The organism is Chitinophaga sp. RCC_12, assembly GCF_041360695.1.
Lineage (GTDB): Bacteria > Bacteroidota > Bacteroidia > Chitinophagales > Chitinophagaceae > Chitinophaga.
Genome location: NZ_JBFUPS010000015.1, coordinates 1 through 57,374, shown reverse-complemented (window position 1 = coordinate 57,374; position 57,374 = coordinate 1). Strand labels below are relative to the sequence as shown.

The window sequence follows — 57,374 nt, the reverse complement described above, 5'->3', positions numbered from 1 at the left end:
GCAAATAGTACTCGAATACGGGCTTAATAGTGAGTGCGAGAGCAGCTTGAAACTTCACATTTACAATTGACATTGCTGTTTTGAGAAAGTTTATACGCCGCTGGATCCCCTTGCCGAAAATGCCCTCTTTCCGAGCAGCCTTTAGGTGGGGAGAAAGGAAGAGCATCTTTAGGGCAATGCCGGAGAATACACCAAGAGACTTCATTTCCTCAAAGGATATGTTAGGCGTGTCGGTCATGCTATAAATAAGCTTCATTAATGTTTCGTTCTCCAACTTTATGGCTTCCGGGGCCTGTTGCCAGGTTAAATACGCGGCTTTGGCACCATTATTCAACTGTATGATCTTACCCTGTTCGCCCTTATCGGAAAACCCCTGCACCTGACCCTCTACAGTGAGGATGGGGCTACCGAAGTAATCATTCGTATCTGCATTATTACTTATGCTAGTTTCAAACCGTTCGATGAGCGGCTCTACATCTTCCCATTCGGGAAGGGGCTGAGAATAATAAACAACCGGTATTTTATTAAGGGGGTTTTTAACAGGCGTTACGACCCATCCGCTTTCCTTAACAGCTGTGATGATGTCTGTGTCCGTATAAACATCAAAATGTTCAACGGTTTTATCGCCATTTTTTATGAAATATCCTCTACCAAAGGCTATCATGTCGCCTGTGGTATCGAAAACGGGGTATAGTGTATCGCCAAGTGAAGGAGCAAGAACTCGCATTCTTAGACGGAATTTTGCCCCTTCATTAGCTGTGTTTTGCCAATACTCTTCAGGCGCATCAATAACATACCAAAGTTCCGCGCACTCCGTTTCGGACATCATAAACTCAGCTAATCCCATGGATTCATAGTCCAACTTATTATCGTCCCATGTTTTTTGAATCACCTGCAGTAGCCCTGTTTGACCTTCATCAATTGGCTGCGCATCCATTTTGATAGGATTCCCGCATAAAAATGCTGCCGCACGGCTAACAATAATTTTCTGAAATGGAATAGGCAAACGGGCAACATTCACTACACCTGTTACTGGGTTGCCGTTGGCGTCCTTGGTGGTTTTAATCTTGTTGGGCCGCGCCGTTTGGTCCGTTACCTGGTGCTGTGTTGGATCCAGCTGCCTTAGGGCATCTGCGGAAGATACTTTTTTGGTTGGCTTTACAGCTGTAAATTGCTTTACTACATCATCATAGTTACCGGCTATCAATGCCTGTAATTCTTCTAACTCCATGGGTCAACTGTTAACAATGTGCCCGTAAAGTTCAAACCTGTATCTGTTATGGTCAAATAAATTGTGGCGTGTCAAGGCCCATTCGTAAAGCCTCTCCCCCATCTCTATTCCTGCATTAGGATTCCCAGCCAGGTACCGAATATGCTTATACCAATCTGATTGTCGCTCCACCCACAAAACAGGGGCGTCGGAATCGGAGTAAGGCGGCACTTTCTGGCAGATTACCGGCAGCTTCCTGGTTGCTGCCTCTAAGAGCTTTAGGTTTGATTTATGATGGTTGAATGTGTTGTTTTCAAGCGGTACCAGTACGGCATCTACATGATCATATATTCGCATATATTCATCCAGCGGCAACTGTTCAATTCTGGTATAGTTGGGTGATCGGGCGAAAATATGGTCTATTTTAGCCCAAATACCTGATTTATCGAATGTTTTATATCCTGCTAATGTAAACCCAATATCCTTACGGTTTTCCGATGCAACGCGCTGCAATGGGCCTTTTAGGATACCGGCGTCATAAAGATGAGATAGCTGGCAGGGGTAAAGAAACCGGTATCTAGATGATCCTATTTTTTCTCCTGGAGCGAATTGTCCATGTCCAAATGGCAGCGCATTTGGTATCACATGAACATTCCTATTGTATTCTTTCACTTTATCCGCAAGCCGCGCCGTTGTGACTGTAACCGTATCTGCAAGTCGGATTGCCTCAACAGTCTTTGCTGGTATTGAATTGCGCTGATAGTGCGCTGCCATGTAGTGCTTGGGGTACAAATGCCAATAATCGTCAAGATCAATAATAACCTTACAGCCATATTGCTTCTTTACCTGGTTAATTGATATCCCCCCGAACGGGAATATACGGTTCCATGTCACCGCGTCCGCCGCCTGTAGTAAATCTTCTATTGTTTCTTTTCCCACGAATCCGGTATTATCAATATAGTCACAGCCATATTGAAAAGGTAGTATGACCCGGTGGTAATCACACCCAGATTTATCATTCTGAAGCCCCAATACCTTCACCATTCCAAAACTGTTTCATATTCACAATACACTCTCCATCCACTGGGATGTAAGCGCTTTCCGGGTTCTCACTATACTTTCTAACGTTTGCCTCATGAATGGGCCATGTTTTCGCCACTGCTGCTGCCTTATCGTACCCATATAGATCTGCTGGCGAGCTGTCTATGTGCTGCGACTGACCTGGGATGTAGTAGTTTACAAAACCGGAAACGGCGCAGCGGGCATTATAGTCATTATCAATAGGTCCATAGTTGCCAAACTCCTCGTTAAACCCACCAACTTTTTCATATACCCGCCTGCTGATCATGAACTGACCGATAACATCGCCCATGTGGCATGGTAAATCCATTGATAGATAGCTTGGCAAGTATGGCATTTCACCTGGGCAAATACTGATCATACCAGACATTGGGATGCCAGCTAAATATCGGATCTTATCCGCAAGCCAATTAGACGGCTCGAAGATGTCATTCGCCATGACATGGAAAGCATCGTACCCGCACCTATAACAATGGTCAATCATTACGTTGAATGGAGCCGCAATCCCATAATTTCGATCACACTTCCAGACTATTTTAGCCACTGAATCGAGTAGCGGAATCACCCTTTCGTCCTTACTTCCATTGTCCCACACAAACAGGTCAAATGGGTAACCTGCATTGTTCATATTATGTTCCAATATCTGTTTCAATGTATCGTATCGCTCATAACTGAGCATCAGTACTGCTACTCTCATGTGTTTTGTTTATCAACATTGTCAATTAATCCCTGTACCTCGTCGATGTGCATTGGAATAAAGAAGGTATCCCCTGATGTTAAATGGATCATTGTAGCCTCTGCATTTATCGGCGAATGCCCCAAAGAGTCATCATGGGCCTCACGAACTACAATGATGTGATCTACATCAAAATAGCCCATCAGCTCCGCCTCTTCCGGGTTATCTATGCCAAGTTCTACTTGCTTGGTATCTATAACGGAGATAGGTAATTTTACTCTGTTTGGTGCGGTGGCGTAAGGGTGGCATGTGGGTAAAATAACACCCGTTTGATATGATCCTGGCAAACATGTCTCCGACTCCTTGATTTCAGGGATTAACTTAACAGAGGCCAAATGCTGTTCAATTGATGTTGTACATCTGCACTTAACTATAGACCCTGCCAACTCCCCTTCTGAGAACAAGTATTTCGGGGCTTTCTTGTTTGGTCCCTTTTCAGTCGCTGGGTTGCCCGCATACATGTACCCTTCACGGGTCTGGCATTTAAGCGTAACAACGGCGCCCATGGCTATCATACACCAGTCAATAATAGTATGGTTTTGATGAATTATCGCATTGAGACCAACATTCACATCTTTCCCGATGTAAGTATGCCCTCCAATCTTTGCGCCACAGGATATAGTAGCACGACTGCAAATTATGGCATCATGACCAACGTGGGAGTGCTTCATTAGGAACGTGTTGTTCATTACTCCGGTGGGCCGATCGATACCGGCATCAATGGTCACATGGCCTGTAAAAGTATTATTATTGCCTATCGATACGCCCTCATCTTTGCCCCATTTCTCCCGGTGCTCTCCGGGGAATCCAATTACGCAGTAGGGTCCAATATAGTTGCCGGTACCCATATATACATTGGGTCCGATCACCGCAGTGTGATGGATATCATTGCCAGGGAAACGTTCGTTATTCTCCATAAAATGAGTTTTTAAAAGAACATTCCAGAAAGGTTTTGCACAACCGCTTCTTGCCCTTCTGGATAAAATGTATTTGCCAGGGAATCTGCCTTATCCGGAGATCTACCCAATCTCTTTTTGATATCATCCTTCGGCTCAATGATAATCCGGCCATTACTTTGAAATTTCCATGTCGCTTCTGTTAATTCGGCGAACAATTCATCATCAGGCGGTAGCATAGCCTTGCTCTTTTTTGCTGGATCTAACCAATCGCGAACGGCCCAGTGGAGATAAGCCCGCATGTTGGCAAAGGTGTAGATGCCGGTTATGTCGGTTAGTGGCTTTCCTCCTGAATCCTCTGCAGCTTCGCTGTATTTACAGGAATAAACACCCGGTATATTCAGCTCTTCAAGGCGGGAGAATACGCCAGCGCCCTCTCCGATTGTATCGACAAACGCCTTTGACTTTTTTCCTGAGAACTTGTCTTCATGCCCTTTCAGCTTATTTACTGTGATGCCGGCAATCTTCATGTGCTCCGCCTTACCACCACTGTGCACCATCTCGAACAAAGCCACATAATCATCATGGCGCGGGCAGAAACATGAGCTGTCCCGACCCATGCCGGCAACGTCCACGCCCAGTCGCAATACTGGCGGTATTGGGAAGCCGTTCTGATTATGCTCTTTCCATCGCTGATTTGCCAGCTCGATCCAATGGCCTGGAATCAGTGCATCGCTGCTCTCCTTAGGGAACATACCTAAAACCTTCTTCCGGAATAGGTCGTTTGGCCGGTAAACACCCTGTTCCCAGGTAAAATCACCCTCACCTTCGTTAAAGTCCCTATCTTGTATCCTTTGACACCAAGATTCTACCTTATCTTTTACCCACTCATAATCCACCTGGCCAGGGATAATCTGTTTCTTTTGAATGACGTTTGGTGCATTGAGGCTATTTAATCGGAATTTTGTCCATCGCTTTGATTTTTGAGATTTCGCGGCATATCCCGTATTGCTATTTGGGTTAAAAACTATCAAAATCCGACTATTTCCCTGCAGGTTACCCTCAATCGCATCAAATACATTTTCAGGTATCCCAGATGCCTCTGTGACCACGAACATGGTATTGGCGGCATGGAAGCCCGACCAGGATTCATGATTGTGCTCATCAGCCTTAAAACCAGTAAGAAACCACTCCTCGTTATCCATCTTCACATCATAGGCGGTTAACCTGCCCGCCATAAACCCAAATCCGTTTCGGACCATTCGACGGTGAATCCTTGAAATTTCGGGCATCATAATGTTCTTTACCTGGCGTTCCGTAGGTGCCGTTAGTGCCACTTTAGTGTTTTCTACCAGCTCATCGCCCTTGAATACTGGCGTATTGTATAGAAAGCATAAGGCAGCTACAGCACTTACGAAGTCTTTCCCGCGGGCGGTACCAGAGGCTACTGAGGTCATTTTGTTGAACTGCACCGATTTTAACACGGCCTCCTGCTCTGGATCCAGGCTAACCCCCATGATCACCCTGGCGAAGTAACACCAGTCCTCCCGGCCCTTCCTAAGCACTTCTGCCACCTGCCGTTTTAAATCCTCACTCAGCGCCACCCATCACCTTTTTTAGTAACTGTTTCAATTCCTCTTCAGCGTTCACTTGGAGCTTATCGTTCCACATTCCCAAATGCCGGCCTATCAGTTCTAATGCTTTTTCTTTACTGTTGAGCTTTACTTCAATGCCATTTCTACCCATTTTAATACTGGCTAAGGCTCTAATTTTATCTTCAGGGATACCGTCTGTCTCAAAGACGTCAACAGCCCTGTAGGATGTCGTTATTGTCTCGCCCGAAATATCATCGTCCTCATCATCTTCCTTACTGGCAAATGGGTGATATTCTTCTTGGGTCTTTGTTTCGACCCGCACGAAGTCGGTCACTTTGGCAAATGCGATACAGGCCAACTCATAGAGTACATTGTCAACCGTTATCTCCGTCCGCCGTGATCTGGCAAGCTGCAACTGTTGAATATAATCCTGTACTTGAGGTTTTCTGAGGAGGTCATATGCCTGTTCAGAGGCACTACGCTCAGAATATTTGGCCCTGATTGCTGCTTTAGTGCCATTCAAATCAACAAGGTATTCCTCACAGAATCTTTTGATTTGCGGGGTTAATTCCTTTCCCTCAGATTGACCAGTAGATTGAAAGTTGTTGATTTCATCGATGGAGGGTGTTCGCTGCGGCTTATGTTTCGCTATTTCTGCGGATATTTCCTGGTTTTTCAACCACCTTTTCCCACAGGTTGCCGCTTTCTTTCGGTCTGTGCCTGGTACGGCTTTAATATAAGAGGCAATGTGGTCGCCACTTTTTAGATAATGTTTAATGAAAATCCTTTGCTCTGGTTTCAACGCCACTTTCCTGTAGATTTTCAACAAAAATATCTGATGTATCTGTTATGGGAAGACTGCAGCCCATCCTTCAATCCGAAAAAACCCGGTCACACTTTCCCATGGTTTGGATGTTTGCATGTTTGGGCGCCGGCACTTGCAGATAGTCCCGTACTGGAAACTGAAGCCGCGAAGCGACTGAGAAGATTCTATAATCTCTTTGAGAGTATAGGAGCTGACACGCTCCGCTTTGTATGCCTTTACGAGGCTAGTGTAGGTATGTACGAGGTTGCCCTCACGGTCGTACTTATAAACCACAGTTCCCTTTCTCATCTCTATACTGTTTATGGTACGGAGACAAAGATATAAATATAATCGTAACTTCAGTATTATTTGAATTTACTGGTATTTTTGAAAGATTTAGGTATAAAAAAGCCCTGGCAGACCAGGGCAAATATTGTTTTGGGAATCAATTAAAACGGGATCGAATTTTTTATTTGGTATCAACTATATCTCCATCAAGGGTATTATCAGTAGTATTATGGTTAGGTAACTGTATATTAGGCTCAGAATATGCGCCATCCTTCCAGTTTCTATTTTTTTCGAGCCAACCCAACAGCTTGCCCATAAATCCAAAGCGAATTGCAATGGAAATACCCTGCTCTAGGCAAATTTGCCCAGGAATCAACTCTCTAACCAATATAGTCCTTTTATATATTGCTTTGTTCCCGGCAATGATGAATGTTATTGTTGAGCCTATTTTTACAATGCCATTATTCGCAAGTCTACCGCTTTCGCTAACACACTGCTTGATAAATTCGGCGTCTACATGTGGATAAAAGTTATCAGACATATTTTCAAGCAGCTATATCTACTAATAAATGAGGATTTACATAATTATCTCCTGTTTCTAACAGCCTTTCAAGCATATCTTCTGATTCTGGAACATCATATTCTAGCCCGGGTTCATTATTATCGCAAGAAAAACTTTTCCACCCTAATGCCTGCAATTCCTTCTCAATACCCTGTCCATGTTTATCCGCAACAATACAGAAAGAGATTATTGCCTCTTCTATTGCCTTTTCGGCATCCATTTCATCTTTTGCAATAGTGTCTATCCCAAGTAAAGGCAACTTAATAAGTAAGTGATTGTGATCGCTAATTTTATTCCATACTGGCATGGAGACAGCGATGGAAGCAAGTTTATCACCATTTCTTGTAATTTTGATATTTGCTTCTGTAGTACTCATAATGAGCAAAATTTATACTGTAATGAAATTAAGGTGTATACCAATCATTTACCCTAAAACCATTCATATTAAATCTATTCGGGAGAAGCACAGAGACCAGAGCGGCACGATTTTACAAACGATTATAGTGCAGATGACTTATAACGTACAACAAATGTACAACAAATTGTCGTAAAAGCGACAGAAGCTGGATAATAGTACCCATAAACACATGTAAACAAAAGATATTCTATTTTAATGCCTTTGCGTGCCTGGTTTGAACTGGTACCCACGGGACAAGCAAGTGATAATGACTTTATTGCTCCCTATGCCTCCGGCCAATAACCTATACCTCCGGTAAGTAATGCACCGGCTGCCGCCTTACCGATACTAAACCCCTTTTTATTAGTTGTAAGTTGAGTGGCGTTGCATTTGGATCATTTAATCTGATCGGTCATTTTATTAAATCTCGCGTCTGAGATATCTGACAGCAATACTATTGGCAAAGTAAACAGTCAAACCCAATTTTGGGTAATCATAAGACTGGACTTTCAAATTTCCATCAGATGTTTCAAACACCGCACCTGGCTTACCTAATGAGGCAATTAAGAAACCATCAATTAAAATGTGTTTTTTAATCATGTCCTCCAGGTCCATAAAAAATGAAATATCATGATAATAATTTCGCCCACGGAAATCCTTTAAAACGTTTTTTACATCACTTGATTTTTGAACATTTACAAATAATGGCTTATTTGTTATTTTCTCAAAAATCACCACTGCGTATCTATTTTTCTTCGAAACGAATATGTTGGTATGCTTATACCCTCTTTTATTACATATTTCAATCACGCTACAGTCATTGCAGATAAAATTACCATTTAAATCATAAAATCCGGGTTCGGCATTAGCCTTCTGGGCATTTAATATAACAGGTGTGATTAATAATAAAAATAAAATTATTTTCATAAGACAGCTATATGATCATTAATTGATTAGTGCTTCAATCATTTTTGGAAGGTACTTTACACTAGTCTTTTTTAATACATCCGCAACCGGGTTATCATATCCATTTGCCAACTTTGCAGCGCCCCATAAATCTTTGCTTTGTGAGATTACATCGCCAGTCGTCCCGTTGATCAAAAGAATCCCGCCGCGAGCCCTTCCCATTGACATCCTCTTTACATTTGGCCGAATGATATAGTCCGCGGAGTCCACCTTGAACGTAACATGGTGATTATCGTGTATTAATTTGTCAATTATAACCTTCTCCGCTCCCTTATCTGTTGGTTCTACGAAAAACTTTTGGGCGCTGGCTGCGCATGGCGCAAGAAATAAAATCAATAACAGTTTCTTCATAGTGGGTTTATTTTTTGTTGAAAATTTTATCTCTTACTTTATCCAGCACCTCCAGGTCCCATTTTCCCCATGCTTCACGCAATACCACATGGCCGTTCCTTTTTTCTAATAGGGCATATGAGTGCCGGTACTCCAAAATATAACCAGGATAAGGGGTGTTAACCTGCCTTATCGTTACTGCTATTATTCTGCCGGCCAATGAGATATGCACTTTGCGGGAAGCCATACCCCCTGTTTCGCAAAAACCCTGCCCCGTGGTTGGTGAATTTGATAACCACTTTCTTCGATTTCATCCGCTCCTTTGCAGAATGAAGACCAAACAGGATAACTTATTTCTTGCCGAATTAGGGAAAAACATAAAACGCCTGCGCAATAAACATAATATCAGCTTACGCAAATTAGAGGTATTATGCGACCTCGACCGTGCCAGAATAAGCCAGTACGAAAACGGGTTGCGAGATCCCTCTGCTACAACACTGGCAAAACTTGCGGCCGGTATTGGGGTTCATCCCAGTGAACTTCTTGACTTTCCTCTTCCAGGTGCTTAATCCAAAGTAAAATAAGAACTTACTTTAATATATACAACTATCTAACACTTTCCTACCTCATTTTCATTTGCTTTATTTGCCATGTGACCAATTATTCAGCACTATGAGAATCTTTTATTTGACCCAGCGCATTTCCACCGCGTAGTAGTGGTCCACCTTTAGTAACATACCTCCCGCTGAACCATTGCGCCCATTCATTCTCAAAATAACCGATTATGCCACGTAAGAAAAAGATTGCAAACACGAAGCCTGAAGCTATCATTGACCCTCAAGTTCTTTCAGGTTTAAAATGGTATCTTGTTCAATCTCCGTTAGAATTATCTTCTTATCCCGATTTGACAATCTCGCCTCAAGAGAAGCAAGCCTCTGAACCAAAGTCTTGATATAAGCCCTTTCTCTATTCAGGGGGTCTTTTGGCGCCGCTGGCAATGTGGCCCCTTGAAGCTCATTTGCAAATACCTGTTTAAAAACAAGTATATGCGACTGTGTTACGTTGGGGCCATCTGGGTTTAACAGATCCGACAAATATGTTCTGCTTTTTTTACCCAAACGACGCGTAATCTCCTCATTGGTTAGCTTTCCTCCTGTTGCCCTTGCGTTAGCCTTTACCGTTTTTATTAAATCAGCAAGCTGTTTTTTGTATTCCATTTAACAAAAGTTCAAATTATTGAACAAAATCTAAATTTCTGATTTTTCAGACACTTTTGTTTTAGTCTGATATTTCCGACATATATTTGTATTGTCAACGGCGGCAAAGCTACGGCAACGCTACCAAAAAATGACAAGTGAAGATACTGCAAAAACTTAATAGGTATAAATACGGTCTCAAAATGATAAAACTAAGTGCAGAACAAGAGCAGGAAATCCGTGGAGTGTTGAGGGGTGTTAACGTGGCCGGTATCTGTAGAGATCTGCATAGGAAAGGAAAAATTCAATCTCCCAGGGTTCAATCAGTTTGGGAAGCTTTAAGGGGAGACAGAGAGAATATTGACACCCTGACTCTGGTAGTTAAAGAGGCACGAAGGATAAAAGCAAAGAAGCAGCGACAGCTCGCAAGTTTATAATCACAATTACATAACGCATACCGATCACATCGCGGGTTAAACCGGGTAATGTTATCGCTATGCCCAAAACAAACGATCATGACACTCTCTCTTCAATCAACACTTTCTAAGATGCAGGATCAGCTCGGCAGGATCTATGATGAAATAGACTACTGTGATAATGAGCATGATATGGTAGAGCTGTTAGCCACTCGCGATGAACTGAAAGAAGAGATTGAACTGGTTAAAGAAGAACTGTATTCAATGTCTAATAATTACTAACCCTTTAAATCCTTTTATAATGGGACCTATCTACTTAACTCTGATGATTTTGCTTATACCAGTTGCTCTTTTTGGACTTTATAAACTGGCAAAAACTGGATTCTTCACAGATTTCTTCATCTCTAATAAATAATTGTATGCTTCAGAACAACTCACAAGACATGAACACAATCGTTGAAACCTTCTTCGTTGAAGAAACAGCCTCTTTGATTTATGATAATGACGATCTGCAGAAGTGGGGAGACCTGGTAACTCAGCTGGGCCTGACAGGTCAGCAGAAGGTTGTTACCGGTGAAAAATCACCTATCCCTTTTCTCTGGATGAATGAATCACTCATCAATCTCTTCAAGTGTCTTTGCCCACGACAAGTGGATATAAAGGATTACGACAAAATGCCGATTCCTTTGGAAATCCTCGGATTGGTATCCTTGTCAGAACGTGAAGAGTACTTTTTCAAAATTGAGATATGGTATGATGAGAATACACCTGACCCTGTATGTGTTGGGTACCGATTAAATGCTTCTCCAGAGCGTCAAACCGGGTGGATGAGGGAATCATATGCCGAGAAGTATCTTTTGGGTAAATGGTCAGATGTTAAGGCGTCTTTTGCTGAACTGTTAGATAGAGCAAAAAAACGTTTCATTTCTGAAAGAGGGCTATTGCTTCGCCAACAAATTAAAGAGGCGCAAAGAGGGCTTGAAGATCTGGAAGATACCGCCCAGCGTCAATTCGGTGTAGGCTCGACAATTAATCTACCCTTTTAAACAAAAAACATGCTCTGGTATCACTGGCTAATAATCGTTGCGGCTGTTGCTCTCGCGGGCTTCATTATCGTTCACTTCTTTTTAAGGATATCAAATGACTATGCAGACATTAAACGCCGCTATGAACTCCCTTCCTGCGAATCTTGCAGTGATACTACTTGTGTCTGTGATATGGGGCTTACTCATGGGAAAGGAAAAGGAAAATCTGGATGGGGAGAACCGGTACCGAGAAAGGACCAGTTACAGGAAACTAAATCAGAAAATCAATAATCATGAGAGAAATTAAGTTCCGCGCCTTTTGTAAGCCATTCGGCATCATGTGCCGCGTATCAGAAATAGACTTTCTTAATAACATGATATGCTTGGTTATAAGCAAGTGGAGGTCCATTCAAGATGCTTATGGCTTCGCTGACGTAGAGATAATGCAGTTCACGGGACTAAATGATAGCAACGGGATTGATATATATGAAGGAGACATTATAAGGGCGAGTGGGTATTATTATAAGAAAACACATGATATGAGTCAGGCTCGCCGGTTCGTCGCCTCCAGCATACCAGATTCATATGAAACCGTTTTGGGAGTATTTCCCTTTATCGTTGTATGGAATACTGATTTTAGTGGCTGGGGCTTTAAGAGCAGCATTCACCAAATAGCAACAAATGTTTCAGAAAGAAACTACGAAGTTATCGGCAACATCTACCAGCATCCAGAACTCATAAAGACATTGAATGCAGAACAGTTATAGATTTAGGAAGTAACCACGCGGGGCTGTTCCCGGCCCTGCTTTTTAAAAAGACATTTAAATAACGAAACATTGGATAGCAATACTCCGGTTGTATCTACCTCCGGAATTAAATTGAAGTTCTTTGATATAAAATATTAGTGGAAACGTGATCGACTCTTAATAGTTCGGTAGCGGGATGCAGCCAAATGGGGATATGGTGAAGCTTAGGAGGTAAGCCCAGGCGCTTTGTATATGCCAGAAAACAACACGGCATCCACTGGATAAGGGCCGGAAACCTTTATCCCCTGGGTACTGGGTAGTGCCAAACGAACAGGTGGCGGAATGGTAGACGCTAAAGTGTAGTCTCTTATAGTATGGTTGGCAACAGATAACCAGTAGCCGTAAAAGAATAATTACCGTTTAACAATTCTGGTTCGAGTTACAGGAAGTGCCTGGATAAAAACAAAAGGTACGATACAAAACTCCATACATGCAGGTTCGATTCCTGCCCTGTTCACAATCATTTGATGCCAGAGGGGCGCGACTAATGGAACGCGCAAAGTTATACGCTCCCGGTGGCGTCACCGGGAAATGAAAGAAGTTGCTTATTCATAAGCAAAGACAGCATAACGGCGGTGCAACTCCGCCCTCTTTCACAAACGAGACAGCTGTCCTGCGGTGAAGTGGAGGCGCAACACTAACAAATTCAGAATTGCATTGGACACGGGGGAGGTAATGCAGCCCCCACCAATGTAACCAGGGAGATTATTGATGAACCAATACAGAAACCCGATTTAATCACCTGCGGCGGTAACGGGACCGCAAACGATGCAGGAGGTAACTAAAAACAGAAGTATGAAATAGCGAAATCAAATCTCATACGCACAAATTTTCAACAGGGCCAGGCGGCTTTATTATTTCCGAAAAGATTGTTTTGATTGTGCCGCCTGGTTTATTTAAAACTGAAAACAAAATGAATAAAGAAAGTATATGGGTTCAGGTTTCACAGTGGGTATTTATCCTGGCTTTAATATGGGCTATGTACCAAATTGTTTCGCGCATAACCACACTTTAATAAAAAATGCCCGACGATGGCGCGCCGGGCGGAATAGAGTAAAACGGAAAATTAAACAACTATTCAACACAAATATATGGGAAAATTAGAAACATTAACTCCAGCACAAGAAGCAAAGATCCCAGAGGTGCGGGATTTCTGGCTCAACTACATTCTTTCCTGCAAAAACCGGCTTGATAAAGACAAGGCAAAGAAGGGTATTGAATGGTTATACTCCTATTGCGGGAAGGAGAAGCCGGTAATAATTTTCATGGATAGCCCTTATGGTTGCCAGGTAGCCGCGAACTTTTTTTTTAAAATTTTTAAGGATAATAAGGCCAACATCGGGGACAACATCGGGGACAACATCTGGGCCAACATCGGGGACAACATCCGGGACAACATCCGGGACAACATCTGGGCCAACATCTGGGCCAACATCGGGGACAACATCCGGGACAACATCCGGGACAACATCTGGGCCAACATCGGGGACAACATCTGGGACAACATCCGGGCCAACATCGGGGACAACAAGATTGAGCATTACTCAACGAGCTGGATGGGAAATGTGGGTAACTATGGATGGGTAGCATATCTGGACTACTTTCTTCAGCTTCAGTTGATTCACACAGATCGTGAAAAGGATTTTAATTCCTTCAAAGAACTGCTGCTGTCTGGTGTTTTTGAAATGATACAATTTGGTGGACTCTGTATTGTTTCAGATATGCCTACTAAAATAGTTAGGAACAATGATGGCAGGCTTCACAATCCCAATGGCCCTTCTGTTGAATTTAAGGATGGGTGGCATCAGCATAATATCAATGGCCGTACACTGCCTTCCTGGATATGGGAGAAGGCCGCAGCTGGAGAAATAACCCGCGAAATGTTCATCCAGGAACCCAACAGCGAAATAAAAGGCGGCATTTATGAAGTACTGGGGCAAAAGAAAATGATGGACCTATTGGGCGCCATCGAAGTAGATACCAGAACTATTGTTCACCGAAACGGAGATCAAGAAACGGTTACACTACTTAAAACAGCCGACCGGTTCCCCGAAATCGACAATCAGCCATTTGCCTGGGTGAAAATGGTTTGCCCTTCTACTGGATCACAATATCTACAAGGGGTAGAGCCGCACCATAGTGATGCGCTTGAAGCGATAGCCTCGCTTTCCCCTTTCAAATCAAAAGATTATTCATTCGACTTAAGGTCATAAATCAAATCAAAAAATGAAACAACGAAACACATTACGCGGCCATCAAGGCGACGTTCAGTTCTCGACTATTGCATCCATTCCATCCGGAGCAAAGAGGGTAAAAAACAGACCTATCGCCCTCGGCGAGCACTCAGGACACATGCATGTGTTAACCGGAGACGTGGAAATGTTTGAGGTTGATGGGCGCATTATCTGCACTGTTGGTTCGGATGGCGCCAGGCTGCAACATGTTCATGAGTCCAATTTCACAGAATCATCCTGGACAAAGAAGGAGGAGATCACAAAGGCTGATCATAACTCCCACGAATTGCCAGCCGGCAACTACGAGTTCTGGATTCAAAACAGCTACAACCCTTACTCCAAATTAATGGAAAGGGTGATTGATTGATTATTATCCCCGGGTAACACCGGGGAATTTAAATCCTTAAGTCATGAATATTCTTTCAAAAAGCATAACAACTACCGGAGCCCTTTCAATCAGTTTTCTTTCTGAATCGGGGGTACATCAGGAAACATTCCCGGCAAAAGAAGTTCAGTTCTACATGTATGCAGCAGATATGATAGATGATGCGCACGAACACCAGGTTATGGTCAAGGGCGAAGGATGGGTTGACTATCCTGACTTCCTGAGGTCACAATTAGCAGATAACGCTTTCTGCGAGCATATTCTTTCTACTAACGCCCTAATTAAATAAAAATGTCAAATAAACAGTTAGAAGTCGCAAAATTATTAAACAGCAGCGTGCTTCAAGTGCTTACATCGGAGGAATTGTTGGGGTTTGAAAAAGCATATATGATAGCAAGTGCAGTGCAGGAATTGAAAACACTACTCACGCCCGAGTACATGAAACCAATTATGGCCCTTCAGGGGAACAAATTAGGATTCAAAACCGACAAGGATAAGGATGGCGGTTATCCTGAAGAAGTGGTAAAGAATTGCCTTATTGAGGCGGTCCTTCTCGGTGTCCAGCCGTTTGGCAACCAGTTCAATATTATTGCGGGCAATTCCTACATCACAAAAGAGGGATTCGGGTATCTATTGTCAAATCTAAATGGCCTTTCCTATAAGATCATCCCGCAATTGCCACGAGTTGGCGAAAAATCGGCTGCTGTTGTAATGAAGATACAGTGGACCTATGGCGGTCAATCAAACGAACAGGATATTGACTTCCCTATTAAAGTTAACTCATTCATGGGTACAGATGGCGTAATAGGCAAGGCTACCAGGAAGGCCAGGGCTTGGCTGTTCTATACGGTCACAGGAAGTGAAATATCCGATGGTGATGTCCGGGATATTGATGCTAAGGTGGTCTCTACTACTATTAACAATGACAAAAAAACACCACAGGAAATCGAAGCAGAAAGGATAGCACTTTTAATTGAGAATGCTGCAAATGTAACAGATTTGGAAAAGCTGAAACCGTATATCCAGCCTTCACAGTATGAAATCTATGAAGCTAAATTAAAATCTTTGAGCTGATGGACTTCTCAGATACTTTATTCAGATGCCACTCTATTGGGCACCTGATGACAGAACCACAAAGTAAGGCCGCCAGGGAAAGAGGGGATCTATCTGAAACAGCCTTAACGCACCTTATTGATATTTATGTTTCCCGGAAATATGGTCGTAAGACTGATGTATCCAGCAAATATATTGAAAAGGGCCTGGCTGTCGAAGAGGATAGTATTACACTATTCTGTTTAGTAAAGGGGAGGTTCTTTAAAAAGAACGAAGAGACATTGAAAAACAGATTCCTTATTGGCACCCCTGATCTATTTGAAGGCGAATCAATAACAAAAGCCGATCACATTATCGATGTAAAATCCTCCTGGGACATTTTCACCTTCTTTAGAAACTTCACAAAGGACATGAATAAGATGTATTACTGGCAGCTAATGGCATATATGGACCTGAGCTCATCTAAATCCGCATCATTAGCCTACTGCCTGGTAAATACCCCAGAATCATTGATTCAGGACGAAGAAAGGAAACTACTATATAAGATGAACGCAGGCACTACTGAGAATCCGTACTACATGGAAGCCTGTGAAGAGTTGAGGAAGCTATCTATCTATGACGATATCCCAATAAAGGAAAGAATGATCCAATTCACTATTGAAAGGAATGAGTCGGATATTCAGCGCATGCACGATAAGATAGAAAAGGCCAGACTGTATCTAAATGAACTTTCTGATATCATCTCTCCCACAAAACAACTATTAACATGATAGGTAAAACATTTTTCATTGTAGAGAATAAGGTTGTCAGGACACTGAAAATAGTTCGTGAATACCTTGCCTATGGTCGAAGATTATATGAGGTGGAGGATTCTGCACAGCCTGGTGGTCCACGAGAATTTGAAGCCGACCCATTCGATCTTCGATTCAATGTGAAGGCGACAACACCATTCAAGCGACGGAGCTTTCATGCTAAATACCATGAGCGAAAAGTCCGGTGAAACGCTACTGCCCAGTGCAATTGATAACCAGTAAAACAGAGGGTATGGAATACTATAATACAAACAACTTGACGGGAGAGGCGCTCCACGACGCTACACAAAGAGCCGGCAGCCAGGAGGACATTATACAGAAGTTCTTTAACAAACATCGGACAGAAAAGTTCCTGGTATCTGAGGTATACCACCGGCTGCTGGAAGACCACAAAATAACCGAAAGAACACCCATTTGGTCCATCAGAAGGGCAATATCCAGACTAAAGAAAGACGGGAAGCTGGACAAACTACCTGAAACGGCCATCGGAGCAAACGCCCACGGATCACCTGAACACTATTATCAGCTATCTACCTGGGCGCCGGCGGGATATTCAGAACAGCATCCAATAGAACTACACTAACCTATGGCCAGACCTATAAAAGAAGGATTGGATTATTGCTCTCTTGATACGGATATCTTCAGTGATCGCAAAATTAGACGGTTGCTTAAGACGTTCGGCGCAAAAGGCTTTACGATATACATTGTCGTCCTCTGTGAGGTATACAGAGATAAAGGATACTACATGGAGTGGGACGGTGAATTAGCATTTGACATCTCAGACAATATCCCAGGAGTTTCGGAGCAGCTGGTAAAAGAGGTAATAAATTTTTGTATTGAATGTGGGCTTTTTGATAAGTCTGTTTTCTCCTCGAAAAATACCCTCACAAGCCACGGCATCCAGAAGAGGTACAAAAAGGCCAAAGAAGGCGGAAGGGTAGTTATTGTGCCGGAAATATGGGTTATGGACCAAATAACTACAGTTATTCCAGATAAACCCACAGTTAACCAGTCAATAAGTACACAAAGTAAAGTAAAGGAAAGTAAAGTAAATAAAAGTAAAGGAGAGGAAATAACCGCGCCCGCCATCCCAGAAGAAATTTCAGATCCTTTAAAAACAGAAATTCCGAAAACAGATACACCGCCCGCGGAAAATCCATCTCCCCCAGTTGCGCGCGCCCCCTCTTCCACTATACCAACAATGGAAGAGGCATTGCGTGAGGCGAAGCGGTTGGGAGGTACTGAGGAAATGGGCACAAAGTTTTGGAACAAATATGAAGGTCTTGGCTGGAAGAACGGCATAACGCATATAGCAAACTGGAAGCCCTTCCTAAACAATTTCATCGCAAACTTTTACGAAAACGAAAGGAAAAATGGAGAGAAACGGAAAAATAGTCAGCCTACAGGAGCAATTATCCAAGGAGATAAAGACTATATCCCACTATAGTGATATGCAGCTGACTGACGAAGAAATTGCCGCCGCATTGGAGGATGCAAAACTTAAAAAGTTCGTTGCGGCAGAGAAAACAGAAGCCGATAACCGATTAGAGTTCATTAAATCGGAAGCCAGAAGACCGTGGAATCATTCCGAACTTAAAAAATTTGTTCTGGACAGGGCTGACGAATTAGGGCTGCCGTTCATTCTGGACGCCAAAAACGAGTTCCTTTTCCATATGATGTGCTACTACTTCACCGGTAATGACTTGTTTGAAAAAAACGCCCCTATGGACGAAAAGGGGATTCAAAGACCATGGAGCCTTAAAAAGGGCTTACTGCTTTGTGGTGGCGTGGGCACCGGCAAGACCACGCTAATGAAGGCTTTTATGTTTAACAAGCGCCGGTGTTATACAGTTCTCAGTTCTCGGTTTATCGCCTCAAAATATGCCGATATCGGCGCGGGCGTAATTGAAACATACGGGGGTAATCTGAATATTAGTAGCTCTGCTGATACCTTCTATCAGTCGGAAATTGGAATCTGCATTGACGATTTAGGAACTGAGGAAACAAAAAAGAATTACGGCAATCAGTCCAATGTTATAGCAGATATTATTTTGAACCGATATGATAATTCTCAAATCCCATGGCACTATACACACATCACCAGCAACCTAAATGCTGTTGAGATTGAACAGGCATACGGCACCAGGGTTCGCAGTCGTCTGCGGGAGATGTTCAACCTGATTCCAATGACCGGGGAGGATCGCAGAGTATGAAAGAAATAATCCAACATAACATCAAGCTGCTGCGCCAGGAATCCGGTCTAAACCAAACAGAATTTGCTAAACTATTCAAAATCAGCTGATCATCACTAGGCTCATATGAAGAGGGCCGCGCCACACCGTCAATAAAAACCCTTCTGGCAATCTCCCAGCACTTTGGAGTAAACCTGGAAGATTTAATAACAAAAAACCTTGGTGAAGTATGGAAAGAAAATGTAGTAAATGCGAAAAGGTTAAAGAGTTGCCCGAGTTTGTACGGGACCCGAGAAGTCCGCAAGGCCGCAAAAGCTATTGCAAAAAATGTGCAAACGCTGCTGTCAGTGATAGAGCACGGAGGATAAGAAAGGAAAACGCTAAATTCTTGTGATGATGGAAACATACCTAGAATACCGGCTGAGACTTAAAAACGAAGGGAAGCCGGTTGTGGAGAAGAAAGTCACGAAGATCAAACTGTTCAGCGATAAGAGGGCAAAGGTTAACCGGGAATACTCTGTCAAATCCCGTCCGTTCTGGAGAGGTAATCCCTGTGGGATCAAATCAAAAGATTGTACCGGCGCCGCCCAGGGCATTCATCACCCTGCAGGAAAAGGAACAATAGAACTCCTGCTGGATGAAAACAACTGGGTCCCTGCCTGTAATGCCTGTAACCTATGGTGCGAAACACATCACGCTGAGGCGGTAGAGAAGGGATTTAAGAAATCACGTTTAAACAGGCAACCATGAGAGAATACCCAATATTATTTCAACCAGAAATGGTTCAGGCAATTGAGCCACGCCGGGTAAAATGGCAAACCAGGCGTACAACAAAGCTGGACGAAGTGAATGAGAATCCGGATGACTGGAAATACATCGGAAGTATTGTAAATAAGGAAGGCAATCTGGTAAACCAGTTCCTGAACTTGAAAACAGACTTCGTATCCCATCTTAAATGCCCATATGGGGCGCCAGGATCAATACTGTGGGTAAGGGAGACATGGTGTCTGTACCAGACCGTTAATCATCGCCGGGTGAATACAGGCGCCTCGTTCAGCGAAATTTCAGATGGAAATTATGGGTATAAAGCGGATGGGTTTAACAGTATATCCGAATTTAAAGACCATGTTCGCCTTATGTCTGACTCTTCATTTGAAGCAGTAGAGGTCAAGGATAACAAATGGAAGCCATCTATTCACATGCCGAAAGACGCCTGTCGGATCTATCTTCAAAATACTGGTGTGAGGATTCAGCGTCTGCAGGATATCAGCGAAGAGGAAGCAATCGCAGAAGGAATTGAAGCAGATATGTATAATGAGCTTTGGAAAAACTATTTGGCGAAAGACACATCAGATTGTCACCTCGAAATTTACCCATCAGACTCTTTCAAATCATTAATTCAGAAAATTAATGGTCCGGAAATATGGGATCAAAACCCCTGGGTTCGTGCTATCTCATTCCGTGTCCTTTCCACTACCGGCAGGCCTGCAAATCTGGAGGAACTATGCGCGGCATCATAAAACTGCATGTCCACCAGCGCTTCCAGCATACCGAAAGATACATCGACGCAGAACAGAGGGACGGGATTATTCGCCGCTGGGTAGCAGATTTCAATCTCACGACAAAGCCTCATTACATCACAATCATACCGGATCATGAAGAAATCGAAAGGGCATATGAAATTGAGCACACTGAAGGCCTCTCCTGTGGCTGTCCTGAATGTGGAGATCATCCGGGAATTGGAGAGGCCAGAGAAGAGACAACTGGAGAAATCAGAGAAGCGGTCTAAATACGGGAATAGTAAAACGGTGGTTGATGGTATTGAGTTCGACAGTGTAAAGGAGGCGGCCCGGTATAAAGATCTGAAGTTACTGCTCAAAGCCGGGGAAATCGCCTTTCTGAAGATGCAGCAACCGTATGAACTAAATCCGGGCGGCACCCACTCCCTGAAGTACCTATCGGATTTTGAGTACACAGTATCCGCCACCGGTGAAAAAGTGGTTGAAGATGTAAAGGGATTCCGAACCAGGGAGTATTTAAAGAAACGCCGGCTCATGAAGAAGGTGCACGGTATTATAATCACAGAAGTTTAATTGACAGCATGAAGATCGTATACATAGCGCACCCAATTGGTGGGGATGTCGAGAATAACTTGGCAGATTTACGACGCATAATCCGGAAAATAAATTTAGAGATGCTAGATATTTTGCCGTTCTGCCCTTATTACGCAGATGTTGTGAGCATGGACGATAATGTTCGGAAAGAGCGGGAAAGATGTCTGAGTAATGATGTTAAGGTTATCAAATCAGGCATGGTAGATGAAATGTGGCTCACTGGTAGGTGGGTTAGTGCAGGGATGGATATGGAAAAGGATCTGGCAATTTATTTAGGAATACCAGTGGTTGACCTTACAAACCGAATTTAATGGAACTGAACAAAATATATAACCAGAACGGCATGGGTGGCCATCAATCCGCAAAAATGAAATCGGATACCTGGCTAACACCTCCTGAAATTATAAAGGCTTTGGGGCATTTCGATTTAGATCCATGCACACCTGAATACATGCCGTGGGAAACAGCCGACAACCGATTTACCGAAAGGGATAATGGCCTTATCCAGCCGTGGAATGGCCGTGTGTGGCTGAATCCCCCATATGGCTTAGAGGCGGCCAACTGGCTCTATAAGCTATCCAGACACGGTAATGGTATCGCCTTAATATTCGCAAGAACCGAAACCGAGATGTTTTTCAAGTATGTTTGGAATAAAGCTGATTCTGTCTTGTTTATCAAAAGTCGGTTGTATTTCCATCTTCCTGATGGAACAAGGGCTGCAGCGAACGCTGGTGCGCCATCCTGTTTAATCGCCTACGGTAAGGATAATGCTTTATGTCTTCAGAGATGCGGTATAGCAGGCAAATACATTCAACTCAAATAAAATGGAATTAAATCGGGTATATAACCAGGATTGATATGAAACTGACAAAGCAACAGATAAAAGCTCACGAAAAGTGCGATGCACTTCTTCAGAAGGATAACCTTACATACGATGAAAAGTTATCCATATATGAAAACTGGTACCCTGCGTATGGTAACCAGATAGGGAAGATCGCATCTTTTTTCACACCTATATCACTTGCCAATGATTTTCAATTAACAGTTGGTGGAGATTCGGTAGTTGATTTATGCGCTGGTATTGGCATTCTATCCTTTCTGCATTATCACAGGATGGCAAGTTGGGAGGGCAAAGAATGCAAGGTAGTCTGCCTGGAAAGGAATGCCGATTTCGTTGCAGTTGGTCAGAAACTATTTCCTGAGGCTACCTGGATAACAGGAGATGTGCTTGACAGGGATATCATTATGTCTTTGGGAAAATTTGACCTAGCAATAAGTAATCCACCATTTGGCAACATTAAATCCAACACATCATGCCAGTGGCTCAAATATAAGGGTTCGGAGTTTGAATATAAGGTAATCGAGATAAGTGGATATCTGGCCTCTTCTGGCTCTTTCATTATTCCGCAGGGTAGTTGTCCATTTAAATACTCCGGCGGGCAGCGCTATTCGCGCATCAGTACTTCTAAGTATGATAAATTCTCTAAAGAAACAGGCATTGAGTTCGATGCTGCAGTAGGAATTGACTGTGACATCTACAAAGGAGATTGGAAAGGCGCCTCACCTACCGTTGAAATAGTTGATGTGTCGGAGTATCCAATACATGAGCAATACACCAAATCGGAACCCCCACGAACAATTCAAACTGAACTTTTTTAACCAGGCGCGAGCCACAAATGAATAGCAATGACCTGCATTATTGGAGTGGTATCAAAGGGGAAGGTATTTATTGGAGGAGACTCTGCGGGGGTTGATGGTAATGACATGATGATTCGAAAAGATGAAAAGGTCTTCAAAATAGGCGAGTTTATTTTTGGCTGCACGTCTTCGTTCCGAATGATTCAGCTTATCAGGTATTCTTTCACCCCGCCTAAGATAACGCCCAAAAGGAACATATATGAATATTTATGCACAGATTTTATAAATGCCTTGCGGGAATGTTTAATAAATGGCGGATTTGCGCAGAAAGATATGGAATCGGAGGCGGGCGGTGTGTCCCTGATGGGGTATAAGGGCCGTCTGTTTTATATCGGAGATGATTACCAAATAGGAGAACCAAAGGACCTAATGGCAGCTATTGGCAGCGGGGCGGCTTATTCGCTCGGCGCAATGATCGCAATGAAGGGCCGTACGGGCACCCCGCCAGAAAAAATGATAGACATCTCGTTGCGGGTAGCTGCACATCTTTCAACAGGCGTAAGGCCGCCATTCACAATTTTACATTCGGATTGAATGAATAGAATTTCCAACAATTTAAACCTGCCCCGGAACGGGCAAACATGAATTATGTACACGGAAAATCAAATTAATATGTGGAAACTGAAGGCTGAAAAATGGGACGCTCTTGATGATAAAATAGCGTCCTGTTATGGCAAAGATAACGAAGAAGGAGAATGGGAAGAGAGTGATGATGACAATATTGATTTATGCACAATCGGCGAAATAGCAGCATCTGCATTTGGTTGGCTTTAACCCGAAACAAACCGGGAGCGCCCATAAGAAATAAAAACAAACCTAACCATGACCCAAAAGATATGCACACACCCTGACGGGTGTCAAAACGAAGAGAAACGGCATTGCCTGCTGAGTGGCTGTAAGTTTCAGGGCGGTAAGTTGGTTACCCTGACACCGAAAGAACAAGCCGCGGAGAAGTACCTGAAGGAAAGGTATGGAACTGACTATATCCCGGAACACTGGATTAAGACAGTGGTGGAATATGCGGCTCAGAAAATGGTAGAATCAGAAGAAAATGCGACATGGGCGCATGATAAATTACAGGATACGCAGGAGGAATTGGTATTCTATAAAGACCAATTGAGCAAGAAGGACGCGCTGTTAAAAGAAGCAACCCGCATCCTTACTGATTATCTCACCGGCAAAAGCAGTATGCGGCTATTTAAAGCGGATGCCCGTATTCATTTAAGAAAATTTAAAACCACTGGCAGGGAGGCCGGGAAAGATGAATAAGAAAATGATTACAGAAAGGGCCGCACACCTCGTAAGCCAGTTTGAAATTATGTTTCCTGGCAAAGGTAAAGAGAAAGCCATCCATTACCTGGTGAAAAACTTCGGTGAGAAGCCAAAAACCGAGTACTGGGCGGAAATTCTTAACCAAATAAACGCTAACCGATAAGCGATACCGGGGAATAATATGAAAATAGAACTTTCAAAACATGCTATATCCCTACTGAAAGACGGGAAGTTTAAAAAGGCGATTGTTCAATTTATTATAGATAATGATCTTTGGCATCACCGCGGCTATTTCAAACCCGGAGACAAGGTGCGTTACAACTGGAAAGCCAGGGTCTACCTATCCCTAACAAATGAAGATAACAGCACCTTTACTGTTGATGAAATATTATATAGAGACAAAAGCGGCGTTAGTTTTCAGGAGGGGTCTGGATGTGATCCATTTTGGTTACGTCAGGCAAAAAAACATGAATTATAAAACAATAACCGCACCGGCTACGGACACCGGCAACACATGAAAACATTCTGGTTTATAGTACATAATGCAGTAGCTCACCCGCTACTATGCTTATCAAACAGGCAGGATTCAATTCCTGGAAGGTTCCATGATTGGACGGCTGATAAAATGGGAATGCCTCATTAACAAATTAATCACTGAGCATGAGCCAGGCAATAGTAACCACATTATTAACAATTATTCTTTTAACCTACGCAAGGGCCATGTGGGCCTGCGTTAAAAAATGAAGCATGAAAGCATCTGAGGCAAGAAAGCTCACACAAGATTCATATGCCAAATTTTCTGATAAAGACGAAGTAGAGTATAAAAGGATTTGTGGACATATTTCTAATGTAGCAAAGAGGGGAGAGTCAAAATTATATCTTGATTCTATAAGTCAGGCTGTGATTAACCGGCTACAGGCTGATGGATTCAGTGTTGAAAATGGTTCAGATAGGAACTTAACATACGCACTCATAAAATGGTAGTTATGACAGCAGCAGAGATCAAGCAGGCGGCAATTAAATTTGCCAATGACTATAGCACATCCCTGTTACAAAGGGCGGCATACGAGGGATTTACAGCTGGATCCGGGGCAAGCAAACGGGCGATCAATATGGCAACTACAAAACCAGTGGATAGGGAGATTGTTTTGGCTTTCGGGCGAAGAGAAGGAGAAACTATTGACCGATGGCACACGGCTAAGTTTTATGCTGAAGATGAATATAACAAGGAGTGCTGGTCTGGATTTAACTACGTTACACATTGGACCCCAATGTTACCATCACCACTAAACCAACAGCCATGAACAAGCGAAAAACATTCACCCTCTATGTGCTTTATGATCCAAATGGCACTCAAATATGGCGGACGAATAGAAGTAAAAAGGCTCTCATAAAAGACATATCAGATGCTGGCACCTGGTCACAGTGGTACAAAAACGGTTGGCGGATCAAGAAAGCAAAATGCACAATTATTGAATAACAGACCGCAAGGTCATAGAACAATAACCTATGTTGCGCCCATTGCACATTTTACCAGATATAGTTCATAAAACAGCACATCTACACAGATTTGCAGGAAAGTATGATGTGTTGCCATGTCACTACGATTATGAAAGGTTATTGTTCCTGCAGAACGAACATGTTTGTAGAATGTTCTTCCAGTTTATTGATCCAAAACATGAGAGTGAGAAACCATTTTGGAGAAACAATACCTGGCATTACTGCCTGGCCGATAGTGAACTGGGTGATTATTATTGGTTCAACCTGAACCAACTCATTATTTGTACAGATTAATAACCGGCGAGAGCCACAGAACAAAGGAGGTGGTTGACTATGTTTAAGTGTACTTGTAAAAACGTGGGATTAGGGGCATATACAAATCAAATGTGGGTTCACGCGCCCGCTCATATGCCGAAAGAAAACGGCTACTGCCTTGACCAGTGCATTGCAGAAGAGGTAATGCTTCTCTGGCAGCTGGGGATTACGACGACCGGCTGCTGCTGCGGACATGGAAGTGCCCCACCCTTTATTGGAGTTGCGGATGAAGATATACCGCGCATGAAGGCGATGGGGTATCAGGTAAGATTTAATCCGTCGCGGCCAGGTGATGAAGATGGATTTACCCCTATGGGCACTGAATACGCCGCCGAACAATTGAAAGAACACCTTAAAATGAATTAAATGGAAAAGATGCGATATGAGGATCGTGTGAAGGCGATCGCTAAAGAAATGTCCATGGATATGTTTTTTAAAAATGAATATGGCAAATGGCCATATGTCAATACGCACTATGCCTCCCTTGGCACGAGAGATAAGACAAACAGGGAAGAAAAATTATTACCGGGATCCCGCATAGCGGTTGCGAAAATGGCAGAAGCGGCAACGGAGTTCTTAGGGTCGCTTTCGGAACACGGCATTAAAATGCGGCTTTTTGAATACGGTTTAATCCCCGATAAACCCGAATAGCCATGGGGTATATACTTGAAGGAATAACTCTTATAGTACTAGCCCGTGGGGCCTGGTTGATTTATTTTAACTTAAAAAGGAGAAAATGAAACTTGAAAATCAAGTGTGCAGCCTGGAACAGGCGAAAATATTAAAAGAATTGGGTGTTTCACAGACTTCACTACTTTATTATGTTGGAAACTGTGAGAAAGAGGCTTCGCAAAATATTCAAAACAGTTTTGGATATGACTGGAGCGATCACCCTTGTTATGAAGGAATGCCAATAAAATATGCCGCATTTACTGTTGCGGAGTTAGGGGCAATGCTTCCCGCCACACATTTCTCCCCATATATGATAGGGGTTTCTCCGAGAGTAAATTCAGTATGCGTAACTGGAAATGGCCCCAGCGAATACTGGCATACTGAAATCAATGGAAATGTGTTCGGGGCTTTCTCGACTGAAGCGACCGGTAAGTCCCAATTGCTTATCCATTGTATTGAAAATAAATTCATTGGGTGTTCAATAGAAGAAATAAATAAAAGACTGCAAAACTCTTAAAACCGGGCCGGCGGTTTCCGGCACGTGAAACAGATATGAAGAATTATATTTTACTCGCGGCTATGTGCCTGCTGATGACATCATGCTCAGAAAACTACTCTAATGGTGAGCGTATCGGCCTTATTACACAGTTTTCACAAACAGGCGTTTTATGGAAATCCTGGGAAGGACATTTAAATCTTACCCAAACAGGCATGAACAGTAGTAGCGCAGCGCCCTTCGACTTTTCAATTGATAATGATCACGAAGACCCCCTTCTTTTGAGGATGATTGACAGTGCAGCCACCTTAGGATGGAAAGTCAAACTAACGTATCATGAAACTAAGGGAAAGAATTTCTTCAACAATCGTGGCGAGACAAACCACTTTATCGTTAGTTGTGATGTCCTGGATAAGAACCCGGTAGGAAATCTATTCGGAAAGCATCAAGAAGAGGGAACCCCCAGCATTAAGGGTATTGTAAGAGATACAATATATTTGGTCATTTACAAATAGGCATTTGGCCGCCTGAAGAATATTATCCCTTCAGGCGGTATTCTATCCACTCCAAGAGTGTTCAAAATAAAAAACTATAAATCTGTGAAGAGAACATGTGCAGTAAAACAAGTCATAAAAGCAAAGCGGCCGCGGATCGCGCATTGGATTCCGCCCAGCCCAATTGGAAAGGAGTAAGACCGATAAGGTCTTATCTCTGTCACATCTGCAAAATGTGGCACCTTACAAGCATGCCGGCCGGGCAATACAACCGCATGCGTAAAAACGGAATGATTCGATAATAATTAACCACCCGTGAGGGAGAAAACGTGAAGAGATGAAAAGTGAAGGTATAGAAATATTAGAGATAGAGATATTGGCACTTCGGAAAATTGCCGACAAGGCCCTTGCAATAATCCGGGAGGGGAAAAAGCCCTCCCGGGCAAAGGCCCCATCAAAAAAGGCGGATGGGGAAGCTGATCTAAGAGCCAGAATACTAACTGGGCACCTGAAGCCTGCCCGGTTAAAGAAGAAAAAAGCCTCCTGATTACAAATCAGGGGCTTTTTCAATTATCTGATTCCTTAATCTCTCCCCCTCACCGGTGAGGTAGATATTCCTGGCCATGCTGGTATTATTGTGCCCATACCCTGCACTCACAGCCGCTAGGTCTATTCCTGCGTCTCTTTTGGCGTCTCCTCCTTTCCCTTTAAAGGAATACAGGCTAACATTTATCCCAAGTCCTTCAATGACATGCTCCAGCCATAACATGCTGATCCAGCACCTGGATAACCGGTGATATCCAGGCTTTAATTTATAGGAGAATAGATATCGGTCTGGATCTCCACCTGCAGCGCGTTCTTTAATCCAGTCCAACAGATACCCGGGAACTGGCACCTGGCGGTAAGCAGTAGTCTTACTTATTAGCTCACCCCTATTGTTGTATAGGGCGTCCGATATGTTAATTGTCGAATTAAGATAATCCACCATGCTGAACTTAGTGTCCAATATTTCATCTGGACGCATACCCAATACATATTCAAACCGGAGAAAGTTGTAGAGTTCAGCGTGTTTTTGTGGTAGTTCCCGCTTAATAATATCTACCTCCTGGGCCGAAGCGTGCTTGTGGATACCAAAATCAATCTCATCTTTTTTAGCTATTTTATGGCAGGGATTAAATTCAATAATCCCCCTGTTTTCAAATTCAAAGAAAAGTGCTGAGGCTCGGTCTAAAAAGGCGTTATACTGATTGGGGGTGAATTTCTTTCCTATGTATCGTTTGTTTGTCGAAATGTCATATTCTGCCTGACGAATAGTCTTCATTTCATCCAATATCTCACAAACATGAAACCGAGTTATTCCCTGGATTGAGATATTATCAAAGCCCAATGAAGAGGCCGCTAATTTGATATACTTTAAGCCGCTCCTTAGGCCGTTGAGGGTGCCCTTCTTATTGTCCTTTTTGTTATATGCCCATTGCATAGCCTCATTGAATGGAAGATTTCTGGGGTCTTCTCGACTAACGATCTCGTTAAGGTTTGGGACTTGCTGGCTCTGGATAAAACTCTTGACATCACAGTCAAATGGGTTCCAGCCTTCTTTCAGGCATCGTTCCACAACTTTCCGGACGCTTTCACCTTCAATAATTCGACCGCGGACCGTTGCCTGGTAATTAACCCCTAAGCGTACCTGGTGGCACCTTTTGGTTTTGTTCCGTTTTGCACAATAAAATTTAAATCCAACAAACCATTGTTCAGACATACTTTTGCCGTACACTTTCAAATCACTATAAGAGTTTCCCTGCATAATCAGTTAAGTTTTTATGTTTGACTTTATGTTTGACTTTAGCCAAAACAACCTAATCTGACACTTCGGAAATTGCCGGAAACGCTTTGTAGATGCAAAGATACAACATTTGAGCCTTGAAAACTCAATAGTCATATAGAGATAATCAATAAGTAGGATGTCAAAAATGCAGTAATTTGCACTCGGATCAAGATTTGATCGTAATATAACAAATCATAAAAATCAAAACAATCGTTAAAATAAAAACATTTTAAAATCAAAGAATATGGCTTTAGAAATCACTGATGCGAACTTTGAAACGGAAGTTCTGAATTCCGATAAATTAACTGTTATTGACTTCTGGGCAGAATGGTGTGGCCCTTGTCGCGCTATCGGTCCGGTAATCGAAGAATTGTCTAAAGATTACGCTGGTAAAGTAAATATTGGAAAGGTTAACGTGGATCAGAACCCACAGTTATCTGTAAACTACGGTATCACCAGCATCCCTGCTATCCTTTTCGTAAAAGGCGGCCAGGTGGTAGACAAACAGGTAGGCGCTGTGCCTAAATCCGTACTGGATAAAAAAATACAGGCCAATATGTAATTTTATAAAAACTGACTTTTGAAAGCGCTCCGGTTTGTTCCGGAGCGCTTTTTTTTTGCGAGTGGATCGCCTTCGGCGATGTTAAATTGTCTTTCTGCCTGATTACGCTGATTATACTGATTACGCTGATTTGATTATGTTGGATTTTACTTTTGGGATTTTTTAAAGGATTTTGGGAGATGTAAGCGGAGGTTGTCTTTTTGCCTGATTATGTTTATCTTTATATTGTACCTAAAGTATTGATATCCAGTTTCTTTCTTTGTTGAAACTTGTCTAAAGAGTATCTCAAAACCTACTCTATCACATTGATACACAATACATTACCGATCAAGTCCACGTCATCTCCACATCAAAAGCAGATCAAAAGCATGTATAAGGCATATACAAAGTAAGTGCAAAGCGGATGTAAAGCATAGGCTATCCCATCTTCACACCATCTTTTTTAAATACCCATTCCCAAAGAAAAAAGTAAAATCAGCGGACAACCTCCGCTTACATCTCCCAAAATCCTTTATAAAATCCCAAAAGTAAATCCAGTTAATCAGTATAATCAGCGTAATCAGGCAGAAAGACAACCTCCGCTTACATCTCCCCAAATCCTTATAAAATCCAACATAATCAAATCAGCGTAATCAGTATAATCAGCGTAATCAGGCAGAAAGACAATTTAACATCGCCGAAGGCGATCCGCAAAACATTTTTCGCGTATCTTCAAAGCCAAAATCTACTTTTTTGCGTCACTACTTCCTCGCCCTGGGTGCCTTTTTTTATTGCGTCACCGCCAACGCTCAACGTAAATGCGGCACTGCCGAAGCACTGCAACAGCGGGTAAAAGAAATCCCTTCCCTTCAAAAGATTATACAGAATAACGAAAATAAAATGATGGTGGGCCAGCAACGGCAACAGCTGCGTGCGATGGTGGAAGCCATTCCGCAGGCGGTATCCGTTCCCGTAGTGATCCATATCGTGCTGGATAACCCCGCGCTGGTTACAGATGCGCAGATCGCCTCCCAGATAGATGCCCTGAACCGGGATTATAATGCCGCCAATCCTGATGTAAGCCAGGTGCCCGCAGTATGGCAGGCACTCATCGGCAACAGCCGCATTAATTTTTGTCTCGCTCAAAGAACGCCCGACGATGAACCCACCAACGGCGTTGTAAGAGTGCAAACAGCTCCCGGTCAAAGCTTTTCTATCAGCAACGCGGCGGCAGATGCCAAGTACAACAGCACCGGCGGCTCCGATGCCTGGGATCACAGCAAATATCTTAATATCTGGGTTACCCGCCTTTCCGGTAATTACCTCGGCGTGGCCGCCCCTCCGGGCACCGGCTACCCTGTTGAACAGGAAGGCGTAGTAGTGCAATACACCGCTTTTGGCACCACCGGCAGCGTAGGTAGTACCTACAATCTTGGCAGAACCGCCACCCATGAAATAGGGCACTATTTCGGTTTAAAGCATGTTTGGGGAGATGATAACGGAGGATGTACCATTGATGACGGTATCACTGACACACCGCTCCAGGGGGATAATACCTACGGATGCCCGTCTTTTCCGCGGCTCGACAACTGCACCGCCACCTCACCCGGGGTGATGTTCATGAACTACATGGACTATACCGATGATGCCTGCATGCATCTCTTTACCGCCGGCCAGGTAGATCGCATGCGCTTTGTACTGGAAAATATCACCGCCAGCCTGATGACCTCCAACGGATGCGTACCACCTTCCATGGTGAACAACGATGCCTCCCTGGTGAGTGTCAATGCACCTGTTGGCAAAATATGCAACAACAATATTACACCTGTAGTAACCCTGCGTAACCGCGGTGCCAACACCCTCACGGCTGTGAGAATCTGGTACCAGGTAAACAGCGGCGCCCTTACTTCTTACCAGTGGACGGGCAGCCTGGCCAGTTTGCAGCAAACCAGCGTTACACTTCCTTCTTCCAATGTAGCTATTGGCAGCTATAACCTGAAAGCATATACGCAATCGCCCAACGGCCAGCCGGATGGAAACGTTACCAACGATACAGCGGATATCCGCTTCCGGTACGACGCGGAAGCAGCCCTCCCCTTTGAACAGGGCTTTGAAAACGACAGCTTCCCGCCACCAGGCTGGGATCTCTATAATCCCGACCACAGCTTTACCTGGGAACGTATTCGCAATGTGGGCAAAAACAGCAGCGCTTCCACCCTCATGCGCAACCTGGGATATAATACCAACGACCAGACAGATGACCTCATCACACCGGTTATTGATCCGCAGGGCGCAGATTCCGTATTCCTCTTTTTCGACGTAGCCGCAGCCGTATTTACCGACCCTGCTACCACCTCCAACGCATGGGATACCCTGCAGGTACTCATCACCAACGATTGCCGCCAAACCGGCCAGATCCTTTATTCCAAATGGGGACCCAATCTCATTACCCGCCCAACACCGGTTCAAACAGAATTCATTCCAACCGCCACCGAATGGCGCCGGGATTCTGTAGACCTGACCGCTGCAAGCCATAAAGGAAAGTTCCAGGTAGCCTTCAGAAACATTTCAAACTCAGAGAATAACATCTATATTGATAATATTAATATTGTTACCAAATCAGTGAATCCAATCCTCCGGGAAAAAGGGGTATTGGTGAATCCTAATCCTACAGATGGCATCGTTTGGGTAACATTCCTGGAAATACCGGAAGACCTGGTGCAGGTATCTATTTACAATATACAGGGACAGTTCATTATGAGCCGTCCGGCAGCAGATATCGGCGCCGGCAACCGGATGACCTTTAATTTGGTAAATGAGCCAAATGGTGTTTATTTTGTAAAATTAATTTACAGGAACAGGGCCAACACCATCAAATTAATGAAAGTAAGATGACGATGAGACAAGATTATCCGGCTGTTCAAACGCTCCTTCAGCAACCTAACCTGGACGCAGCATTGAAGGGCATTGCAGAAAAGATCCTCCAACAGGAAAGAATTACACCCGCAGAAGGGCTGATCTTATTTGAAAAAGGCGATATCGGCTTTTTAGGTGCGTTAGCCAACCTGGTACGGGAGCGGATGCACGGTGACAAGACTTACTTCAACCGTAACTTCCATATCGAACCTACCAACGTTTGCGTATTCACCTGCCACTTTTGCTCCTATTCCCGCTTGTATAAAAACAGGGAAGACGGATGGGAACTGAGTATCGACCAGATGATGGACATCGTTAAAAAATACGATAACCAACCCGTTACAGAAGTACATATTGTTGGTGGCGTACATCCTAAAATGCAGCTCAACTTCTTCGTGGAGCTGATCCAAAAGATCAGGGCACACCGGCCGGATCTGCATATCAAAGGATTTACCGCCGTGGAACTGGATTATATGTTCCGCAAAGCCAAAGTGAGCATAGAAGAAGGGATGCGTATCCTCAACGAAGCCGGCCTGCAATCCATGCCTGGCGGCGGCGCTGAAATATTCGCACCGGAAGTACGTGCTAAAATATGCCACGATAAAGTAGATGCCGACGGATGGCTCGCCATTCACAAAGCAGCCCACAACCGCGGCATGCACACCAACGCCACCATGCTGTACGGCCATATCGAATCTTTTGCCGACCGCATCGACCACATGGAACGCTTGCGTACCCTGCAGGACGAAACCGGTGGCTTTAACACCTTCATCCCGCTGAAGTTCCGTAATAAAGGCAACGATATGTCGCATATCCCGGAATCTTCTATCGTGGAAGACCTGAGACTGTACGCTATCGCACGTTTGTACATGGATAACTTCCCCCACCTGAAAGCCTATTGGCCTATGCTGGGAAGAAACACGGCACAGCTGACCCTGTCTTTCGGCGTAAATGACCTGGACGGCACCATAGACGATACCACGAAAATCTACTCTATGGCCGGTTCGGAAGAACAAAACCCTTCCATGAACACCGCCCAGCTCACCATGCTCATCAAACAGGCCGGCAGAAGACCCGTGGAACGGGATACCGTGTACAACGAAATAAGAGATTACACTGATGTGGTTTTTTCAGAGGAAGAACTGCTGACCAAATAGTATCGCTGTTTTATGCAATTACACCTGAAATGTATACTGATAGCCAGTTTATATATCGCTGGCTGTCACCAGAACAACAGTAGCACCAGCAATTCCGCAGCCACCGATACCAATACGGCGGCCACCACGGAAACTGCCGGTGAAACGTCCAATGGCATCGCGTTTAAAAAACAAGGCGCCCTGGCTTTCGTTTCCAAATCAGGCGCAGATACCCTACGGAAAATAGATATCCAGTTGGCGCAAACAGACGAACAGCGCGCCGATGGACTGATGTACCGCAAATCCATGACAGACGATCAGGGCATGCTTTTCATTTTCCCTGACATGGAAGAACGCGCATTCTGGATGAAAAACACCTACATCTCCCTGGATATTATCTATATAGATGATAAGCTGGAAATTGTGTCCATTCAGAAATACGCAACGCCCCTGTCGGAAGAAAGTCTTCCTTCTTTCAAAAAAGCAAAATATGTCCTGGAGGTAAACGGTGGGTTCTGCGACAAGTATCACATTAAATACGGCGATAAAATAACTTACCAATAAAAAGAAAGCCCTGGCGTTTGCCAGGGCTTTCTTCGCTTATATAATTACCTCTTTTATACACTCCCTTCGGGATTTGTAACATCCAGGATATGCAGCTGCGTTTTTCCCGCAGGCACTTCCCAATCTATCACATCACCGGTACTATATCCCAGCAAGGCAGTGCCTATGGGAGAAAGGATCGATAATTTGCCCAGCTGTAAATTGCTGGCAGCCGGCAATACCAGCTGTACATTCCTGATAGCCCCACTGCGTTCATCCCTGAATCTGAGCGTGGAATTTACCTGTACCACATCGGCGGGTACCTTACCTTTCCTGACAGTGGCCCTGTCGAGCTCTTCTCTCAGCTTGTCGGTACCCGGTGCATGATAGCACAGGGTTTTAAGGATTTCGTAATCATGCAGGGACACGATAATCTGTTTCTTTTTCATGATAACCGGGTTTTATGTCAGTGTTTACAGATGACTGCCCATCGTGTCATCCGATGAATGATAAAACTGATTTGATAAGATTGTTTTAGAAAATATTAACGGAATAGCACTACGCAGGTAGTTATCCCCCCGGGTACAACACTTTATGTACTAAAAGTTGCCCGGGCTTAATTGTTGAAGTCTTTTGGGCAGGATAGGAACGGCAAAAGGAACCCGCACGTGCGTTTGGATGCACGTGGTGTATTGAGTAAGTGTAATATGTAAATTGCCGGATTCAATTAATGAATAATTGTATCCGGCAAAGATAAGGCTTTTATTTACAACAAGCGGTCAATTCGCTAACTCTCCTGCTGTGAAGGGCTTCTGGCGGCCATTATTCAGCTTACGCACCTGCTGGATATCCGCAGCGGAAACCTTATCGGCTTTATTATTCCAGGCGCTGCGCAGGAAAGTGAGCAGTTGTGCGATGTCTGCATCACTGAACTCATCACTGGCGCCGATACCCGGCATATCGCCATTTATTTCAGGAGCTTTGTACACTTTTCCGTGTACTTCCACCGGACCGGTAAGGCCGTATAATACAATAGATATAAATGCTTTTTTGTTGCCGTTTACCCAGTTGCTTTCATTCAGCGGCGGGGCCATCGCCGTAATGCCCTCGCCGTTTTTACCATGGCAGGTTTGACATACGGTATTGAAGATCTTATATCCTCTTGGCAGTTCTTTCCGCAACGCCTCCATCTTTCTCGCATTGGCTTTGCTGTCCATGTTTTTCAGCACTGTTTCCAGCTGACGGCGCAATACCAGCGTGGTATCAGGGTTCCAGGCAATGACCTGTTTCAGCAATACTTCTTCCCGGTTTGCCGCATTATTTACCAACGCTGCCGCCACATAACGGTTAGGGGCATACGCTTTTATCATTTTATCTTCCAGGCGGGTGGCAGCTGCTTTATCCAGTTTCCCTACCGCAGGCAATATATACGCCACTGCCGGCGCCAGGTAAAGGTTATCCGACAAGGAATCCAGCGCTGTTACCGTTGCCTTGATGTTGCTGCTGTTTAATACAGATGGCAATGCTGCAAGCGCCTGCATTTTCAGTGCAGGATCTGCTTGTTGCCAGATGCCGCTGATATCCTCTCCGGCGAGACTGTGCAACCCTTCCAGCGTCCAGAGGGCGTGGATCTGTGTCAGCGGATGCGCCGCGTCTTTCAGCATGGTTCTTAGTTCCGGCGCCATCGCGGTTAAATGCTGATCAATGATGAGCTGTTGCGCTTTATCTCTCAAAACACCATTTTCGTTACCCAGCATTTTCCCGAGGAAAGCGGGCGTAAGTTCAAACGTTACCGGCTGTGGCTTACTGCCGGCTGGAATGATGCGGTAAATACGTCCGCAGTTCAGCGGCAGCGTAAGGTTGCGCATCTTTATCTCGTTCTTCAGGTAATCCGTGAGGTAGGTTTTATGTTGCAGGATGCCCCGGTACATATCGGCGATATACAACGCGCCATCCGGACCGGTACGCAGGTCCACCGGCCTGAAACGCTCATCGGTGCTGGCCAGGAACTCTTTCCGCTGATAAGCCTGTACCCCTTTTACAACGTAGCTGCTGTCTGATAAAATATTCCTTTTAATCAGGTTGGCAGACGGCTCGGCTACAAACGCATTCCCCGCATAGGTAGCTGGCAGCAGGGTACCACGGTAAATCACCGGGCCACAGGCAGCGGTAAATTTCACCAGGCGGAGACTGTCGTCCAGCGTGCCTTTCTGGTAACCACGATTTACGCCCGGCGTTGGATGCGCGGGGTATGTGCGGTTATCGGGTACAATTTTTTGATCAAAACCAGCGGCATTGTTCTGTTGCAGGTTGGTACCGCCTAATCCGGGGGGAAAATAATCACCCAGCAGGTTTTCCGAATTGTTGTTATAATAAAGGCGGCCGTAATTATCCTGGGTAATGCCCCATTGTCCGCGGAAATGCGTGGGCTCCTTCAGCCACTTATCTCCTACCTTACGGTAACGCCTATCCGATTTTGCATTATAGATCCAGTTGTCCATTGCACGCAGCAACCCGTTGGGCTGGTGCTCCACGTTTCCGCCGGCAGCGTATTGATCATCTACCAGGGTTCTTTTGCCGGGTTTGTCGCCATCGTTTTCTATAAACCACAATTGCGGCGGCGTAGCTACCAGCACCCCGTTTTCTATCAGGCAGATAGCCCTTGGCAGTACCAGCGAATCAAGGAACACGGTGCGTTTATCCATTACGCCATCGCGGTTGGTGTCTTCCAGGATTACAATTTTACCGTCGGGTTTATCTTCCCCGGTGCCGGCAGTATCAGGCATAAAGCCGGTCATCTCCACCACCCACATGCGCCCGCGCTCATCAAAAGTCATGGCTACGGGCGCCACTACCATTGGTTCGGCGGCCACCAGTTGTACTTCCAATCCTTCATCAAATTGCATGTGTTGAATGGCTGTTTTGCCATCCAGTACGGGTGACGTAGCAAACTGCTCCCGCATGGCAATAGAATCTTTTTCGTGCTTGTTCCCGTTGTTCTGCTGATTTCCTTGTCCACAGGCAAATAAAGCCAGAGATAACGTGGTGATTAAACGATAATGAATACGCTGCATTTTTTACTATTCGGGTTACGAAAGCGATAAAAATACATTTCTAAATATATTTTTTCTGAAAAATTATATGAGATAACAGTTTACTATGTGAGCGACGGCAAAAAAACTTATCTTCGTCGCTTCATTGCATACATTTTACGATTTATTTGCATTTATGGAACGCTTTCAGGGCATCATAGGCATCGTACTTATTCTGGGTATCGCCTTTCTATTCTCCAACAACAGGAGTAAGATCAACTACAGGCTGGTGTTCAGTGGTATTGGCTTACAGGTATTAATCGGCTTTCTCGTATTTAAGGTGCCCCCTATTACCTGGTTCTTCCAGCGGGTAGGAGATGCAATGGGAAAGCTGGAAGGATTTGCCCGTAAAGGCGCTGCCTTTGTGTATGGAGGTATTGGCGTATCGCAGCCCGATGGCACCGGCCTGAAAGATTATGCTGCCGGAGGTTTTGTATTTGCTTTTAACGTAACAGCCACCATCATCCTGGTGTGTGTGCTGGTAGCGGTTTTATATCACTATGGCATTATGCAGCGTGTGGTAGCAGTAATTGCCCGCGCCATGAATTATGTAATGCGCGTGAGTGGTGCAGAAGCATTGAGCAATGTAGCCAGCGCCTTCGTAGGACAGGTAGAAGCACAGGTGATGATCCGTCCTTATTTATCAAGCATGACCAAAAGCGAAATCCTTGCCTCCATGAGTGGAAGCCTGGCTTGTATTGCCGGCGGTATCCTCGTAGTGTATGTGAATATGGGATTGCAGGCGGGTTTGCATATTGCGCCCTTCCTGATCACCGCCAGCCTCATGGCCGCGCCGGGCGCACTGGTGATTTCGAAGATCGTTTTCCCCGAAACAGAGGAAAGCGTAACGATGGGTCGCGTTAAAATGGAAGTAAAAAGCAATTATACCAACGTGATCGACGCGATTTCACATGGCGCCGGCGATGGTTTTAAAATAGCCATGAACGTAATCGCCATGTTGATCGGGTTTATTGCTTTCATTGCGCTGATCGACTGGGGCCTTATTCATATCGGTCATATCTTCAATCCTAAGTTTGATCTCAGCCTCGACTGGATCTTCGGAAAAGTATTTATGCCGATGGCCTGGGCAATGGGCGTGCCACAGGGAGATGTACAGGGCGTAGCTACCCTGCTCGGACAAAAACTCACCATTAATGAATTTGTGGCTTTTAAAAGTCTCACTGATAAAACAGTACCGGTACTAACCTCCAAAGGGATTGCCATCGTTACAATTGCCATTGCGGGTTTTGCCAATTTCAGCAGCGTAGGCATGCAGATCGGCGGTATTGGTGAGCTGGCCCCCGACAGAAGGGCTGATCTGGCTAAATTGGGGCTGAAAGCCCTGTTGTGCGGAACGCTGGCGTCTTATATGTCGGCCTCTATTGCGGGCATATTGATCTAACGCGGATTTTGTCTTTCTCGCTGATTACGCTGATTTTACTGATTTTTTCTTTTTAGATTTTTAATATAACTAAGGGAGATAAAAGCGAATATATCCGCTGCTATCTCCCTTAATCATTTATAAAATCCAAAAGTAAAAATCAAACTAATCAGCAAAATCAGCGTAATCAGCGAGAAAGACAAACTCCGCTTTATTCCAAACGTTTGATAAGCCCCGCCTGCACAGCCGCCCAGGCTTCACCCTGACCCGCATCTTCCCAGTAATTCTTCATTTCGGAGGCTGCCACAATTTTATTTACCGCGGCGATTGCCTGGTTTCTGAGTGCGCGTGTACCAATAAGGTTCAGCACATCCAGCTGATCCAAAGGATCTTCCGGGAAATCTTCGCTTGGGCGTGCTACCAATGCTGCCACCAGTTCTGCAGCGGCCAACGCCTCTTCGCAATCCGAAATTTCCAGTGTTTCGATGTTGTTGATGACACGCGCTAATGTGTCAGACACCAAACCACCGTCTTTATTATCAATCAGGTCAAAAATCCAATCCTGTGATCCATCATTTTCAAAATTTCTGGTGCCCCATGCGCCCATAGTGTTTACGTTTTTTTATTTTTTTAGAATAAAGAATAAAAGTAATGAACTCTCTTTACAACAACCAAACCAACTGGCTAGTTCAAACTCCTGAAATCAACCGGAACGAGTTTGCTCACCCCCGGTTCCTGCATCGTTACGCCGTAGATCACGTCTACAGCCGCCATCGTTTGCTTGTTATGTGTTACAATAATAAATTGTGAATTATCGGAAAACTTGCGGATCATGTTGGTAAACTTACCCACATTGGCATCATCCAATGGCGCATCTACCTCATCCAGGATACAGAACGGCGCCGGCTTAATCAGGTAAATGGCAAACAGCAATGCAGTGGCTGTCAGTGTTTTCTCTCCACCGGACAGCTGTGTAATGGCCGCCGGCCGCTTGCCTTTTGGCTTCGCGATGATTTCAATACCAGTGTCCGCCAGGTTTTCAGGATCACTCAGGATCATATCGCACTGATCTTCTTCTGTAAACAGGGCTTTAAATACCCGGATAAAGTTTTCCTTCACCTGGTTAAAGGTATCCAGGAATTTCTGGTTAGCGGTGGACTCTACCTCCTGGATAGTGGCCAGCAGGGAATCTTTCGCATTTACCAGGTCCGTTTTCTGCTCCAGGATAAACTCGTAACGCTTCTTCATTTCCTGGTAAGCTTCAATGGCTGTGGGGTTGATTTCCCCCATGTTCTCCATGCGCTTTTTCAGTCGCTCTGCACTGCCTGTCAACTCATCCACCGACAGCTCTGAGTTGCGTTGCTCGTCTATAATTTCATCGAGGTTCACCTTAAACTCCACGCTGAGCCTTTCCTTCATGGAAGCCAGTTGCAGCCGCAGTTCATTTACTTTATCCTTGATGGTATTCAGCTGCTGTTCCAGGTCCTGTTTGGCGCGCTGTTTTGTTCTCAGCGTGGTTTCCAGTTCCTGGAGGTGGTTACGGAAGTTATAGTATTCCTGGTCTTTTTCGTTGAGTGCTTTTTCTTCTTCTTCGCGCTGGCGGAACAATTCCACGAGTCCGTCGTCGGCGTGGCTCAGTTTATCCACGGCAGCAGCGATGTTGGCCACTGCGTCTTCCAGCTGCGATTTGTTACTGGTGATCTGTATGTGCAGGTCTGCCAGTTGTTTGCGCTTAAATTCCAGTTCCTGTTTAAGGGCCTGTACTTTACTTTGCTGACGGGTATGCTGCAGGTTTTGGTTATTAAACTGCACCGTAGCCATATTGAACTGCTGTTCCGCTTCCTGGGCCATCCTGTCGGCATCCGCGATGCTGTCCTGCAGCTCGGTGACCCTTTCGTTCAGGCTTTCCAGTTCGTCTTTCACACCGGAAATGCTTTCCTGGTTGGTTTCCAGGGATTGCTGCATTTCTTCGAGGCGTTTATCGCCGGCTTCAATGAGGTGGTGGAAGTTTTCAATCCTGTTCTGTAAGCCAAACAGCTGGTTGCTCAGCTGGTTTACCCTTTCCCGTGCAGCATTGATATTATTTTCATTCAGCTGGCTGTTGTAGCCTAATACTTCGTCGTGTTTGCTTTGCAGCGCCACTTTCAGGCGGCCTACTATTCCTTCGAGATCTTTGATCTCTATTTCCAGCTTTTCCAGGTTTTTGGCCCTTCCCAGCTTTTTACCTTCAAATAATCCTACAGAGCCTCCGCTGATGTTGTATTTACCACGGTGCATGCGGCCGGATTTTTCCACCAGCAGCATCCTTTCATCTGCCACCTGGCTGAATTCCAGGCGGGTAAGGTCTTCCCCGATAAATACTTTTCCAAGGAGATGCTGCCCCAGTCCCCGGTATTTTTCTTCAATTTCCACCACTTCCAGCGCAGGAATGGTGCCTGCGGGCGCCAGCAGCGGGCTGTAATCAGTCCGGAACTGATCGAGGATGAAGAAATTGGCTTTTCCTTTTTTGTTGTTATCAAGCAACTGGATGGCCTGTACCGCTTCATGTACGTTGTTCACTACATAGTAGCTCAGGTAAGGCTCCAGCAGGTTCTCCACGCAGGTGCGGTATTCCTCTTTACAGAAAAATATATCACTCAGGATGGGGGCGTTATTGTTCCAGTCGGGATTCTTTTTGAGGAATTTGATACTCTCCGGGTAGCCTTCGAGGCTGTCGACCAACGACTTGAGCAGGTCGAACTCGTTCTTTTTGGAATCGAGGGTACGGTTTTCGTCTACCAGTTTATCACGCAATCCTTCGATATCGGACTGGGTGGCGAGTATTTTACTTTTGGTTTCTTCCTGGAAACGGACCATGTTTTCCAGTTCTGTTTTGCCGCCGGTCAGTGTTTGCTGCAGGGCTTCCTTTTCTGTTTCCAGTTGGGCGATCTGCTGCAGGCGGCTGGTCTTTTCTTCCTGGAGCTGCTGCATGCTGCGTTGCAGGTTCATCACGGAAGTATCGGCAACGGCTACTTTCTTTTCGGCTTCAAATTGCTGACGCTGCCAGCGTTGCTGGTCGTTGCGCAGGGTTTCGAGGGCCTGTTTCTTCTGATGGAAGCGTTCTTTCTTTTCCTCCACCATATCGCGGAGGGTGTCCAGTTCGTCGGCCATGGTTTCAAATACTTCCCCTTCTTCTTCCACCTGTTTTTCGGTGAATTCGATAGAAGAAGTAAGTCCCTGCAGTTGTCCTTCTGCATTGTTGAGGAAGTCGCTGATATTTTTTTCCCGCTCGCGCAGATAAGTAAGTTGCTGCGTGGCGAGGTTCTTATCGTTTTCTTTGGTGCGGATGGTGGATACCAGCTCATTAAAAGATTTCTGCATGGTTTGCAGTTCTCTTTCTTTTGCTACGAAATGCAGTTTATCCTGTTCCACGGCCGCTTCTGCGGTGAGTATCTCGGTTTCCAGTGCCAGTTTGCGGTCGCTTTCATTTTGCTGGGTATCCGACAGTTCCTTGAAGGTTACGTTAAAGCCTTCCAGGGCGGCTTTGGCGAGTTCTATGCTGATTTCGCGGTATTCCTTTTTTACTTCGTAGAAGCGCTCCGCCTTACGGGCCTGGCTTTCCAGTGTTTTGAGGTTGTTATTGATTTCAAACAACAGGTCCTCAATACGGTTCAGGTCTCCTTCAGTGGCGTCCAGTTTGGATTTAGCTTCTTTTTTGCGGGTTTTATATATGGAGATGCCTGCCGCCTGTTCCAGCATACGGCGACGGCTGTTTTCCTTGTCTTTGATGATATCGTCTACCATTCCCAGTTCGATGATGGCATAGGAATCGGTACTTACGCCCGTGTCCATGAACAGGTTATGGATATCTTTAAGGCGGCAGGCCACATCGTTGAGGCGGTATTCGCTGTCGCCGTTCTTATAAAATTTGCGTGTAATCGTCACCGTGGTGAACTCGGTGGGTAGTACGTTCTTGGTGTTTTCAAAAGTGAGACTAACCTCCGCCATACCGCTTGCAGAGCGGCTTTTAGAACCATTGAACACAAGTCCTGCCTGGTTATCAGACCGGAGGTTACTGATTTTGTGCTCGCCGATTACCCAGCGGATGGAGTCGATAATATTACTTTTGCCGCAACCGTTTGGCCCAATTACCCCAGTGATGCCCTCATCAAACTGCAAAACGGTTTTATCTGCAAAACTTTTAAAGCCTTTAATTTCTAGTGTTTTTAAGCGCACGTCGTACTCCGAGGTTTTTTAAGGCGTCAAAGATATAATTTTACCCGAATCAAAAAGTAATTTAAGTGAGATGCAATAATATACAGTAATTATTTATACACAATTACCGGTCATTTGCCCCTGTCCGCAGCACGCAACTAAAGTCTAAAAGACTGGTTATAAATATAGTAAAAAGAACAATTAGAATTTAACTCCCTGTTAGAAAATTACGCGGATGTTGTCTTTCCCGCTGATTACGCTGATTAAACTGATTAATGTGATATATTCTTCTGAACGCAGCGTTAGATTAAAGTCAAAATTAATATATTCATCTTCACAAAAAAGAAAAAAAACTGTAATCAGTTTAATCAGCGTAATCAGCGGGAAAGACAAAATCCGCGTAATCCGCTTATCTTTGCGCCATCAAAAACCCTTTTACGTTTGCGGACAGAACAGCGGATCAATAATATAAAAAGTTTCCTTTACAGTTATCATTTCAGCAACGGTATGCGTACCACTATCAGCGTGGTAGTACCTTCACTGGTATGCGCTTACTTTGGTATGCTGGACCTGGGCATCGCCATGTCCATGGGCGCCTTGTGTACGGCTCTCAGCGATGTACCCGGCACCATTGTACACAAGCGGAACGGCCTTATCATCAGCACCATCCTGATCTTTTTTTCCGCGCTGGGTACCGGCCTGCTCATTCCTTACGTAATCCCGATGGCTATCTGGATAGCAGTGTGCTGTTTTATGTTTGCCATGCTGCTGGTATATGGTAACCGGGGTGGTAACATTGGTACCGGCTGCCTGCTGGTAGTAGTGTCTATTTTAGGGGAAACCCAGCTCACGCCGAAGCTTACCCTCCTGCACTCCTCTATGGTGCTGCTGGGCAGTATCTGGTACGCGGTGCTGGCCCTCATCCTCTGGCAGATCCGCCCCTACCTCAATGTGCAGCAGGCACTGGGCGACTGTATCCTGCAAACCGCCCGCTACCTCGAAGTAAGGGCTAACTTCTACACGCCCGGCGTAAATGTCAGCGAAAACTACAAGGCCGTACTGGACCAGCAGGTGATCGTCAACGAAAAACAGGAAAATGTACGCGAACTGCTGCTGAAAAGAAGATCCGCTCAACAGGGCACTACCAGTCTCAATAAAAGCATGGTACTCATTTTCCTGGATATGGTAGATCTCCAGGAACAGATCATGGCCTCTCAAACCGACTATAACGCCCTGCACGCCGATTTTAAAGATCTGGCGATCCTGGAAAAATTCCATGCCCTCATCCTTGAATTCACCCAGGAGCTGAAGAACATCGGAATGGCCGTGGCAGCGGGTCAGCGCTCCCTGCCCAAAACCAACCTGAAGTTTGAAATGGAAAAGGTAAAACAGGCCATTGCCGACATTACCATGAAGTTGCCTACCCTCAAGGAAAGAACCCGCACCATCCCGCTGAGCAACATCCTGCAAAACCTGCAGGACATGGCCCAGCGCATTTATAACCTGCATAGGCTTACCCGGCTGGAAAGACTGAAAGACGAATCCATAGATCCAAAACTGGAGCTATCGAAATTCACTACCCGCCAGAAATATGATTTTGAAACCTTCCGGGATAACCTCACTTTCAAATCACATATCTTCCGGCACGCCATCCGTGTGAGCCTGGCTACTGTATTGGGTTACGGGCTGGGTATTGCCCTTCACCTCGACCGGGTATACTGGATCCTGCTAACCATCGTAGTGATCCTGAAACCAGGCTTCGGGCTTACAAAATCACGCAGCATACAACGTTTAATCGGTACCGTTACCGGCGCCTTATTTGCCGCCGGCCTGCTTTACCTTACGCATAACGATACGGTGATCTTTATAGTCATGCTGATCTGCATCCTGGGCGCCTATAGCTTTATGAGCTTCCAGTATACTGTCAGCGTATTTTTTGTGACGCCATTTATCATCTTCCTGCTTCATTTCCTTCATCCTTCAGATCTCTACAATGTAACACAGCGGGTACTGGACACCTTCATCGGCGGAGGCATCGCTTTCTTTGCCAACATGCTGCTGTGGCCCACCTGGGAGCATAACTTCCTCCCGGACTACATGAAAAAGATGATGGAAGCCAACCGGAAATATTTTGAACTGGTGATGCGCGCCTATTCCAATGAAAAGGTATCCATTACAGATTTCAAACTGGCCAGGAAAGACACCTACGTGGCCGCCGCCAATATGATGTCGGCCTTCCAGCGTATGTTATCGGAACCCAAAAGCAAACAAAAGAACGCGTCGGAAGTATATCATTTCGTGGTACTGAATCATACACTCACCTCGCATACTGCCACCCTGGCGGCCTACAGCCTGCATCACGGGGTGCAGTTTCCCCGCCCGGAATACCGCGAAATAACGGATTATCTCCTCCATTATATGGACCAGCTCACCCTGCTCACAGATCCCGCTACCAGCAGCAGCGCCCAACCCTCCCCGCAGGTTCACGCCTTCGACCGGCTGGATGCCCACCTGGAAAGCCTCGTGCATCTGCGTCAGCAGGAAATCAATGAAGGCAAAGGCCCTACGCCCACCCGCGACGAAATGCTGGAAACCAAACAGGTTCACGACCAGCTTGTAGCCATCCTCTCGCTCGTAAAAGACATGAGCAAAGCGCTGAAAGCGGAGTGACGCGGATTTTGTCTTGGCTCAGGATTACGCTGATTTTACTGATTACCTGGATTTTTACTTTTGGATTTTTTTTGATTCTTTAGATTTTCTTAAAATAAGAAAATAAGGGAGATAAAAGCGAATATCCGCTTCTATCTCCCCTAATCCTTTATAAAATCAAAAGAGTAAAAATCCAGCTAATCAGTAAAATCAGCGTAATCCTGAGCCAAGACAAAATCCGCGTTATTCCGCTAAAATGGTGAACTCCGCGGTTACCGGTGTCAGCGTAGCGAGCACGCGGTCGAAGAAGGCGGGGCCTTCCTGGGCGTACCAGGGCAGGAAGTTCTCCTTACGCTCCTGTAAGGAACCGGCAGGAAATAATTTATTCTTAATCTGGCGGATCTGATCTGTTTGCCAGGCGAACTTTTTCTTTTCAGCACGCAGGAACTTATGCTCCAGTTTACCGATCGACTTCAGCGCTTTCTTTCTTTCAGAGGCGGTAGTGGCAATCAGCGTTACATCAATGCTGCAGGCCTTTTCTTCCAGGGCATCAAACAACTGCTCAATAGCCGCATATTCATCTTTCAATACCAGCGAAGCATTGGTGTGTTTCTTCACGTAATCGTTTACGATATCTTCCGTTCCCTTGAAAAGATCGGTGGTGGTGAGTCCCAGCTTATTGATCCGCTGTTGGGAAAGTGCATCGGTAAGCAACAGGGAATTGCGCAGCAACAAAACAGGGAAAGGCACTTTATAGTGTGCAAAAAGTCCTTTCAATTCCAGCCAGTAGGCAATTTCACCGCCCCCGCCAATAAAGGCAATATTGGGCAGGATGGTTTCCTGGAACATGCCCCGTAAAATAACATTGGGACTGAAATTTTCAGGATGTGCTTCCAGGGCTGCCTCCAGCGAGGCGGCGTTGAAAGTCAACGACGTGTGTAATACTTTCCACTGATCGCCGTCCTGAACGATGCGCTCCCGCGACCCTTCCTGTAAATAAAAAAGATTTATTTCCCGTGGATTGGCCTGCACTTTATAATGTTCCCCCAGCTTCGCCAACGTATCGCTGACAATGGCATGCGACGCCTGGTTAAACAATTCGTCCTTTATAACGGGAAGGTATAAACGTTTTAACGCGGCATTGTCCGGTATCAGCACCACCAGGCCAAAGCGGCCGAATAACGCATGTACGAGGTACAACGTGGCTTCCTGGATATTCTCATGTTCCAGGTAGGCCTTTTGCAGGAGGTCTGTCAGTTCGTCGCTGTGAGGCGCATATCCCAGTGTTTTCTTCACTTCAGCGATCAGTGCTTCCAATCCTTCCGGCTTCATACGTCCTACTGCGCCCTGCTGACTGGTATTCCAGGTGATGGTTTTCCCTTCCAGGTAGATGCTGCCCAGCTCTTCGAGATCGGCATCTTCACTGCCCATATAATATACCGGTACAAAATTATGTTGCGGGTATTGCTGTTTCAATTCCTGACACAGCTTAATGGTTTGCAGGATCTTATAAGCGAAGTAGAGGTAGCCGGTGAAAATATTGGGCTGATGTGCGGTACACACTGTAAAGGTATTGGGCTGCAGCAGGGCGGTAATATTATCCTGTACTGCCTTTACGGGCTCCAGGGAAGTGTATTGCTGTTCCAGTGCGGCTACCAGTGCGGTTCTTGGTGTATCAAAATTTTGACGGGCGGCTATTGCGGCGGCAAAGTCCGGATGTACAGGAGAATAGGTATAAAATGGTCTGATCTGCGGACGTTCTGCTAAAAAATCTGTTACCAGCTGGTTAAAATAACCAGTTTTCCCATAAGGAATATATTCGGGCATATTGAGTTTCGAATTACAAATTACCAATTACAAAACGATGCAGTGCCAACACATCGAAATTTTTGAATGTACGAAGTTAGGTAATTAGTCAATTGGTTGATCAGATTATTGGTTGACCGGTCATCATTCCGGTACACCGGTTTCTTTGGCGCTTGTTTTGACAGCTATGCTGCAAACAACAGGCGCCTTAGTGCGCTAATGTTGGAAAATATACCATTATGAAGATAGCAATACTGGCGCCGATAGCCTGGCGTACGCCTCCAAGGCATTACGGCCCCTGGGAACAGATGGCGGCTAACGTGGCGGAAGGCCTGGTAGCCAAAGGAATGGATGTAACGCTCTTTGCCACGGCCGACTCGCTCACTTCCGGTACCCTGGCGGCCATTTGCGCCAAAGGGTATGAGGAAGACCGCGAGGCAGATGCCAAAGTAAATGAGTGTATGCATATCAGTTACCTGATGGAGCAGGCCAGGGATTTCGATATCATCCATAATCACTTCGATTTTCTTCCCCTTACCTACTCCAGGTTGATTAAAACGCCTATGGTAACCACTATTCACGGATTTTCCTCTCCTAAAATATTACCGGTATACCAGCGGTATAATGATATAGGAAGATATGTGTCTATCAGTAACTCCGACCGCCATCCGTCGCTGAATTACGCAGCCACGGTATATAATGGTATCCGCACGGAAGATTTTGCGTTTGAGCCTACGCCCGACAGCTACCTTTTGTATTATGGCAGGATCCATCCGGACAAAGGCACGCATGATGCGGTACAAATCGCCCTTCACTCCCGCCGCAAGCTGATCATAGCCGGGATCATTCAGGATGAAGCCTATTTTAATGAAAAGGTAAAGCCTTACATAGATGATGAACAGATCATCTATATCGGCGCGGTAGGCGGGGAAGAACGCAGCCTGCTGCTGGGAAAAGCCAATGCACTGCTGCATCCTATCTTTTTTGATGAACCTTTTGGTTTGAGTGTGGCAGAGGCCATGCTTTGCGGCACGCCCGTTATCGCGTACAACCGCGGCTCCATGCCGGAGCTGATCAACGACCGCAAAACAGGTTTCCTTGTAAATAACTTACACGAAGCCGCCGCCTGTGTGGAGGATCTCACACTGATTAACCGCCAGGATTGTCATCTGCACGCGAAAAATAATTTCAGTGCGGAAATCATGACAGAGAAGTATATCGCCGTATATAACCAATTGTAAATAGCCTCGCTACACGCCGTCTTCCTTGATCTGCGTCAGCAGCTTTTCCAGGTTGACGGTGGCGAAGCCGGAGGCATAGTCCGACAGGCCGTAAGGAATGATCAGTTCATCGTTGTGGATAATAGAGCCGCAGGAGTACAGTACATTCGGTACATATCCTTCCCGTTCGTCTTTATTGGGCATGAGCAGAGGCTCTCGCAGGCGGCCTATTTCCTTTTCAGGATTTTCCAGGTCCAGCAGGCTGGCGCCAATGCAATACGTACGCATGGGACCTACGCCGTGCGTGATCACCAGCCAGCCGTCTTTTGTTTCAATGGGCGAACCGCAGTTGCCCACCTGAACAAATTCCCACGCATATTTGGGCACATGAAGGATCTGGGGATTTTCCCATATATTGATTTTATCAGAGTACATAATATACCCATTGATACCATCAATCCGGGAGATCATCGCATATTTGCCGTTGATTTTGCGGGGGAAAAGCGCCAGGTTTTTATTCTGCGCCCCTTCTCCGTAGAGCGGCATGATCTTGAAGTTATAGAAGTCTTTTGTTTGCAGCAGCTTTGGCTGGATGGTAATCCCATCATACGCCGTGTAGGTAGCGTAATAGGTAATGTTGCCGTTTTCGCTGGTGTATTTTACAAAGCGGGCATCTTCAATGCCCCTGCTTTCTGCATCTGAATAAGGAAAAATTACGCGGTCGGACAAGTCGGTATCCAGTGAAAAGTTCAGCTCATAGTAGGAGTCTGCCAGCCACAGTACCCTTTCCAGTCCTTTTTTAAGGAGATGATCTACCTGGAACCGTTGTTGCATTTCCCGGATCACCTTTTTAAGGGCGAGGTATTCAAACTGGTCCGGCAGGGAGTTTTGTATTTCACGCATCACAGAATCCGGCAGCCGGATGGATACCGCATTCTGGAAGAACGTTTGTTTATGGTACATGGAGTTGCGGATAATTTCCGCTTCATCCACATAATTACCGGGTGCTATCAGGGAGATTTCGTTGTTTTTATCGATAATACCGGATCTGAAGGCAATGGAAGATACGTGTCCTTCACCTACTGCGCGGAAGCTCATGATGACGCGCTTTTGCCCCTCTTCCAGCCCGCTCTGGTCCACATCTTCCACGAGGGAAGGGTTGAAGAACGCGGCTGATTCGATGGAGTATTCGTTGGTGAAATAAGAACCGGTGAGTAATTTACGTTTGAGCGAGAGCCCTTCGTACTCGATCTGCAAACCGGGAAACAAATGTCTCAGCCGGTCTGCATGCCGTTCAAATATCCTCGTGATGTTCCTGTGACGCCGGGAAAATTCCCTCAGTATAGGCATGACCGTTATATCCACCTCGGGGTCGCTCATTGCTGCCACCTGTTGAATGATAGACTTGGCCCGGGCCTCCCCGTTGAAAAAAAACCTGGCTACTACCCTCTTAAGGTCAGGATAAATTTTTGTACTCTTCCGCTCTATGGACAATCGCATGGTTATCTTGTTTGTTAAATACTGAATCCGTCTTCCAGGACCACTCCTTTTTTAACAACAACAATGCCGTCTTTTACCGTATATTTTTCAAAGTCCCCATCAGCTAAGTGTTTTCCGCCATTTATATGTACGCCGTTTCCAATGCGGCAGTTTTTGTCAATGATGGCATTGCTGATCACGCAGTTCTCTCCTATTCCCATCAACGGGCTTCCTTCTGCGCGTGATTGTTCTATTTCATCGAGTGTCTGGTAGTAATCGCTTCCCATGATATAGGCATTGCTGATTTCGCTGCCTTTACCAATGCGGGTACGGATACCCACTACTACTCTTTCCAGTTTATCTGCCATAATAATACAACCGTCGGCGATCATTGTTTTCTCCATGTGGCCGGAAATTTTTGTAGGCGGCAACATGCGGGCGCGGGAAAAGATAGTTTGGGATTCATCGAAGAGGTTAAATAAGGGGATTTCATCCGTGAGGCCGATATTGGCTTCAAAGAAAGACTGGATGTTCCCGATATCTGTCCAGTAGCCTTCATATTGATAACTGAAGATCCGGCGTTTGTTTTCGATGGCCTGCGGGATGAGCTGCTTACCAAAATCGGCGGCTTCCGGTTGTGCATTGAGCATATCGAACAGTACCTGCCGGCTGAAGATATAAATGCCCATGCTGGCCAGGTATACGCGGCCTTCTTTCTGCATTTCCTCACTTACTTCAGACGCCCATGGTGGAAGAACAGCCTGGGAAGGCTTTTCTGTAAAAGACACAATAGCGCCGCTTTCATCTTCCTTTAAAATACCAAAATCAGAAGCATCCTTTGCGCTCACGGGAATAGTAGCGATAGATATTTCCGCGCCCGTGTCGATATGATGTTTGATCATCTTTTTAAAATCCATCTGGTACAGCTGGTCACCGGACAATATGAGTATATATTCAAACTCAAAGTTCTCCATGTGATGAAGGCATTGTCTTACGGCATCGGCCGTTCCCTGGTACCAGGTGGGATTATCGGGGGTTTGCTCCGCTGCCAGGATATCTACAAACCCCTTATCAAAATTGCTGAAGTGATAAGTGTTTTTAATATGCTTGTTCAGGGAGGCGGAATTGAACTGCGTTAATACAAAGATGCGGTTCAGTTCTGCATTCAAACAATTGGAGATAGGAATATCCACCAGTCTGTATTTACCTGCCAGGGGCACCGCTGGTTTTGAGCGGCGACGGGTAAGCGGATACAGGCGGGTGCCGGCCCCTCCTCCGAGAATAATGGATATTACATCGTTAGTCATAATGGGAATTGGTTTTAGAAAGTCATCACTCAATTATTCTAAGCTATTTCATACTCTTGTACATTTCCAGGTAGCGTAGTGCCGAACTGTCCCAGGAATTATCAATGTTCATGCCTCTTAATCGTACTTCATCCAGGTGCCTGGCATCCTGGTACAATTCGATGGCCCGTTTTACGGAATAACAAACATCCGCAACGCTGGCCTGGTTAAAGCGGATGCCTACGCCATCCTGGTCTCCAAAGTCAATGACCGTGTCTTTCAGTCCGCCGGTGCTGCGCACTACGGGAACGGTTCCATAACGCAGCGCATACATCTGATTGAGGCCACAGGGCTCCACCCTGGACGGCATCAGCAGGAAGTCACTGCCGGCATATATCTGATGGGATAATGATTCGTCGTAACCGATATGTACATTGAAGCCATAGCTTACTACGGCACGGGTTTGTTGCAGGGACCATTCAATATGTGGGTCACCACTCCCCAGTACGAGGAAATTTACTTCCCCCGGCAGGTCGTGCAGGGACCTGCCAATTATTTCCGGCAGCAGGTCGGCGCCTTTGTCGCCTACCAGGCGGCCTATAAAAGATATCAGCGGCAGGGAGGTATCCAGCCCGAAGCGTTCGCACAGGTGCTGCTTGTTCGTTTGTTTGCCTGCGGTGATAGTATCCAGGTCATAATTAAGCGGCAACATCCGGTCGGTAGCCGGGTCCCATACCACATTATCGATACCATTCAGGATGCCCACCATTTTCCCTCTTTCCTGGTTGATAAGCGCTTCCAGGCCGTTGGCATTATAATACAACTCCTCCAGGTAACCCGGGGAAACAGTGGTAACGCGCCAGGCGCACTTGATAGCCGATGCGAGTGGATTGATAGCGCCACCCCAGTCGAGCATACCGGACTTCCATAAATCGAAAGATGGAATGAGGTAGAGTTTATCCCAGCCAAACTGGCCCTGGTACTGTGCATTATGAATAGTAAGTGCAGTGGGAATACTTTTCAGGCGCTCATATTTATAACCATAGTTGAGCAGGAACGGGATTAACCCGGTATGATGATCATGGCAATGGATCACATCCGGCTGATGCTGCCATTCGTTGATCCAGTCGAGCACGGCAATCTGGAAGGCCAGGAACCGTTCTGTATCGTTGGGGTAGCCGTAAACGCCAGGAGTGTCGAGTAAACCAGGGATATCTACGAGGTAAAGGTCGAAACCCAGCTCATTGCTGCGTTCCTTTATAACGTTAAAGTGGTACCAGTTGTGTCCCAGCCACATGCCGGCCTGGTGTACCACGTCGAATTCGTGGGTGTGGTAATATTTATTCCTGTAGGCCGGTATCACTACTTTGGCAAAGTTGCCAAGCTGGTGCTGGTATTTGGGCAACGCCCCTACCACATCACCTAGTCCACCTACTTTGGCTACCGGGTAACATTCCGCGCTGATGTGTAAAATCTCCATGCTGGTTAGTTGAAATCCTTATTAAGTTAAACTGGAAAAATAAGAAAACAAAAACTTAACCGTGATTTTTTACGATTATTATGAATATCCCCGCTGGCGGGGACAGGAGCCGTTGTGATAGTTTATATTTGTAACAGCGAATTGTTATGTGTCTCACCTCTAAATGCTGAATGCTCATGGATTTTGGTCGCGTTCCCACGGATATGCTGATGGACATTGATTTTAAGTTACCCGCAGAACCTGTCTTTAATAAGAAGGTATTGAAAGGTAAACCGGTGAAAAAGCCGCAGGCCTGGCTGGGATGCGCCAAGTGGGGGCGAAAGGAGTGGATCGGGAAAATATACCCCAAAGGCACCAAGGAGGCTAACTTCCTGGAGGAATATGTAAAACACTTCAACAGCATAGAGCTGAATGCCACGCACTACCAGATATACGGCCCCGAAACCATTTCCAAATGGGACGCCAAAGCACAGGGAATGGATTTTAAGTTCTGCCCTAAAGTACCGCAGTCGATCAGTCATTTCAGTACCTTAATTAATGCCGGCGCCAAAACCACTTCCTTCCTGGAAGGGGTATTGGCCTTTGGTAAACACCTGGGACCCATCTTTTTACAATTGAGTGATAAATTTGGCCCGGCCAAACGGGAAAACCTATACGAATACCTCGCCTCCCTGCCCACCGACCTGCAGTTTTTCGTGGAACTACGCCATAAAGAATGGTTTGAAGACGAAGCGGTGCGACTGGAATTGTACCAGAAGCTCAATGAACTCAATGTGGGCCTCATTATTACCGATACCGCCGGCAGACGCGATGTGGCACATATGCACCTCACCATCCCGAAAGTATTTATCCGGTTTGTGGGCAACAGCCTGCATCCAACGGATTATACCCGCATCGACGACTGGGCCAACCGTATCAAATACTGGCTGGACAATGGTTTGAAGGAGGTTTATTTCTTCATGCACATGCACGATGAAGCCACTTCACCGGAGCTGGCCGTGTACCTGGTTGACAAACTGGAAGCCGTTTGCGGGATAGACGTAAAAAAGCCCCGATTTGTAAAAGAATAGCGCTTTTTTTTACGAATACATTACAAGGGATGAAAAAGACGGACTGAAATATTAATTTCGCCCTCTCAAAACAGGTTTTTTACCATGATGCGCGACAAGCTAGAGCAATTAGCCGGGAAACTGGAAGGCACGCTTTATACAGATGATACGATGCGGACACTTTATGCCACCGATGCGTCGGCATACCGTGAAATGCCGCTGGCAGTAGCTATTCCGCAGCATATCGACGATCTTAAGACACTGATCAGTTTTGCGCGTGAAAATAAAACATCCCTCATACCACGTACTGCCGGCACTTCGCTGGCCGGCCAGGTAGTGGGCAACGGGATCATTACAGATGTTTCCCGCACTTTCACCAAAATACTGGAATTTAATAAGGAAGAAGGATGGGTACGGGTAGAGCCAGGCGTTATCCGCGATGAGCTGAACATGTTCCTCAAACCGCACGGATTTTACTTTGGACCCGAAACCTCCACCGCCAACCGCGCCATGATAGGCGGTATGGTAGGCAACAACTCCTGCGGCTCCAACTCCGTAGTGTATGGCAGCACCCGCGAACACCTGCTGGAAGTAAAAGCCCTCCTGAGCAACGGAGAAGAAGTAACCTTTGGCAGCCTCGACGCAGAAAGCTTCCACCAGAAATGCGAAGGACCCGATACGCTGGAAACCCGTATCTATAAACAGATCCGTACCAGTCTCAGTAACTACAGCTACCAGGAGGAAATCCGGAAAGAATTCCCGAAAAAAAGCATTCCCCGCCGCAATACCGGCTACGCGGTAGACATGCTGCTGGAAACAAATCCCTTCACCGCCGGCACGGAAGACTTTAACTTCTGTAAACTCATCGCCGGTTCTGAAGGTACCCTGGCATTTCTCACAGAAATAAAACTGCATGTAGACCCGCTTCCTCCAAAGGAAACCGGCCTGCTCTGCATACATTTTAATAATATCGATGAATCCCTGCGGGCCAACATCCTGGTAATGGAATACAAACCCAGCGCCAGTGAACTCATTGACCACTACATCCTGGAATGTACCAAGGATAACATCGAACAAAGCAAGAACCGCTTCTTTGTGCAGGGCGATCCCGGCGCTATCCTGGTGGTGGAGTTTTGCCGCAATACCCGCGAAGAGATCGTTGAAATTGCCGGCCGCCTGGAAGCCACGCTGCGCGCCGCAGGACTGGGATATCATTTCCCGCTGTTATTCGGCGACGACAGTAAAAAGATCTGGGCGCTCCGTAAAGCAGGTCTGGGTTTGCTCAGCAACCTCCCCGGCGATGAAAAGGCTGTACCCGTGATTGAAGATACCGCCGTTGCCGTGGAAGACCTCCCCGACTTTATCCGTGACTTCAACGATATACTGGCGCAATACAAATTATATGCAGTGCACTACGCACATGCCGGCAGCGGTGAAATACACCTCCGTCCCATCATCAACCTGAAAACGGAAGAAGGAAATTTACTGTTCCGTAAAATCGCAGAAGAAATAGCCACCCTCGTAAAGAAATATAACGGCTCCCTCAGCGGGGAACATGGCGACGGCAGGCTCAGAGGTGAATTTATTAAACAGATGGTGGGCAACAAAAACTATGAACTGCTCCGCCAGATCAAATATACCTGGGATCCTGAAAACATTTTCAATCCCAACAAAATCGTAGACACACCATCCATGAATACGATGCTGCGCTACGAACCGGGACAAAAAGCACCGGAACTGAAAACCATTTTTCATTTCCCGGATCAAACCATGCTGCAACATGCAGAGCAATGCAACGGCTCCGGCGATTGCCGTAAAACGCAGCTCAGCGGCGGCACCATGTGCCCCAGCTACATGGCTACCCGCAATGAAAAGGATACCACCCGCGCCAGGGCTAACATCCTCCGCGAGTTCCTCACCAACAGCACCAAAGAAAACCGCTTCGATCATAAAGAAATTTATGACGTACTGGATCTTTGCCTGGCCTGTAAAGGGTGCAAGTCAGAATGCCCATCCAACGTGGATATGGCTAAGCTGAAAATGGAATTCCTGCAGCATTATTACGACGCCAACGGCGTTCCGTTGCGTGCCAATATGATCGGCAACTTCACCAAACTAACTTCACTGGCGGCTATTGCTCCCGGCGTTTATAATGCGATGATCAATAACTCCTTCACCGGTGGCATCATCCGTAAGTTCTCCGGCTTTGCGGCCAAACGCTCGCTGCCCGGCCTGCATAACATTACCTTACGGAAATGGTTCTACGAAAAATGGCCGAAGGAAAAACAAGGCACTGCCGGTAATAAAAAAGTATATCTTTTCTGTGACGAGTTCACCAACTATAACGATACCACCATCGGTATCAAAGCCGTACAACTCCTGCACCGACTGGGTTACGACGTACAAATGATTGAACACCCGGAAAGCGCCCGCGCGTATATGTCGAAAGGATTACTGCGCAAAGCACGTGAATATGCCGACCGTAATGTTCGTATATTCAGCAACGTTATCAATGAAAACGTACCGCTGCTCGGCATAGAACCTTCTGCCGTCCTAAGTTTCCGCGATGAATACCCCGACCTTGTAAGTGAAGGGCTCCGTGAACAGGCGAAAGCACTGGCTAAAAATGTATTCCTGATAGACGAATTCATTGCAGCAGAAGCTGATAAAGGACATATCACCGCCCAACAGTTTACCGCCAATAAACAACATATCAAATTGCATGGCCATTGCCAGCAGAAGGCGTTATCGTCTGCCCTGCACAGCAAAAAAATGCTTTCTTTACCACAAAATTATTCAGTAGAAGTAATCCCTTCCGGCTGCTGCGGTATGGCCGGTTCCTTCGGTTACGAAAAAGAACACTACGACCTGAGCATGCAAATCGGCGAAATGGTGTTATTCCCCGCGGTCCGCAATGCGGCGCAGGGAACCATTATAGCCGCACCAGGCACCAGCTGCCGCCACCAGGTGAAAGATGGCACGGGGGTGAAAGCGCTGCATCCTGTAGAAATATTGTACAACAGTTTGGCCTAACGCGAATTTTGTCTTGGCTCAGGATTACGCTGATTATACTGATTACCTGGATTTTTACTTTTGGATTTTTTTAGATTTTTTTGATTTTATTTAAATAATAATTATGGGAGATAAAAGCGAATATATGTACTGCCCCCTAAAAGTTAGACACTTTTAGGGGGCATTTTTATGGATAGACGCAGAAAATACAGTTTTGAGC

At 45.4% G+C, this 57,374-nt stretch carries 62 protein-coding genes and 1 pseudogene (1 of these 63 running past the window's edge); 42 read left to right on the top strand and 21 right to left on the bottom strand.

All coding sequences use genetic code 11. The features are described 5' to 3' along the window. The 11 genes from AB6805_RS30590 to AB6805_RS30540 all read right to left on the bottom strand — a co-directional run. Positions 1-1,231, bottom strand: the 5' portion of a protein-coding gene (locus AB6805_RS30590) for a phage portal protein (RefSeq protein ID WP_370913239.1). 173 nt of this gene lie to the left of the window's left edge; the window shows 1,231 of its 1,404 coding nt (coding positions 1-1,231); it begins with the start codon at positions 1,229-1,231; the stop codon falls past the left edge of the window. A 3-nt stretch (positions 1,232-1,234) separates the two neighbouring features. After that, positions 1,235-2,254: a hypothetical protein gene (locus AB6805_RS30585; protein ID WP_370913238.1), complete on the bottom strand. Its 1,020-nt coding sequence runs from the start codon at positions 2,252-2,254 to the stop codon at positions 1,235-1,237. Next, the gene (locus AB6805_RS30580) at positions 2,226-2,987 is read right to left on the bottom strand and encodes a glycosyltransferase family 2 protein (protein ID WP_370913237.1); all 762 of its coding nucleotides are present in this window, start codon (positions 2,985-2,987) and stop codon (positions 2,226-2,228) included. The genes AB6805_RS30585 and AB6805_RS30580 overlap by 29 nt, the downstream gene beginning before the upstream one ends. Continuing rightward, entirely contained in the window at positions 2,984-3,943 is a 960-nt protein-coding gene (locus AB6805_RS30575; RefSeq protein ID WP_370913236.1) for a hypothetical protein, read from the bottom strand. Before AB6805_RS30575 ends, AB6805_RS30580 begins: the two co-directional genes overlap by 4 nt. An 11-nt stretch (positions 3,944-3,954) precedes the next feature. Then, a complete protein-coding gene (locus AB6805_RS30570; RefSeq protein WP_370913235.1) occupies positions 3,955-5,526 on the bottom strand; it encodes a hypothetical protein in 1,572 nt (523 codons plus the stop codon). Continuing rightward, complete coding sequence (locus tag AB6805_RS30565; RefSeq protein ID WP_370913234.1) at positions 5,513-6,346, bottom strand: terminase small subunit; 834 nt, start codon at positions 6,344-6,346, stop codon at positions 5,513-5,515. Before AB6805_RS30565 ends, AB6805_RS30570 begins: the two co-directional genes overlap by 14 nt. 445 nt (positions 6,347-6,791) lie before the next feature. Next, on the bottom strand, positions 6,792-7,151 hold the full coding sequence (locus AB6805_RS30560; RefSeq protein WP_370913233.1) for a hypothetical protein: 360 nt from the start codon (positions 7,149-7,151) through the stop codon (positions 6,792-6,794). A gap of 4 nt (positions 7,152-7,155) precedes the next feature. Next, positions 7,156-7,548 (bottom strand): hypothetical protein, encoded by a 393-nt coding sequence (locus tag AB6805_RS30555; RefSeq protein ID WP_370913232.1) that lies wholly within the window; start codon positions 7,546-7,548, stop codon positions 7,156-7,158. 441 nt (positions 7,549-7,989) lie between these two features. Further along, positions 7,990-8,496: a hypothetical protein gene (locus AB6805_RS30550; RefSeq protein ID WP_370913231.1), complete on the bottom strand. Its 507-nt coding sequence runs from the start codon at positions 8,494-8,496 to the stop codon at positions 7,990-7,992. An 18-nt stretch (positions 8,497-8,514) separates the two neighbouring features. Beyond that, positions 8,515-8,886, bottom strand: a complete 372-nt coding sequence (locus AB6805_RS30545) for a hypothetical protein (protein WP_370913230.1) — start codon at positions 8,884-8,886, stop codon at positions 8,515-8,517. 7 nt (positions 8,887-8,893) lie between these two features. Beyond that, a complete protein-coding gene (locus tag AB6805_RS30540) occupies positions 8,894-9,112 on the bottom strand; it encodes a hypothetical protein (RefSeq protein WP_370913229.1) in 219 nt (72 codons plus the stop codon). Between the two features lie 82 nt (positions 9,113-9,194). Between AB6805_RS30540 and AB6805_RS30535 the strand changes: the two genes are divergently transcribed. Beyond that, complete coding sequence (locus AB6805_RS30535; protein ID WP_370913228.1) at positions 9,195-9,434, top strand: helix-turn-helix domain-containing protein; 240 nt, start codon at positions 9,195-9,197, stop codon at positions 9,432-9,434. 258 nt (positions 9,435-9,692) lie between these two features. On the opposite strand, the gene AB6805_RS30530 is transcribed toward AB6805_RS30535, so the two are convergent. Beyond that, positions 9,693-10,082 carry a hypothetical protein gene (locus AB6805_RS30530; protein WP_370913227.1) on the bottom strand — a complete coding sequence of 130 codons (390 nt, stop codon included), beginning with the start codon at positions 10,080-10,082 and terminating at the stop codon, positions 9,693-9,695. Positions 10,083-10,219: 137 nt separating this feature from the next. Here AB6805_RS30530 and AB6805_RS30525 point away from each other — a divergent pair, with 137 nt between their 5' ends. The 32 genes and pseudogenes from AB6805_RS30525 (at position 10,220) to AB6805_RS30370 (ending at position 28,092) form a co-directional block, all read left to right on the top strand. Beyond that, entirely contained in the window at positions 10,220-10,498 is a 279-nt protein-coding gene (locus AB6805_RS30525; protein WP_370913226.1) for a hypothetical protein, read from the top strand. 111 nt (positions 10,499-10,609) lie between these two features. Further along, positions 10,610-10,759, top strand: coding sequence for a hypothetical protein (locus AB6805_RS30520; RefSeq protein WP_370913225.1), 150 nt, complete (start codon positions 10,610-10,612; stop codon positions 10,757-10,759). Positions 10,760-10,920: 161 nt separating this feature from the next. After that, entirely contained in the window at positions 10,921-11,523 is a 603-nt protein-coding gene (locus tag AB6805_RS30515; RefSeq protein WP_370913224.1) for a hypothetical protein, read from the top strand. A 272-nt stretch (positions 11,524-11,795) separates the two neighbouring features. Next, positions 11,796-12,269 (top strand): YopX family protein, encoded by a 474-nt coding sequence (locus AB6805_RS30510; RefSeq protein ID WP_370913223.1) that lies wholly within the window; start codon positions 11,796-11,798, stop codon positions 12,267-12,269. Between the two features lie 1,130 nt (positions 12,270-13,399). Further along, the gene (locus AB6805_RS30505) at positions 13,400-14,521 is read left to right on the top strand and encodes a DUF6745 domain-containing protein (RefSeq protein ID WP_370913222.1); all 1,122 of its coding nucleotides are present in this window, start codon (positions 13,400-13,402) and stop codon (positions 14,519-14,521) included. Positions 14,522-14,660: 139 nt separating this feature from the next. Further along, positions 14,661-14,909, top strand: a complete 249-nt coding sequence (locus tag AB6805_RS30500) for a hypothetical protein (RefSeq protein ID WP_370913221.1) — start codon at positions 14,661-14,663, stop codon at positions 14,907-14,909. 43 nt (positions 14,910-14,952) lie between these two features. Continuing rightward, positions 14,953-15,216: a hypothetical protein gene (locus AB6805_RS30495; protein WP_370913220.1), complete on the top strand. Its 264-nt coding sequence runs from the start codon at positions 14,953-14,955 to the stop codon at positions 15,214-15,216. Between the two features lie 2 nt (positions 15,217-15,218). Beyond that, the gene (locus AB6805_RS30490) at positions 15,219-16,001 is read left to right on the top strand and encodes a hypothetical protein (RefSeq protein ID WP_370913219.1); all 783 of its coding nucleotides are present in this window, start codon (positions 15,219-15,221) and stop codon (positions 15,999-16,001) included. Further along, the gene (locus tag AB6805_RS30485) at positions 16,001-16,750 is read left to right on the top strand and encodes a hypothetical protein (protein ID WP_370913218.1); all 750 of its coding nucleotides are present in this window, start codon (positions 16,001-16,003) and stop codon (positions 16,748-16,750) included. Before AB6805_RS30490 ends, AB6805_RS30485 begins: the two co-directional genes overlap by 1 nt. 274 nt (positions 16,751-17,024) lie before the next feature. After that, positions 17,025-17,375 (top strand): hypothetical protein, encoded by a 351-nt coding sequence (locus tag AB6805_RS30480; protein ID WP_370913217.1) that lies wholly within the window; start codon positions 17,025-17,027, stop codon positions 17,373-17,375. A gap of 3 nt (positions 17,376-17,378) precedes the next feature. Continuing rightward, positions 17,379-18,239 (top strand): Lin1244/Lin1753 domain-containing protein, encoded by an 861-nt coding sequence (locus AB6805_RS30475; protein ID WP_370913216.1) that lies wholly within the window; start codon positions 17,379-17,381, stop codon positions 18,237-18,239. Then, the gene (locus AB6805_RS30470; protein ID WP_370913301.1) at positions 18,166-19,005 is read left to right on the top strand and encodes a hypothetical protein; all 840 of its coding nucleotides are present in this window, start codon (positions 18,166-18,168) and stop codon (positions 19,003-19,005) included. Before AB6805_RS30475 ends, AB6805_RS30470 begins: the two co-directional genes overlap by 74 nt. A 101-nt stretch (positions 19,006-19,106) precedes the next feature. Beyond that, a pseudogene (locus AB6805_RS30465) lies at positions 19,107-19,352 on the top strand (hypothetical protein); the annotation flags it as partial. Positions 19,353-19,380: 28 nt separating this feature from the next. Next, complete coding sequence (locus AB6805_RS30460; RefSeq protein WP_370913215.1) at positions 19,381-19,734, top strand: hypothetical protein; 354 nt, start codon at positions 19,381-19,383, stop codon at positions 19,732-19,734. After that, positions 19,731-20,504, top strand: coding sequence for a hypothetical protein (locus tag AB6805_RS30455; RefSeq protein WP_370913214.1), 774 nt, complete (start codon positions 19,731-19,733; stop codon positions 20,502-20,504). Before AB6805_RS30460 ends, AB6805_RS30455 begins: the two co-directional genes overlap by 4 nt. Before the next feature lie 135 nt (positions 20,505-20,639). Then, positions 20,640-21,077: a DUF1064 domain-containing protein gene (locus tag AB6805_RS30450; protein WP_370913213.1), complete on the top strand. Its 438-nt coding sequence runs from the start codon at positions 20,640-20,642 to the stop codon at positions 21,075-21,077. 8 nt (positions 21,078-21,085) lie between these two features. After that, positions 21,086-21,409: a hypothetical protein gene (locus AB6805_RS30445; RefSeq protein ID WP_370913212.1), complete on the top strand. Its 324-nt coding sequence runs from the start codon at positions 21,086-21,088 to the stop codon at positions 21,407-21,409. Next, positions 21,409-21,921: a DNA N-6-adenine-methyltransferase gene (locus AB6805_RS30440; protein WP_370913211.1), complete on the top strand. Its 513-nt coding sequence runs from the start codon at positions 21,409-21,411 to the stop codon at positions 21,919-21,921. Before AB6805_RS30445 ends, AB6805_RS30440 begins: the two co-directional genes overlap by 1 nt. 35 nt (positions 21,922-21,956) lie before the next feature. Further along, a complete protein-coding gene (locus AB6805_RS30435; RefSeq protein ID WP_370913210.1) occupies positions 21,957-22,757 on the top strand; it encodes a methyltransferase in 801 nt (266 codons plus the stop codon). Positions 22,758-22,784: 27 nt separating this feature from the next. Next, positions 22,785-23,330 carry a hypothetical protein gene (locus AB6805_RS30430; RefSeq protein ID WP_370913209.1) on the top strand — a complete coding sequence of 182 codons (546 nt, stop codon included), beginning with the start codon at positions 22,785-22,787 and terminating at the stop codon, positions 23,328-23,330. 78 nt (positions 23,331-23,408) lie between these two features. Further along, positions 23,409-23,570 carry a hypothetical protein gene (locus AB6805_RS30425; RefSeq protein ID WP_370913208.1) on the top strand — a complete coding sequence of 54 codons (162 nt, stop codon included), beginning with the start codon at positions 23,409-23,411 and terminating at the stop codon, positions 23,568-23,570. A gap of 48 nt (positions 23,571-23,618) precedes the next feature. After that, positions 23,619-24,065: a hypothetical protein gene (locus AB6805_RS30420; RefSeq protein ID WP_370913207.1), complete on the top strand. Its 447-nt coding sequence runs from the start codon at positions 23,619-23,621 to the stop codon at positions 24,063-24,065. Between the two features lie 4 nt (positions 24,066-24,069). Further along, positions 24,070-24,231 carry a hypothetical protein gene (locus AB6805_RS30415; protein ID WP_370913206.1) on the top strand — a complete coding sequence of 54 codons (162 nt, stop codon included), beginning with the start codon at positions 24,070-24,072 and terminating at the stop codon, positions 24,229-24,231. Between the two features lie 18 nt (positions 24,232-24,249). After that, on the top strand, positions 24,250-24,546 hold the full coding sequence (locus AB6805_RS30410; protein WP_370913205.1) for a hypothetical protein: 297 nt from the start codon (positions 24,250-24,252) through the stop codon (positions 24,544-24,546). A gap of 269 nt (positions 24,547-24,815) precedes the next feature. Beyond that, a complete protein-coding gene (locus AB6805_RS30405) occupies positions 24,816-25,052 on the top strand; it encodes a hypothetical protein (RefSeq protein WP_370913204.1) in 237 nt (78 codons plus the stop codon). Positions 25,053-25,054: 2 nt separating this feature from the next. Then, positions 25,055-25,372 (top strand): hypothetical protein, encoded by a 318-nt coding sequence (locus AB6805_RS30400; RefSeq protein ID WP_370913203.1) that lies wholly within the window; start codon positions 25,055-25,057, stop codon positions 25,370-25,372. Further along, entirely contained in the window at positions 25,369-25,548 is a 180-nt protein-coding gene (locus tag AB6805_RS30395) for a hypothetical protein (protein ID WP_370913202.1), read from the top strand. Before AB6805_RS30400 ends, AB6805_RS30395 begins: the two co-directional genes overlap by 4 nt. Positions 25,549-25,976: 428 nt before the next feature. Next, positions 25,977-26,249 (top strand): hypothetical protein, encoded by a 273-nt coding sequence (locus AB6805_RS30390; protein WP_370913201.1) that lies wholly within the window; start codon positions 25,977-25,979, stop codon positions 26,247-26,249. After that, positions 26,250-26,534, top strand: a complete 285-nt coding sequence (locus AB6805_RS30385) for a hypothetical protein (RefSeq protein ID WP_370913200.1) — start codon at positions 26,250-26,252, stop codon at positions 26,532-26,534. Positions 26,535-26,619: 85 nt separating this feature from the next. Further along, complete coding sequence (locus AB6805_RS30380) at positions 26,620-27,072, top strand: hypothetical protein (RefSeq protein ID WP_370913199.1); 453 nt, start codon at positions 26,620-26,622, stop codon at positions 27,070-27,072. Between the two features lie 35 nt (positions 27,073-27,107). Then, positions 27,108-27,566, top strand: a complete 459-nt coding sequence (locus AB6805_RS30375; protein WP_370913198.1) for a hypothetical protein — start codon at positions 27,108-27,110, stop codon at positions 27,564-27,566. A gap of 316 nt (positions 27,567-27,882) precedes the next feature. After that, on the top strand, positions 27,883-28,092 hold the full coding sequence (locus AB6805_RS30370; RefSeq protein WP_370913197.1) for a hypothetical protein: 210 nt from the start codon (positions 27,883-27,885) through the stop codon (positions 28,090-28,092). Here AB6805_RS30370 and AB6805_RS30365 read toward each other — a convergent pair whose 3' ends face one another. Beyond that, entirely contained in the window at positions 28,093-29,349 is a 1,257-nt protein-coding gene (locus AB6805_RS30365) for a tyrosine-type recombinase/integrase (RefSeq protein ID WP_370913196.1), read from the bottom strand. A gap of 265 nt (positions 29,350-29,614) precedes the next feature. Between AB6805_RS30365 and trxA the strand changes: the two genes are divergently transcribed. From trxA to AB6805_RS30345, 4 genes are all read left to right on the top strand, one after another. Further along, a complete protein-coding gene (gene trxA / locus AB6805_RS30360; RefSeq protein ID WP_079472839.1) occupies positions 29,615-29,932 on the top strand; it encodes a thioredoxin in 318 nt (105 codons plus the stop codon). Between the two features lie 732 nt (positions 29,933-30,664). After that, a complete protein-coding gene (locus tag AB6805_RS30355) occupies positions 30,665-32,806 on the top strand; it encodes a M43 family zinc metalloprotease (protein WP_370913195.1) in 2,142 nt (713 codons plus the stop codon). After that, positions 32,803-33,984 (top strand): aminofutalosine synthase MqnE, encoded by a 1,182-nt coding sequence (gene mqnE / locus AB6805_RS30350; RefSeq protein WP_370913194.1) that lies wholly within the window; start codon positions 32,803-32,805, stop codon positions 33,982-33,984. Before AB6805_RS30355 ends, mqnE begins: the two co-directional genes overlap by 4 nt. Before the next feature lie 12 nt (positions 33,985-33,996). Further along, positions 33,997-34,527, top strand: coding sequence for a DUF192 domain-containing protein (locus tag AB6805_RS30345; protein WP_370913193.1), 531 nt, complete (start codon positions 33,997-33,999; stop codon positions 34,525-34,527). A 53-nt stretch (positions 34,528-34,580) separates the two neighbouring features. On the opposite strand, the gene AB6805_RS30340 is transcribed toward AB6805_RS30345, so the two are convergent. Then, positions 34,581-34,955 carry a GreA/GreB family elongation factor gene (locus tag AB6805_RS30340; protein ID WP_370913192.1) on the bottom strand — a complete coding sequence of 125 codons (375 nt, stop codon included), beginning with the start codon at positions 34,953-34,955 and terminating at the stop codon, positions 34,581-34,583. 330 nt (positions 34,956-35,285) lie between these two features. Then, entirely contained in the window at positions 35,286-37,580 is a 2,295-nt protein-coding gene (locus tag AB6805_RS30335; RefSeq protein ID WP_370913191.1) for a c-type cytochrome, read from the bottom strand. 154 nt (positions 37,581-37,734) lie between these two features. On the opposite strand from AB6805_RS30335, the gene AB6805_RS30330 reads away from it, so the two are divergent. Further along, positions 37,735-39,000: a NupC/NupG family nucleoside CNT transporter gene (locus AB6805_RS30330; RefSeq protein ID WP_370913190.1), complete on the top strand. Its 1,266-nt coding sequence runs from the start codon at positions 37,735-37,737 to the stop codon at positions 38,998-39,000. A 190-nt stretch (positions 39,001-39,190) separates the two neighbouring features. Here the strand turns inward: AB6805_RS30330 and AB6805_RS30325 are convergent, their stop codons facing one another. Both AB6805_RS30325 and smc read right to left on the bottom strand, forming a co-directional pair. Beyond that, the gene (locus tag AB6805_RS30325) at positions 39,191-39,586 is read right to left on the bottom strand and encodes a DUF4259 domain-containing protein (RefSeq protein ID WP_370913189.1); all 396 of its coding nucleotides are present in this window, start codon (positions 39,584-39,586) and stop codon (positions 39,191-39,193) included. Between the two features lie 77 nt (positions 39,587-39,663). Then, on the bottom strand, positions 39,664-43,194 hold the full coding sequence (gene smc / locus AB6805_RS30320; protein ID WP_370913188.1) for a chromosome segregation protein SMC: 3,531 nt from the start codon (positions 43,192-43,194) through the stop codon (positions 39,664-39,666). Positions 43,195-43,614: 420 nt separating this feature from the next. Between smc and AB6805_RS30315 the strand changes: the two genes are divergently transcribed. Next, positions 43,615-45,843, top strand: a complete 2,229-nt coding sequence (locus tag AB6805_RS30315) for an FUSC family membrane protein (protein ID WP_370913187.1) — start codon at positions 43,615-43,617, stop codon at positions 45,841-45,843. Between the two features lie 222 nt (positions 45,844-46,065). Here the strand turns inward: AB6805_RS30315 and bshC are convergent, their stop codons facing one another. Next, positions 46,066-47,649: a bacillithiol biosynthesis cysteine-adding enzyme BshC gene (gene bshC, locus AB6805_RS30310; protein WP_370913186.1), complete on the bottom strand. Its 1,584-nt coding sequence runs from the start codon at positions 47,647-47,649 to the stop codon at positions 46,066-46,068. Between the two features lie 218 nt (positions 47,650-47,867). On the opposite strand from bshC, the gene AB6805_RS30305 reads away from it, so the two are divergent. Continuing rightward, entirely contained in the window at positions 47,868-48,869 is a 1,002-nt protein-coding gene (locus tag AB6805_RS30305; protein WP_370913185.1) for a glycosyltransferase family 4 protein, read from the top strand. A 9-nt stretch (positions 48,870-48,878) separates the two neighbouring features. On the opposite strand, the gene AB6805_RS30300 is transcribed toward AB6805_RS30305, so the two are convergent. Genes AB6805_RS30300 through AB6805_RS30290 form a run of 3 tightly spaced genes read right to left on the bottom strand, consistent with a single transcriptional unit; the run spans position 48,879 to position 53,093 of the window. Continuing rightward, complete coding sequence (locus AB6805_RS30300; protein WP_370913184.1) at positions 48,879-50,348, bottom strand: glycoside hydrolase family 130 protein; 1,470 nt, start codon at positions 50,346-50,348, stop codon at positions 48,879-48,881. 14 nt (positions 50,349-50,362) lie between these two features. After that, the gene (locus AB6805_RS30295) at positions 50,363-51,634 is read right to left on the bottom strand and encodes a glucose-1-phosphate adenylyltransferase (protein WP_370913183.1); all 1,272 of its coding nucleotides are present in this window, start codon (positions 51,632-51,634) and stop codon (positions 50,363-50,365) included. Positions 51,635-51,677: 43 nt separating this feature from the next. Then, positions 51,678-53,093 carry a glycogen synthase gene (locus tag AB6805_RS30290; protein WP_370913182.1) on the bottom strand — a complete coding sequence of 472 codons (1,416 nt, stop codon included), beginning with the start codon at positions 53,091-53,093 and terminating at the stop codon, positions 51,678-51,680. A gap of 176 nt (positions 53,094-53,269) precedes the next feature. On the opposite strand from AB6805_RS30290, the gene AB6805_RS30285 reads away from it, so the two are divergent. Next, positions 53,270-54,163 carry a DUF72 domain-containing protein gene (locus AB6805_RS30285; protein ID WP_370913181.1) on the top strand — a complete coding sequence of 298 codons (894 nt, stop codon included), beginning with the start codon at positions 53,270-53,272 and terminating at the stop codon, positions 54,161-54,163. Positions 54,164-54,250: 87 nt separating this feature from the next. After that, positions 54,251-57,175: an FAD-binding and (Fe-S)-binding domain-containing protein gene (locus tag AB6805_RS30280; RefSeq protein ID WP_370913180.1), complete on the top strand. Its 2,925-nt coding sequence runs from the start codon at positions 54,251-54,253 to the stop codon at positions 57,173-57,175. The last annotated feature ends 199 nt before the right edge of the window (positions 57,176-57,374 follow it).

Bases quoted from the DNA above. Each gene is read 5' to 3' on its own strand.
- AB6805_RS30585 (WP_370913238.1), bottom strand. From the start codon at position 2,254: ATGGTGAAGGTATTGGGGCTTCAGAATGATAAATCTGGGTGTGATTAC.
- AB6805_RS30580 (WP_370913237.1), bottom strand. From the start codon at position 2,987: ATGAGAGTAGCAGTACTGATGCTCAGTTATGAGCGATACGATACATTG.
- AB6805_RS30575 (WP_370913236.1), bottom strand. From the start codon at position 3,943: ATGGAGAATAACGAACGTTTCCCTGGCAATGATATCCATCACACTGCG.
- AB6805_RS30560 (WP_370913233.1), bottom strand. From the start codon at position 7,151: ATGTCTGATAACTTTTATCCACATGTAGACGCCGAATTTATCAAGCAG.
- AB6805_RS30555 (WP_370913232.1), bottom strand. From the start codon at position 7,548: ATGAGTACTACAGAAGCAAATATCAAAATTACAAGAAATGGTGATAAA.
- AB6805_RS30550 (WP_370913231.1), bottom strand. From the start codon at position 8,496: ATGAAAATAATTTTATTTTTATTATTAATCACACCTGTTATATTAAAT.
- AB6805_RS30545 (WP_370913230.1), bottom strand. From the start codon at position 8,886: ATGAAGAAACTGTTATTGATTTTATTTCTTGCGCCATGCGCAGCCAGC.
- AB6805_RS30540 (WP_370913229.1), bottom strand. From the start codon at position 9,112: ATGGCTTCCCGCAAAGTGCATATCTCATTGGCCGGCAGAATAATAGCA.
- AB6805_RS30535 (WP_370913228.1), top strand. From the start codon at position 9,195: ATGAAGACCAAACAGGATAACTTATTTCTTGCCGAATTAGGGAAAAAC.
- AB6805_RS30530 (WP_370913227.1), bottom strand. From the start codon at position 10,082: ATGGAATACAAAAAACAGCTTGCTGATTTAATAAAAACGGTAAAGGCT.
- AB6805_RS30520 (WP_370913225.1), top strand. From the start codon at position 10,610: ATGCAGGATCAGCTCGGCAGGATCTATGATGAAATAGACTACTGTGAT.
- AB6805_RS30515 (WP_370913224.1), top strand. From the start codon at position 10,921: ATGAACACAATCGTTGAAACCTTCTTCGTTGAAGAAACAGCCTCTTTG.
- AB6805_RS30510 (WP_370913223.1), top strand. From the start codon at position 11,796: ATGAGAGAAATTAAGTTCCGCGCCTTTTGTAAGCCATTCGGCATCATG.
- AB6805_RS30505 (WP_370913222.1), top strand. From the start codon at position 13,400: ATGGGAAAATTAGAAACATTAACTCCAGCACAAGAAGCAAAGATCCCA.
- AB6805_RS30500 (WP_370913221.1), top strand. From the start codon at position 14,661: ATGCATGTGTTAACCGGAGACGTGGAAATGTTTGAGGTTGATGGGCGC.
- AB6805_RS30495 (WP_370913220.1), top strand. From the start codon at position 14,953: ATGAATATTCTTTCAAAAAGCATAACAACTACCGGAGCCCTTTCAATC.
- AB6805_RS30490 (WP_370913219.1), top strand. From the start codon at position 15,219: ATGTCAAATAAACAGTTAGAAGTCGCAAAATTATTAAACAGCAGCGTG.
- AB6805_RS30485 (WP_370913218.1), top strand. From the start codon at position 16,001: ATGGACTTCTCAGATACTTTATTCAGATGCCACTCTATTGGGCACCTG.
- AB6805_RS30480 (WP_370913217.1), top strand. From the start codon at position 17,025: ATGGAATACTATAATACAAACAACTTGACGGGAGAGGCGCTCCACGAC.
- AB6805_RS30475 (WP_370913216.1), top strand. From the start codon at position 17,379: ATGGCCAGACCTATAAAAGAAGGATTGGATTATTGCTCTCTTGATACG.
- AB6805_RS30470 (WP_370913301.1), top strand. From the start codon at position 18,166: ATGGAGAGAAACGGAAAAATAGTCAGCCTACAGGAGCAATTATCCAAG.
- AB6805_RS30460 (WP_370913215.1), top strand. From the start codon at position 19,381: ATGGAAACATACCTAGAATACCGGCTGAGACTTAAAAACGAAGGGAAG.
- AB6805_RS30455 (WP_370913214.1), top strand. From the start codon at position 19,731: ATGAGAGAATACCCAATATTATTTCAACCAGAAATGGTTCAGGCAATT.
- AB6805_RS30450 (WP_370913213.1), top strand. From the start codon at position 20,640: ATGAAGAAATCGAAAGGGCATATGAAATTGAGCACACTGAAGGCCTCT.
- AB6805_RS30445 (WP_370913212.1), top strand. From the start codon at position 21,086: ATGAAGATCGTATACATAGCGCACCCAATTGGTGGGGATGTCGAGAAT.
- AB6805_RS30440 (WP_370913211.1), top strand. From the start codon at position 21,409: ATGGAACTGAACAAAATATATAACCAGAACGGCATGGGTGGCCATCAA.
- AB6805_RS30435 (WP_370913210.1), top strand. From the start codon at position 21,957: ATGAAACTGACAAAGCAACAGATAAAAGCTCACGAAAAGTGCGATGCA.
- AB6805_RS30430 (WP_370913209.1), top strand. From the start codon at position 22,785: ATGACCTGCATTATTGGAGTGGTATCAAAGGGGAAGGTATTTATTGGA.
- AB6805_RS30425 (WP_370913208.1), top strand. From the start codon at position 23,409: ATGTGGAAACTGAAGGCTGAAAAATGGGACGCTCTTGATGATAAAATA.
- AB6805_RS30420 (WP_370913207.1), top strand. From the start codon at position 23,619: ATGACCCAAAAGATATGCACACACCCTGACGGGTGTCAAAACGAAGAG.
- AB6805_RS30415 (WP_370913206.1), top strand. From the start codon at position 24,070: ATGATTACAGAAAGGGCCGCACACCTCGTAAGCCAGTTTGAAATTATG.
- AB6805_RS30410 (WP_370913205.1), top strand. From the start codon at position 24,250: ATGAAAATAGAACTTTCAAAACATGCTATATCCCTACTGAAAGACGGG.
- AB6805_RS30405 (WP_370913204.1), top strand. From the start codon at position 24,816: ATGAAAGCATCTGAGGCAAGAAAGCTCACACAAGATTCATATGCCAAA.
- AB6805_RS30400 (WP_370913203.1), top strand. From the start codon at position 25,055: ATGACAGCAGCAGAGATCAAGCAGGCGGCAATTAAATTTGCCAATGAC.
- AB6805_RS30395 (WP_370913202.1), top strand. From the start codon at position 25,369: ATGAACAAGCGAAAAACATTCACCCTCTATGTGCTTTATGATCCAAAT.
- AB6805_RS30390 (WP_370913201.1), top strand. From the start codon at position 25,977: ATGCCGAAAGAAAACGGCTACTGCCTTGACCAGTGCATTGCAGAAGAG.
- AB6805_RS30385 (WP_370913200.1), top strand. From the start codon at position 26,250: ATGGAAAAGATGCGATATGAGGATCGTGTGAAGGCGATCGCTAAAGAA.
- AB6805_RS30380 (WP_370913199.1), top strand. From the start codon at position 26,620: ATGAAACTTGAAAATCAAGTGTGCAGCCTGGAACAGGCGAAAATATTA.
- AB6805_RS30375 (WP_370913198.1), top strand. From the start codon at position 27,108: ATGAAGAATTATATTTTACTCGCGGCTATGTGCCTGCTGATGACATCA.
- AB6805_RS30370 (WP_370913197.1), top strand. From the start codon at position 27,883: ATGAAAAGTGAAGGTATAGAAATATTAGAGATAGAGATATTGGCACTT.
- AB6805_RS30365 (WP_370913196.1), bottom strand. From the start codon at position 29,349: ATGCAGGGAAACTCTTATAGTGATTTGAAAGTGTACGGCAAAAGTATG.
- trxA (WP_079472839.1), top strand. From the start codon at position 29,615: ATGGCTTTAGAAATCACTGATGCGAACTTTGAAACGGAAGTTCTGAAT.
- mqnE (WP_370913194.1), top strand. From the start codon at position 32,803: ATGACGATGAGACAAGATTATCCGGCTGTTCAAACGCTCCTTCAGCAA.
- AB6805_RS30345 (WP_370913193.1), top strand. From the start codon at position 33,997: ATGCAATTACACCTGAAATGTATACTGATAGCCAGTTTATATATCGCT.
- AB6805_RS30340 (WP_370913192.1), bottom strand. From the start codon at position 34,955: ATGAAAAAGAAACAGATTATCGTGTCCCTGCATGATTACGAAATCCTT.
- AB6805_RS30335 (WP_370913191.1), bottom strand. From the start codon at position 37,580: ATGCAGCGTATTCATTATCGTTTAATCACCACGTTATCTCTGGCTTTA.
- AB6805_RS30330 (WP_370913190.1), top strand. From the start codon at position 37,735: ATGGAACGCTTTCAGGGCATCATAGGCATCGTACTTATTCTGGGTATC.
- AB6805_RS30325 (WP_370913189.1), bottom strand. From the start codon at position 39,586: ATGGGCGCATGGGGCACCAGAAATTTTGAAAATGATGGATCACAGGAT.
- bshC (WP_370913186.1), bottom strand. From the start codon at position 47,649: ATGCCCGAATATATTCCTTATGGGAAAACTGGTTATTTTAACCAGCTG.
- AB6805_RS30305 (WP_370913185.1), top strand. From the start codon at position 47,868: ATGAAGATAGCAATACTGGCGCCGATAGCCTGGCGTACGCCTCCAAGG.
- AB6805_RS30300 (WP_370913184.1), bottom strand. From the start codon at position 50,348: ATGCGATTGTCCATAGAGCGGAAGAGTACAAAAATTTATCCTGACCTT.
- AB6805_RS30295 (WP_370913183.1), bottom strand. From the start codon at position 51,634: ATGACTAACGATGTAATATCCATTATTCTCGGAGGAGGGGCCGGCACC.
- AB6805_RS30290 (WP_370913182.1), bottom strand. From the start codon at position 53,093: ATGGAGATTTTACACATCAGCGCGGAATGTTACCCGGTAGCCAAAGTA.
- AB6805_RS30285 (WP_370913181.1), top strand. From the start codon at position 53,270: ATGGATTTTGGTCGCGTTCCCACGGATATGCTGATGGACATTGATTTT.
- AB6805_RS30280 (WP_370913180.1), top strand. From the start codon at position 54,251: ATGCGCGACAAGCTAGAGCAATTAGCCGGGAAACTGGAAGGCACGCTT.